Source organism: Comamonas sp. GB3 AK4-5 (genome assembly GCF_041320665.1).
In the GTDB taxonomy this organism is placed as follows: Bacteria; Pseudomonadota; Gammaproteobacteria; order Burkholderiales; family Burkholderiaceae_C; genus Comamonas.
On sequence record NZ_CP166730.1, the window covers coordinates 4861776 to 4919446 of the forward strand.

Sequence of the window (57671 nt, forward strand, 5' to 3'; positions counted from 1 at the left end):
TCAGCAGCTTGGCCAGGCCCGGCTCGGCCTTCAGAAACTGGCCCTGGCCCACGTCCAGGTGCAGCTGGCCGGACATGCTGCGCCAGTCGGGCGCAATCGGGGCGCCCCGCCATGTCAGCTGGCCTTCCAGCAGCCCCTTGCCCCCGCGCACCACCCCCGGCATGGCCAGGCGCCCCAGCAACGCGCCGGAGTCCTTGAGCTGCAAGGTAAAGCGCAGCTGGGTGCGGCGGCGCAGCACATCCGGCCCGCCCCAGGTGCCCGAGGTGGTCAGCACCGCCTCCGGCATCGTCAGGTCCAGATGGTCCAGCACCCATTGCGCGCTCCCGTCGCGGCGCATGTTGCGGGCCTGCACAGCCAGGCTGCCCAGCTCACGCCCGGCCAGCGCGAATTCCTTGACCACAATATCCAGCGCCGGCATCTGCCGGGGCTGAGACTGCAGCAGATTGTCGGCCTGCTCCCCTGCCCCCTCCGGCAGCAGCAGATGCGAGAGGCGCGCAAACACCATCCCTTGGGGATTCGCCGCACCGGGCTCGCGGTACTCCACATAGCCGCCCAGTTGCCGGGACTGCACATTGCCGCGCCACACCGCGTCCGCATGGCTGAGCCCCGCCACCACGTCGTATAGCGTGCGGCCATGCAGGCGCAGGCTGCCGGTGCGCAATGCCAGGTTCTGCGGCAGATATTCCTGCATGGCCGTGGCCGGCGCGGCACCGGTTTCGGCCTTGCCCTCCTTGGGCCACAAGGCCAGCCATGCATCCAGGTCCAGGCTGTCCAGCTGGACATGGGCCTGCACCTCCCGGCTGCTTTCCAGGCCCGCAGACCAGGCGCCTGCCGCACCCACATTCCCGCCCAGCTCCAGCCAGCCCGCCACCACCTGGGATGCCTGGCCGCCTTGGTCAAACACATAGGTCAGCGCGGCACGGTCCTGCACATGCACCTGCAGCATGTCCCGCAGCGGGGCCTGCGCGCTGGCCGCTGCCTGCGGCGTCAGACGCTGCGTAATCTGCAAGGGCACAGCCCCTTCAGCCGGCTTGCCCAGGGGGGCTGGCAGCTGCACGGCCATGCCCTGCAAGCTGGAGCGCACAGTGATCTGCGGCAGCCCACGCAGCAGGCCGACCTGCACGTCGTAATCGGCAGCACCAGCCGCATGCTGGGCCAACGCAGCCACCGGCGCCAGAAAGCCGTCACTGCGCATGCCTTCGGCCGTGGCGCGGCCACGGGCGCGCACATCCAGCACCGGTGCGCCCTTGCCCAGCTTCATGCCGCCATTGACCCGAACCTTGCCGCCCATGGACTGGGCCTGTACCTCGGCAATCTCGAAACCCTGTTCGCTGAAGTGCACGGCGCCGCGCGCATCCTGCAACTCGGGCACATCGGGGCGCAGCCGCAGGCGGTTGCCCTGCAGCCCCACCGTGCCCTGGACACGGGCCTGGTCCAGATGGTCTATGGGCAGAGTCAGGTCCAGATCCAGCGTGGCTGCCCCTGCGGAACTGGCCTGGTCCAGCGCATGCTCGGTCAGCGCCGCCAGCGGAGAGCGGGCCACCACCTCCAGCCAGGCAGGCAGTGCCGCCTTGCCATGACCCTTCACCTTCAGCACGGGATAGGACAGGTCGGGAATCGATGCCTGTATGCCCTCCATGGGCACTTTGCCGCCTTCGCCGAACAGGCCCTGGGCGTTGCGCACCTGCATGCCGCTTTTATCGAACACCAGCTCACCCGCGAGCCGGCTGATCAAGGGCCAGGGCGCCTCGCCCGGCGCGCGCACGGACGGTGGCGCGTAGTCGTAGACCACATCGCGCACCGGCGCCGTGATCTGGAACACCCCGGCGGGGTGGTGATCGAAGGGGAACTCGGCCAGCGGCCCCTGCACCTTGAAGCGCACACCCGCGGCCTGGCCGGAGCGCACGCTGTCGCGCACATAGTGGCGCGCATCGGCTGGCACTTCCAGCGGCAGATAGCGGTGCACGCGCGCACCGTTGGCACGGGTCAGCACCCCTTCCAGATTCAGCTCTCCGGGCAGGCGCTGGGCCGCGTCGGCGCCCATCTGCCACTGTGCCTTGAACTGGCCCTGGGCGTCGGCATTGGCAAACTGGGCCTGGGGCAGCTGTACCGACCAGCGCCCGTTGGCATCCTGGCTCCAGCGCAGCTGGGCCTGCAAGCGGTCGACAGGGATGCGTGGCTCTTCAAAGATGCCCGGAAATTCGAGCGCGCCCTGGCGCATGCTGACATCGGCCGATCCGCCTTGCTGGTCCAGCGTGAAGCTGGCGCTCAAGCCCTGAACACCCGGCAGGCGCTCGGCCTCTTCCTGGGTATCGAGCAGTTGCAGTGCCTGCACCTGCCCCTGGGCGCGGTAGCGCAAGGACTGATTCGGCGCAGCCGGCTGCCAGTGCACGCGCAGGTCACGGGCCTGGCCCTGCAGCGCCCAGCGCCGCAGCGGTGCGGCAGCCGCCTCTGGCAATGGCAGGCGCGCTGCCAATGCCTGCACCAGCCCCAGATCCAGAAAATTGGTCTCCAGCGCATGGGGAGACGGGCTGCCGGCCTGGGGCCAGCGCACGGTCAGCGCGCTCTGCGGCCAGCGGCGCCCATCATCCAGGGTGAAGGTCCACCCTGTTGCCTTGGCCTGCCAGCCACCATCCAGGGCCTGCAGATCCAGACGTCCCGCCACATCGCGCAGCGCCAGCGGCGCAGGTTGCGCCCCGGTCCATTGCACCTCGGCCTGGGGCAGTTGCAGATCGACCGTGAGCCCCGCCAGGCTGCCTTTGCGCACATCGGCCCAGGCGCGGAAATCGCCGGCTGCCTGCACCTGGTTGACCCCCCATTCCTGTGGCCAGGGTAAGGCGGGTAGCTGCTGCAAGCGCCCCTGGGCATACCACTGCCCCTGCCAGCGCTCCCAAGGTTTGCGGCCTGTAGGCAGCAAGGGCTCGCGCAGCTGCCCCAACACCTGCACGGCGCCACCGCCCTGCGCGGGGTCCAGTTGGGCATCCAGCCGCAGCGCATGGCGCCAATGGCCGCTGCGCAGCACCAGGTCCACGGCATGCAACTGTTGTTGTGGCGTGCCACGCAACTCATCCACCCAGCGCAATGTGCCGCCGCGCACGGCGATTTCGGGCTGGTTCAACACCCATTCCAGGGCGGCGCCGTCGTCGGCACGGTCATCGCGCTGCAGCAGGCCCGCCACTTCCCAGCGGCCATCGGCCAGGCGGCGCAGCTGCAGCTCCGGCGACTCCACCACGATTTGCTCCACCCCTTGCCGCCACAGCGAACGTGCAGAGATGGCCACCAGCACCCGGGGCAGGCGCAATGCGGTCTGGCCCTGGCTGTCCAGCAGCTGCACCTCGCGCAGCTCCAGGGAAGGCACCAGCCCATCCGAGAATGCGGCCACCGAACCTATGTGCACCGGTACCCCCAAGGCCTGAGCGGCCAGCTGTTCCAGCTTGCCGCGGTAGTCACCGATTCGCGGCACAATCAATCCATGGAGCACCCCGGCCGTGGCGCCCAGCAGCAGCCAAAAAGCCACCAGCCCCGCCAGGGTCCAACGCGCCAATCCCGCCAGTAAGCGGAGCATGCGTGAGGGGTGCGGTTTCGGATCGATCATTGGCAAGACAGAGTGTGGCTGGAAATTATGACCCGCCGCTCCGTTCGCAAGGCGGCCATAGGGGCATGCTTCTTGCAGAGCACCCTGCCTCCCCTTTCCCTTGGTGAACATGCACAGCGCAGACCTTCCCCCGGCCGAACACGCAACATCCGCCCCGGCAACCGCCGCCTACTCGCGCTTCTGGCAACGTCTGCACCGGCGCTATGACGCGCTGTTTTCGCTGCTCCCCCCCGGTCCACCCACCCGCGCCACCATGGAAGTTGCGCTGCAGGCGCTGCGCGACCAGGCCTATGACGTGGGCGCGGCGCTGCGCATCCTGCGCCAGCTGGTGATGGAGCGCACCATGGCGCTGGACTGCGCCGGCGAGGCCGATCTGGCCGCCGTGACACGCAGTGTCACCGAGCTGGCCGAACTGGCCCTGGACCAGGCCTGCCAGGCTGCGCGCGCTGACCTGGACAGCCGCCATGGCGCGCCCCTGGGCCCGGACGGCCAGCCCGTGCAGCTGTGGATCATCGGCATGGGCAAACTGGGTGCTCGCGAGCTGAATGTGTCCAGCGACATCGACCTGATCTATGTCTACGAGCATGACGGCGACACGGCAGGCCTGCCCGATGGCCGTGGCAAGCTCTCCAACCACGAATACTTTGGCCGCGTGGTCAAGGCCATCTACACCTTGATCGGCGACACCACCGAGCATGGCTTTGTCTTCCGTGTGGACCTGGCGTTGCGCCCCAATGGCAACTCCGGGCCGGCGGCCGTCTCTCTGGGCTCGCTGGAGGAATACCTGCTGGTGCAAGGCCGCGAGTGGGAGCGTTTTGCCTGGCTCAAGAGCCGCATCTGCGCGCCCTCGGCCTGCATTGCCACACCCAATGTGCAAGGCCTGCGCGGCGTGGTCCTGCCCTTTGTGTTCCGCCGCTACCTGGACTACAGCGTGTTCGATGCGCTGCGCAATCTGCACCGCCAGATCCGCGAACATGCCACCCGCCGCAGCGCCGGCCACCCCGAGCGGGCCAACGACGTCAAGCTCTCGCGCGGCGGCATCCGTGAGATCGAATTCACCGTGCAGCTGCTGCAGGTGGTACGCGGCGGCCAGTTCCCCGAGCTGCGCTGCCGCCCCACATTGGAAGCGCTACAGCGCCTGGCACGCGCCAATCTGATGCCACAGGAAACCGCGCAGCAGCTGGCCCAGGCCTACACTTTCTTACGCAATGTGGAACACCGCATCCAGTACCTGGATGACCAGCAGACCCATGTGCTGCCCACACGCGACGATGATTTGCAGTGGATCGCCCAGACCATGGGCTATGCCGATTGCCGCGACTTTCTGCACCAGCTCGACGCACACCGTGAGCTGGTGGCCCAGGAGTTCGACACGCTGCTGGGCGGTGACCCCTCCCAACAATGCACCACCGGCAGTTGCGGCAGCCCACGCGTCGCCGCCGGCCCGGTCATTGCCGACCTGGACGGCCTGCTGGAGCAACTGCCCTCCGCCCTGGCCAGCCGCGTGGCCGAGTGGCGCCAACTGCCCCGGGTACAAGGCCTGCGCGACGAGGCCCGCACCCGCTTGTTCCGCCTGGTGTTGCGCACCGCGCAATGGGTGCAGCAAGGCCGGGTCGGCGAAGAGGCCGCCGTGCGCATGGTGAACTGGCTGGAGCCACTGCTGCGCCGCGAGAGCTATCTGGCCCTGCTGCTGGAGCGCCCTGCCGTGCACGAGCGCCTGCTGCACATGCTGGGCGCGGCCAAATGGCCGGCGCGCTATCTGCAACAGCACCCCGGCGTGATCGACGAGCTGGCTGGTGAGGCCCTGTTCCAGGAGCGCTTCTCGGCCGCCGACTTCGAGCATGAAATGGCGCTGCGCCTGCAGGCGTTGGAATCCACCGGCGAAGACGACGACGAAACCCTGCTGAACCTGCTGCGCCGCGCCCACCATGCGGAGACCTTCCGCACCCTGGCCCGCGACGTGGAAGGCGCCATCACCGTGGAGCAGGTGGCCGACGACCTCAGCGCCCTGGCCGACACCGTGCTGCGTGTGACCGCCGCCTGGTGCTGGCAGCGCCTGAAGAACCGCCACCGCGAAGTGCCGCAATTCGCCATCATTGGCTACGGCAAGCTGGGCGGCAAGGAGCTGGGCTATGGCAGCGATCTGGACATCGTCTTCGTCTTTGACGACGACGATGACAACGCCCCCGAGGTCTATGCCGCCTTTGTGCGCAAGTTGATCAACTGGCTCACGGTGAAGACCGGCGAAGGCGATCTGTTCGAGATCGACACCGCCTTGCGCCCCAATGGCAGCTCGGGCCTGCTGATCACCAGCTTCAAGGCCTATGCCGACTACCAGCAGCAGCGCGGCAGCAACACCGCCTGGACCTGGGAGCACCAGGCCATGACACGCGCCCGCTTTGTGCTGGGCAGCGATGACCTGGCCGCCCGCTTCGACGCCGTGCGCGAAGCCGTGATCACCGCACCACGCGACCCCGAGGCCCTGCGCACCGAAATCGTCGCCATGCGCGAACGCGTGCGTGCCGCCCACCCTGTGCGCGGCACAGTCTTTGATGTCAAACACAGTGTGGGCGGCATGGTGGATGCAGAATTTGCCGTCCAATACCTAGTGTTGTCCCAGGCTGCCAAATATCGCGAACTCATTGACAATGCGGGCAATATCGCATTGCTGCAGCGCGCCGAAGCCGCAGGGCTTTTACCCGCAGGCCAAGGCCAGGCGGCGGCCACCGCCTACCGCGAGCTGCGCCGTGTGCAGCACCAGTCCCGCCTGAATGAAGGCAATGGCCAGGTGGAGCCTGCGAGCGTGGAACCCCAGGCCATGGCCATACGCCAGCTGTGGCACACGGTATTTGCTGCGAATCACCCTTGAAAATGCATGCATGTCGTCTCGCCCCGTGGCTTGTTGCGATAGCAGCGGCCTGAAATGTAAGAATATGTCACATTTCCTGTGCCCACTATGAACCTCGTTGAACTGAACATCGACACCATCCCGCTGGGGCAGCCTCTGCCCTTCGCCCTGCGCGGTGTGGCGGGCGCCTTGCTGGCGCAAAAGGGCTATGTCATCCGCTCCCATAAAGAGCTGGAAATCCTGCTGGCGCGCGGCCAGACCCTGTGTGTGGACACCGACGAGTCGGGCGAGAGCTTTCGCGCCTTCAAGGCCCACCTGCAGGAGATTTTGCTGTCGGACAAGCCCCTGGGCATGATTTCGACCATAACCATGAGCGCCACGCTGGCCCAGGAGGACGCTGCCGACCGGGAGCGCCAGACGCCGCACTGGCCCACCTGGCAGGCCAGGCTGACCCAGCTGATGCGCAGCCCCGATGTGGACAGCTTTCTGCCGCGCTTCGAGAACATGCACCAGAACCTGGCACGCCACAGCCTGGACAACCCCGACGCCGCCCTGCTGGCGCTGGTGCAGATGTCGGCCGAGGAAACCCGCCATTACTGCGCCACCCACGCCATGCTGGTGGCGGCCGTGTGCATGATTACCGCCCGCGAAACCCTGCGCTGGCCGGCCGAGCGCATCCACCAGCTCGGCCGCGCCGGCCTGAGCATGAACCTGGGCATGGGCCATTTGCAGGACGATCTGGCCCAGCAGATCTCCCCACTGAGCCCCACCCAGGCCCAGATGGTGGAAGAGCATGCCCAGCGCTCCGAAACCATGCTGCGCGGCATGGGGGTGGAAGACGAGGTCTGGCTTCTGGGTGTGCGCGGCCACCATCTGCGCTCCCCCGGCCGGCTGGCCGACAAGACACCCGCCAACCAGGTGGCCCGGCTGCTGCAGCGCGCCGACATCTTCGGCGCCCGCATTGCACCCCGTGCCAACCGCCACCCCATGTCCGTCACCTCGGCCATGCAGGCCACCTACCACGACGAAACCAAGTCGGTGGACGAGGCAGGCGCAGCCATGGTCAAGGCCCTGGGCATCTACCCACCAGGCGCCTGGGTGAAACTGGCCAGCGGCGAAACCGCCGTGGTGGTGCGCCGCGGCAGCACGGCGGCCACCCCCAGAGTGGCGGTGCTGGTGAACAAGGAAGGCATGCCCACCGGCGAGCCCATTCCGCGTGACACCGCCCACCCCAACTGGAAAATCGCTGCCCCCGTGGCCCACCGCGATGTGCGCGTGCGCCTGCCCCTGGACCGGCTGCTGGACATCGCGTTCTGAGCCAAGATACCAAACGAAGCACACCGTTACATTATTTTTCCCCCGGAAAAACGGAACTTCTGTCCAATGCATAGATCGAAAAAGCGTAGAAAGATGAGCAACTCGTCTTTTCTCGCTGTACCGGTTTAGTGTTGTGAAGCCTGCATGCTTGGCATCTGTCCGTCCTGGGGCGTTTCTCCTCCCTCCCTCTCTTAATTCGTTTCGGGACGCTTCACAACGTTTTTTATGCAGACAAAAAGGCCACCTTGCAGGTGGCCTTTTTGCGATGGCAGCCAGAGGCGACTGGGCTATCTGCCCAAGTCAGAGGCGGCCCGCAAGGGCCTCGGCACGCAGTGCCTCAGAGAGCCCCATTCACTTCGGCGCCGTCTCCACAAAGCACGGTCTGGTCGCCAGCTTGGCGTGCAGCTGGGCCAGTGCGGGTCGGTCCTGTAACCAATCGCGCTGCGGAAAGCGAAAGGCCAGCCAGTCGAGCGCCGTGACCACGGCGATATCGGCCAGGCTCAGGTGCGGCCCGGTGAGAAAGGCCTGGCCCGCTGGCGCCTGGGCCTGCATGGCGTCCAGTCCCCGCAGCACCTTGGTCAGCGAGCGCTCCACCCAGGCCTGGCAACGCTCAGCCTCGGTACGGCCGGCCCAGGTCTGCTCCAGCCGCATGGCCACGCCCGCATCCACCACCCCGTCGGCCAGGGCCTCCCAGGTTTTGACATGGGCACGCTCACGGCCTCTGGCGGGAATCAAGCGGCCCACGGGCGACAGCGTGTCCAGGTATTCGACGATGACGCGCGAGTCATACAGCACCTCTTTGCCATCCAGCACCAGGGCGGGCACCTTGCCCAGGGGGTTGGTCTGGGCCAGCCGGGAATCGATGTCCCAGGGGTTTTCTTCCTGAAACCGGTAGTCCAGCTTCTTCTCGGCCAGCACGATGCGCACCTTGCGCACATAGGGGCTGCTCAGGGAACCAATCAGCAACAAGGTCATGGCGGCAACTTTCGCTGCGGACAGCAAGGCAGTGGTTTCTGCGCCGTGGAGGGTTCCGCGGCGCGCGGAAAGGCAAATTCTAGCGAGGCTGTAGGGGGCAGGCACAGCGCGTGTCAGCGCGCACACCTACAATCGGCGCCCATGAGTCTGTCCTCCATCTCCGCCCTTTCCCCGCTGGACGGCCGCTACGCCGCCAAGCTCTCCGACCTGCGCCCCATCATGAGCGAGCAGGGTTACATGCACCGCCGTGTGCAAGTGGAAGTCACCTGGTTCATCGCCTTGTCCGATGCCGGGTTTGCCGAATTCCCCCCCCTAACCGAGGGTGCACGCACCTATCTGCACGGTCTGGTGAGCCATTTCAGCGAGGCTGATGCAGCCGCGATCAAGGAAATCGAAAAGACCACCAACCACGACGTCAAGGCCGTGGAGTACTGGATCAAGGCCAAGTTCGACGCCCGCCCCGAGCTGCAAAAAGCCGCCGAGTTCGTGCACTTTGCCTGCACCAGCGAAGACATCAACAACACCAGCCACGCCCTGCAGATCCGCGTGGGCCGCGACATGGTGGTGCTGCCTGCCCTGGACCGCATCATCCTGAAGCTGCGCGAAATGGCGCGCCAGTACGCCGAAGTGCCCATGCTCAGCCGCACCCACGGCCAGACCGCCAGCCCCACCACCGTGGGCAAGGAACTGGCCAATGTGGTGATGCGCCTGCAAAAGGCTTCGGACAACATTGCCAACGTCCAGGTGCTGGGCAAGATGAATGGCGCCGTGGGCAACTACAACGCCCACCTCTCGGCCTGGCCCGACTTTGACTGGGAAGCCTTCAGCAAGAAGGTCATCGAAACGCCCGAGCCCGCCGGCCTGGGCCTGACCTTCCAGCCCTACTCGATCCAGATCGAGCCGCACGACTACATGGCCGAGATCTTCGACGCCCTGGCCCGTGCCAACACCATCTTGATCGACCTGTCGCGCGACATCTGGGGCTATGTCTCCCTGGGCTACTTCAAGCAGCGCCTGAAGGCCGGCGAGATCGGCTCGTCCACCATGCCGCACAAGGTCAACCCCATCGACTTCGAGAACGCCGAAGGCAATCTGGGCCTGGCCAACGCCATCCTCAAGCACCTGTCCGAAAAGCTGCCCGTCAGCCGCTGGCAGCGTGACCTGACCGACTCCACCGTGCTGCGCAACATCGGCGTGGCCTTTGGCTACGCCACGCTGGCCTACACCTCGCTGATGACCGGCTTGAACAAGCTGGAGCTCAACGAGGAACGCCTGCAGGACGACCTGAACCATGCCTGGGAAGTGCTGGCCGAGCCCATCCAGACCGTGATGCGCCGCTACGGCGTGGCCGGTGCCTACGAAAAGCTCAAGGAAGTCACGCGCGGCAAAACCGTGCTGGCCGAAGACCTGCACCGCCTCATCAACGGACTGGAAATCCCCCAGTCCGACAAGGACCGCCTGCTGGCCATGACGCCGGCCAGCTACATCGGCAAGGCTGCCGAGCTGGCCAAGCGCGTCTAAAAAACCATAGCTGCATGTGCTTGAAATTCAAGCACTTCAGCATCAAAGAGCTGCCAAAGCGAGGACAGACCCGCGCTGGCAGCTCTTGTTTTTGAGAACCCTATGAAAGGACTGCCTGCGGGCAGAACGCCCCATGGCCATCAAGTCCACCATCTTCAAAGCCAATCTCTCGATTGCCGACATCGACCACGGCTACTACGCCGACCACAACCTGACCCTGGCCCGCCACCCCAGCGAAACCGACGAGCGCATGATGGTGCGCCTGGTGGCCATGGCCCTCAACGCCTGGCAGCTGCAGGCCCTGTGCAACGGCGACGGCACGCTGGCCTTTGGCGTGGGCCTGAGCGACCCGGATGATCCGGACGTGCACATCACCGACTACACCGGCCAGAAACGCCTGTGGATCGAAGTGGGCCAGCCCGAAGAAAAGCCCATAACCAAGGCCTGCAACAAATCCGACCACATGCTGGTCTACCCCTTCAACCACGCCGCCCATGTGTGGTGGAAAGGCCTGGAAGGCAAGCTGGGCCGCCAGGACAAGCTGGAAGTGCTCTACATCGACTCGGACATCGCCCAGCAGCTGGGCAGCCTGGCCGAGCGCAGCATGCAGCTGCAGGCCACCATCCAGGAGGGGCAGTTGACCTTGTCCAGCAATCTGGGCACGGTCTTTGTCGAGCCTACGCGCTGGAAATAAAAACATCCATGTCCTTGCCTGCGAAGCCTTGCGGCTTCGTGGGTGAATCGTTTGGAGGCGCCCAGACAGCGCTTGATGCTTTGTTGCGCGCCCTTGCCGTGCAAAAGCACTGTCTGCGGACACGCGCCGCGCTTGAAGCGCTGTCTGGCCGTTGGGGAGGTGCATAACTGCCCGCTGCGCTGCTCAAGCCCGCTCCGGCGGCCCCTGTGGTCGCATTTAGCCCATGCGTACCACCTGGGCAAACTCCTCCAGCTCCCAGCCCGCGCCCAACAACAGGCGGCGGGTGCTCAGTTGGTCCAGCACTGCGTCCTGCGGCATGCTGGCGCCCAGATACTGCAACGATTTGTCGTCGGCAATGGCCACGTAATGGTCGGCATAGCTGCGTGCCAGCCGGTTCCACAGGCCATGGGCACCCGGTGACTGGCGTGCCCCGCTGAGCAGGCACACCCCTTGGTCCAGCACCTGCTGGTAGAGCGCACTGGCAATGCCCCGGCGCTGGTAGGCCGGCGCAAAACGCGAATGGGGCGAGCGCACGCGGCGGTCGGTGCGCTTGTCCACCTCCACCAGGCGATTGAACACCGTATAGCCCGCCAGGCAGGCGTTGGCCACATCCTCCACATAGGCAAACCACTCGCCATCAACCTCGCGCCAGCGCAGCACAAACTGCGGGTCATGCAGAGGGCGACGCTCCAGCCCGTAAAGCTTGCTGCCCGGCTGGTACAGGCGCTCATACAGCGCTTCCAGCTCGCCCTCCACCAGCGGCAGCATGACGTCGATGCGCAGCTCGGTGGCCTGCGGTGTGGCAGCTGCGCTCATGCGCTGGAACGGAGCCTTGACCGCCGCGATGGCGGCAGACCAGGGCGCAGTCAGGGATGACAGAGGATGGGGGCTCCACGGCCCGGTGGCGGTCAGATGCACCACGCACTCCTTCAACAGTGCGGCCAGCAGAAGACCGGCGTGACGGCAACGCGCGGCGCATCCGGTCACGGGCGCCATGCCCGTGCAAGGGAAAGAGGAGGTTGTGCCTGTCCGCCGGCGTGCACTACGGGCTGGCCAAGGCCCAAGAGTGCAATGTCGCCCTGGTCACGCTGGCCTGCGGCACCCAGACCAACGCCCTAGGGCCGTGCGGCCTGTCGGGGGCCGATTTCGCTGCGCCCCACAGCGCGCTCGCTCAGGCGCGCCATGGCGGGCAACAGCAAAGCCTGCACGCGCACGGCCAGGCCTTGCCCGCAGGGGCAAAGCGGCGTGAGCTGCAGCAGACGGCGGCCATGGAACATGCACAGTGCAGGCGGCAAAGCGCCACCCCGAAAAAAGAAAGCCGCCATCCTAGGCCGACCAGTGCAGCAGGGCCAGCACCCTCAGCAATTCGCAGCAAATGGGTGCGAATTGGAGACCCCCTCCTCCAGGCCTTCCGTGCAGGCTGCCTCTGTCCGCGAGCGCAACCATGCGAGAGCAGGGACAAGGTGCAACCTGCCCCAGGGGGAGTTTTTATAATCCCCGCTTCCACACTTCTATAAGACCTGGCTTCTCCACCATGAATATTCTTCGCTTCTCCGACCTGTGTGCCCAAGGCAAAGTCCAAGGCCAGCGCGTTTTCATCCGTGCCGATCTGAACGTGCCATTGAACGATGCCGGCCAGATTACCGAAGACACACGCGTGCGCGCCTCGGTGCCGGCCATTGAGATGGCACTCAAGGCCGGTGCGGCCGTGATGGTCACCAGCCACCTGGGCCGCCCCACGGAGGGCGAGTTCAAGCCACAGGATTCGCTGGCCCCCGTGGCCCAGCGCCTGGCCGAGTTGCTGGGCCGTGAAGTGCCCCTGGTGGCCAACTGGGTGGATGGCGTGCAGGTCGCGCCCGGCCAGGTCGTGCTGCTGGAGAACTGCCGCGTCAACGTGGGCGAGAAAAAGAACAAGCCCGAGCTGGCCCAAAAGCTGGCCAAGCTCTGCGACATCTTTGTCAACGACGCTTTCGGCACAGCCCACCGTGCCGAAGGCACGACCTATGGCATTGCCGAGTACGCCCCCATCGCCTGCGCCGGCCCGCTGCTGTCGGCCGAGATCGATGCCCTGAACAAGGCCCTGGCCGCGCCCGCACGCCCGCTGGCCGCCATCGTCGCCGGCTCCAAGGTCTCGACCAAGCTGACCATTTTGAAGAGCCTGGCCGACAAGGTGGACCAGCTCATCGTGGGCGGCGGCATTGCCAACACCTTCATGCTGGCCGCCGGCCTCAAAATCGGCAAATCCCTGGCCGAGCCCGACCTGGTGGCCGATGCCAAGGCCGTGATCGACGCCATGGCTGCACGCGGCGCCAAGGTGCCCGTGCCCACCGATGTGGTCACCGCCAAGACCTTTGCTGCCGACGCCCCCGCCACGGTGAAGAAGGCCACTGAGGTCGAAGACGACGACATGATTCTGGACATCGGCCCCGAAACCGCAGCCCTGCTGGCCGAACAGCTGAAGAAGGCCGGCACCATCGTCTGGAACGGCCCCGTGGGCGTGTTCGAGTTCGACCAGTTCGCCAATGGCACCAAGGTGATTGCGCAGGCGATTGCCGAGTCCCCCGCCTTCAGCATTGCCGGCGGTGGCGACACCCTGGCCGCCATTGCCAAGTACGGCATCGAAAAAGACGTGGGCTACATCTCCACCGGCGGCGGCGCCTTCCTGGAAGTGCTGGAAGGCAAGACCTTGCCCGCCTTCGAGATCCTGCAAAAGCGCGCCAAGGGTTAAGCCGGAATTTTCAATCCAACAGGCTGCCCGCGCAGGTCGCACCTGCGTGGGCAGCTATCAAAAACAAAGCCCGCACGGCCATGGCCTGCGGGCTTTGTCATGGGGAAAGCCTGCTCAAGGTTTAGCCCAACAGGTAGCTGCCCCCGGTCCAGGCCAGATAACCCAGCACGCTGAAATACGCCACGCTCAGCACCAGGCCCAGGTAGCCCAGTAGCACGCACAGGCCATCGCGCTGCACCAGGCCCACTGTGAGCAGCAAGATGCCCACGGCCGGCGCGGTGTTGGAAAACGGGATCGGCCCCAGCGGTGCCATCAGCAACAGGCCGCCAAAAGCCAGCACCGCGCTGTTGACGCGCAGCATGGTCCGGTTCGTCAGCGCCATCCAGCGCGGCCGCACCCAACGATCGATCTTGCTGACCACGCCCACACCCTTTCGCAACACGGGCTTGAGCTTGGCCGCATCCAACGGCCTGTCCAGAATGCGGCGCGGCAGCCAGGGCAGGCGATGGAGGAACAGCGCACAGGCCAGCAGCACAATGGCTGCCCCGAATACCGTTGACACACCGGGAATCGACACCGGAATCAAAAACGGCAGCGACGACAGCGCACAGATCAGCAACATGCCCTGGCGGCCACTGGCCTCCAACAGCGCCTGCAGAGTGACGGTGTCACCCTCGATATCGTCGATGAGCGTGGTGAGCAAATGGCTCAGCATGGCATTCCCGGGAAAGTGAAAAATGGGCGGACCGCATGCCATCCGAGCCAGAAAACCGCGAAAAGTTGCAGGCCTGGATGGGCCGAGCTGCGCTATCGCATGGCCCCGCTGCTGTGACCCACAAGCCCGAGCGATTCAGTCAAGCGGGTCATTTTTGGCCCGACCGGGTCAAAAATGACCCGATTTTTCTTCAATGATTTCAATGACTTGCAAATAACGGGTCAGAAATGACCCGATTTCAGGGGGTAAAAAACCGCTTTTTAGGCTTGCGGGCTGCGATTTCTGGACTGCAACATTCGCAAGTCATTGATAGATAAAGGAAATATCTCCATCCACAAAGTTGGCACATGAATTGCCTTAAGACGTCTGTCATCGGCCGATGGCGAGCCTGGCCCTGCGGCCACCTACGTTTTCACTACAAGGAATTCATCACATGCCAACTCCCGCCTACATCAGCATCCATGGCAAGACCCAGGGCCATATCACCCAGGGGGCCTTCACCTCCGACTCCGTGGGCAACGTCTACCAGGAAGGCCATGAAGACCAGATCCTGGTGCAGGAAATCGAGCACCTGATCGCCACCCCCACCGACCCGCAAAGCGGCCAACCTTCGGGCCAGCGCGTGCACAAGCCCTTTGTCTTCACCGCCCCGCTGAACAAGGCCACGCCGCTGCTCTACCAGGCCCTGGCTTCCGGCGAAATGCTGCCCGAGGTCGAGGTCAAGTGGTACCGCACCTCGGTGGAAGGCAAGCAAGAGCACTTCTTCACCACCAAGCTCGAAGACGCCACCATCGTCAACATCAACACCGTGCTGCCCCACGCCCAGGACCCCAGCAAGTCCGAGTACACCCAGCTGGTCAAGGTATCCATGGCCTACCGCAAGATCACCTGGACCCACGCCATTGCCGGTACCGAGGCCTCGGACGACTGGCGCAAGCCCCAGGAAGCCTGAGCCTGACTACCCCTGAGCCGCTTTGCGGCTTCCCCCAAGGGGGACGACGGCCTTTGCTGGGGGGCGGCTCTTGCTGGCCGTCCCTGAGTGGAGCCGCGCCGGTTTGGTACAGCTTGGGTCAAGCCAATTCTTGAAGACGCCACAGGCCCAAGGACGCGGCCGGCATAGGACCGGGATCACTGTGGCGGCGCCCGTGTCATACGGCTGGTGCAACGCGCCAGCCGCTTCCTTTTTTGCAATCGGCTGCCAGCCCTTTCACGGGCCGGCAAGGATTTTCCATGGCTGTTCAATCCGATCTGCGTTTCAGCTTCACCGTGGGTGAGGTTTCTTTCGAGGTGGTGGAGTTCACGCTGCACGAGGACCTGTCTGAGGCCTTTCCCCAATACCCCAACAACCCGCCACGCGACTGGACCAACGATATCCCGGCCTATAACCTGGCCCGGCGCCTGGCGCCCAAGGTGCAATGGCCGGCCGATATGGACCGTGAATCGCGCACTGCGCCGTAAAACAGCCTGAGCCAGCCACCCGAGCAGGCAGCCGATTTCAGCCTGAGCGCTCCAGCAATGTCCCTGTCAACCGACGCTGGCCATCCAGCCGGCTGTAGGGACCGCGCGAATACGGGGGCCAAAGCTGGTGATGGCGGGCAGCGTGGCATTTTCGTGGGTGCGGATTTGCTCCGCTGTGGCATGGGGCTTGTCGTGTGTGGTGTGGGCATCTGCCACCAGCGTCACGGCATAGCCCAGGGCTGCGGCGCGACGCACCGTGGTGTCTATGCAAAACTCGCTGGCATAGCCCGTGACCACGAGTTCGGTGATGCCGCGCTGGCGCAGCAAGGCATCCAGATCTGTGCCCTGAAAAGCATCGGGCGTGGTCTTGCCTACCCGCAAGTCTTCCGCTGTGGTTTGCAGCGCTGGCAGCAGCCGCCAGCCCTCCGATTGCGGAGCCAGCGCAGTCCCCGCATGCTGCACCAGGACCACGGGGCAGCCCATGGTCCGCGCATGGGCCATGACCCGATTGATACGCTCCACCGTGCCCATGGCATCGCCAGGTGGGGGCATGGTTTCAAAAAGTCCTCGCTGCACATCAATCGTCAGCACGGCAATGGTGGTCATGGGTCATCCTTCTCCGCACTAGCTGCTCGTACAAGCTGCAGATGTTGCACGGGTAACCGCCAGTAGCAGGCTACCTCAAGCCCTTTTAGGCCACAGCACCGACGCAATGGCCAGCATGATCAGTGCCACGGCGGCCCAGTCCTGCCAGCGCAATTGCTCGCCCAGCCACCAGGCGCCGCTGAACACGCCGATCACGGGGATGAGCATCACGCTCAGCGTGGAGGCCACGGGTGGCAGGGTGCGGGCCAGGAAGAACCAGGTCACCTGGGCAAAGCCAATGGCCAGCGGGCCGTTGTAGAGGATGGTGACCAGGGCCGTGTGGTCCGGCCAGTGCCACAGCTGGCGCTCGAACAGCGTGGACAGCAGGCTCAGGAAGATGGCGGTGAGCAGCACCATCCAGAACGACAGCGTCATCAAGGGCACGGGCATGTCCGTGCGGCGCAGCAGCTGGGTGCCCATGGCCCAGCCGGCGGCGGCCGTCAGAATCAGGGCCACGCCCAGCGGGCTGCCCAGCGAGGCCACGGCATGCCACAGCAGCAGCACCACGCCCAGGGCGGCGGCGGCCACGCCGGCCCAGGCCCGGCCGGCCAGGTGCTCGCCAAACACCACCACGCCAATCACGGCCGAGAAGATGGGCATGGTGTAGCCCAGGATGGCGGCTCGCCCGCTGGACAGCAGCGGCATGGACAGAATCATCAGGCAGTGCCACAGCAGCATATTCGTCAACGTCAGCAGGGCCAGCTTGCCCCAGGCCGCGCGCGGCACCGTCCATGGCGCTTTTTGCTGCCACAGCACCAGCGCCAGCACCGGCACGGCCAGCCACATGGCAATCATGCGGAAGGTGAGCGGGGGGAAATGCGCCACGCCCACTTTCATGATGGGCCAGTTCAGGCCCCAGACCACGGTGAGCAGCACCAGTAAAACGAGTTGGCGGGGGGTAAAGCGGGGCAGAGAGGCAGACATAGGTAAGCAATTGTGCCCACAAGCTGGCGCGAAAGCAGGGACTCCCCCAGCAGCCAACGCCGGTGTAAGCCTGCCCCTTTAAAATTGCGCCCCATGAATTTTCTCGACATGCTGCGCGACGCGTCCACGCGCAATGACTCCATGCTGTGCGTGGGTCTGGACCCCGAACCCAGCCGCTTTCCTGCGGCCATGCGGGGCGACGCGTCGAAGATTTACGATTTCTGCGCCGCCATCGTCGATGCCACCCACGATCTGGTAAACAGCTTCAAGCCCCAGATTGCCTACTTCGCCGCCCACCGCGCCGAAGACCAGCTGGAAAAGCTGATGGCCCATATGCGCGCCGTGGCCCCCCATGTGCCGGTGATTCTGGATGCCAAGCGCGGCGATATCGGCTCCACGGCCGAGCAGTACGCCAAGGAGGCCTTCGAGCGCTACGGCGCCGACGCCGTGACCCTGTCGCCCTTCATGGGTTTTGACTCGATCACGCCCTATCTGAAGTACAAGGGCAAGGGCGCCTTCCTGCTGTGCCGCACCTCCAACCCCGGTGGCGACGATCTGCAGGCCCAGCGCATGGCCGATCTGCCGGGCCAGCCCGCCATGTTCGAGCATGTGGCCAAGCTGGCCCAGGGCCCGTGGAACACCAATGGCCAGCTGGGCCTGGTGGTGGGCGCCACCCGCCCACATGAAATCGAGCGCGTGCGCGCCGTGGCTCCCAGCCTGCCGCTGCTGATCCCCGGCGTGGGTGCCCAGGGCGGCGACGCCGTGGCCACGGTGAAGGCGGCCCGCATCGGCGGCGGCCCCATCATCATCAACTCCTCGCGCGCCATTTTGTATGCCTCGCAAGGCGAGGACTTTGCCGCCGCCGCCCGCAAGGCGGCGCTGGACACCCGCGCCACATTGCAGGCTGCGGCGCGCAGCTAAGCCCTCCCCCGCAGCGCACAGACCGTCGTCATGCAGCTCAAGTGGCTGGAAGACTTTGTGGCCCTGGCGCAGGAGCGCAGCTTCACCCGTGCCGCCGAGCTGCGCCATGTGACCCATCCGGCCTTTGGCCGGCGCATACGCGCGCTGGAGGCCTGGGCCGGTTCGCCGCTGGTGGAGCGTGAAGGCAGCCCGGTGCGGCTGACGCCGGCCGGCGAGGTGTTTCTGGATTCGGCCGAGCAAATCGTGCGCACCCTGGCCCAGTCGCAGGAAGAGCTGCGCGCTGCCGCCGGCCGCCAGGCCCACACCATCACCCTGGCCACCGGCCGCACGCTGGCGCGCACCGTGGTGGCCGACTGGCTGGCACTGCAACCCACGCTGCTGCAGTCCAGCGAGTTGGTGGTACGCACCACCGCCATGCAGCAGGCTGCGCAAATGCTGGTGCAAGGCCAGGCCGACTTTGCCCTGCTCTACCACCACCCCACGCTGGCACCGGGCCTGGATACCCGCCAGTTCCACTATCTGCATGTGGCCTCGGACAAGCTGGTGCCCGTCTCCCGCGCCGATGCCACGGGCGCGGCCCGCTACCCTTTTCAGAGCCACTCCCCGGTGCCCTATCTGGCCTATGCGCGCCCGTTGGCCCTCGGGCGGCTGGTGGAAGACCATTTGGCCAACCACCGCCAGGCCCCACGCCTGCACCGGCTGGTGGAGTGCGACAGCGCCGATGCCGTGCACGAATACGCCCTCAAAGGCCTGGGCGTGGCCTGGCTGCCCTGGTCCATGGTGCATGCCGACTGCAAGAGCGGCATGCTGGCCGTGGCTGGAGGCTCGGCCATGGAAATCCGCTTCGATGTGCGTATTTACCGCCCCAAAAGACGACTGAATTCCTCGGCCGAAGGCTTCTGGCAAGCTCTGCACGCTGTGTAATGCACTTTTTGCATACCCTGATAACAGCACGGACATGTGCCGTTTTGGCACCAGACTTGCAAGTCTTGGTCGCACAATTCGCAACAAATTTCCTGAAGAACGCTCCCCCTCTTCCCTGAAGGACAGATATTCATGACCCGCACAATCCTGCGCCGCACCCTGCTGGCCTGCGCCGCTGCTCTGGTGGCTGCCCCCGCCCTGGCCGCTGACGCTGCCTACCCCACCAAGCCCGTGACCATCGTCGTCGGCTACCCCGCAGGTGGCTCTACCGACCTGGTGGGCCGCCTGGTGGCCAACGAGATCGAAAAACACCTGGGCCAGACCGTGGTGGTGGAAAACCTGGGCGGCGCTGGTGGCGCCATCGGTGCCCAGAAGGTGGCCAATGCCAAGCCCGACGGCTACACCCTGCTGGTGGGCGCCAACAACGAGCTGGCCATTGCCGGCCTGGTGAACAAGGCCGTGAAGTACAAGCCCACGGACTTCACCGCCATTGGCATGGTGGCTTCCCAGCCCATGGTGCTGGTGGCTTCGCAAAAAGCCCATGTGAAGAACACGCGTGAGTTCATCGATCTGGTGAAGTCCAAGCCCGGCGCCGCCAGCTACGGCTCGTCCGGCGTGGGCACGGCTCTGCACCTGGCCGGCGAGATGATGAAGGACCAGGGCAAGATCGACATGCAGCATGTGCCCTACCGCGGCGTGCCGGCACTGACCAACGACATCCTGGGCAACAACATCGAGTTCGGCGTGTTCGTGCTGTCCTCGGGCCTGCCCCTGATCAAGTCCGGCAAGGTCGTGGCCCTGGGCACCACCGAAGCCAAGCGCTATGCACAGACGCCGGACATCCCGGCCCTGGCCGAGCAGCCCGAGTTCAAGAACGTGAACATCAACAGCTGGTTCTCGCTGATGGGCCCGGCCAATCTGCCCGCCCCCATCGTCGCCAAGATCAAGGCTGCGCTGGACAAGACCATGGCCGCCCCCGAGTTCCGCAAGAAGATGGAAGACGCTGGCGCCCAGGTGATGGACCCCAAGATCAACCCCACCCAGTACATCAACACCGAAATCGGCAAGTACAAAAAGATTGTGGACGTGGCCAAGATCGAACTCTGATCACCCGCCACCGCGCCCCGGACATTCGCTGTCTGGGGTGCAACGCCCTGCAAAAAAAAGCCCCTGCAGCCTTGACCGCAGGGGCTTTTTCATGGGGCAAAGTGCCTCAGGGACGGCTCACATCAAGCCCCACAGCATTTCTTGAACTTCTTGCCACTGCCACAGCTGCAAGGGTCGTTGCGGCCGGGCTGCTCGCCCTTGACCACGGACTCCACGCGCGAGCCCATGCTGCGCCACAGCTGGCGCAGGTCATACACGGCCCAGACGGCTTCGCCGAATGCGTCCACGCGCTCCTGGCTGGTGGAGGCGGGGCCGGTCTCTTCATACAGATTCAGCTCGGGCTCACCGGTGTCGTCTTCGGTCAGGTCGACCACGAATTCCATGGCGGCATCCAGCCACTGGGCGGCTTCCTTGTCGCGGGGAGCGGCCCATTCCTCAGCCCAGTTTTCCACCACAAACATAAAGCCCAGCGCCCACACCTGCGCGAAGGAGGGCACTTCCTCGTCTTCCACTTCCTTTTGCTCGGCTTCGGGCAGCATCAGGATGGCGCCACGCGTATCCAGCACTTCGGGCTGGAAAGCGGTGTCATCGGCCAGGGACTTCACCTCGGTGTCCAGCTGGGTGCGGATCTCGTCGATGCGGCGCTGCGCCAGTTCCAGGAAACGGGCTTGCTGCTCGGCGCTGGCAAAAACCTCCAGCAGCGGCAGGGGCTGGCCGTCGGCCACTTCCAGGTCTTCACCATCACCCAGCAGCATGGGCAGCCATTCGCCCACGCTGATGGGACGGCGGGTGCAGATCACGGCGGTCAGGAAGCCGTCGCAGAACTCCCACTGCGGCACTTCTTCGGAGCGCTCGCGCAGGCTGTCCAGCAGCTCGTCCAGCTCTTGCAGCTCCTCATTGCTGAGGGCGTACTGGGCGGTGTCGGTCTCGTTATCCGAGGGGGTTGGTGTGTGGTTTTCCATGGCGAGGTCCTGCGCGTCAAAGACTTTTATGATCGCCCGGCAGGCATATGCAGGTCGGTTTGACCTGCTTTCCCGCAGAGCATGGGCCGTACGCGCTTGCCGCGCCAGCCGAACGCCGGCAGTTTAGCCGGCCCCCCATGCCCGTGCACCCTACACAGGAGTTCAAGAAAATATGGCATCCCCCTCTTCCCGCAGCGCAGGCCTTTTCCCGGTGCGCTACACCACGCTGGTGCTGTGCCTGCTGGGTGGCTTTTTCTGCCTGGTGATGGCGCTCACCGCCGCACCACTGTGGTGGGGCCTGGCCTCGGCCGTGCTGCTGGCGCTGTCCGCACTGGGTCTGTATGACCTGCGCCAGACACGCCACTCCATCTTGCGCAACTACCCGGTGCTGGGCCATCTGCGCTTTATGTTCGAGTACATCCGCCCCGAGATGCGCCAGTACTTCATCGAGTCGGACAACGAAAACCTGCCTTTCTCCCGTGCCCAACGCTCCCTGGTCTACCAGCGCAGCAAGGGTGAGCCCGACAGCCGCCCCTTCGGCACGCAAATGGATGTGAGTGCGGATGGCTACGAGTGGGTCAACCACTCGATGCAACCGTCCCAGCTTGGCAGCCATGACTTCCGCACCTGGATTGGCGGCCAGCCCGACCAGCCGCTGGAGGGCGCTGCCGCCTGTACCCAGCCCTATCACGCCAGCGTGTTCAACATCTCGGCCATGAGCTTTGGCGCGCTGTCTGCCAATGCCGTGCTGGCACTGAACCAGGGCGCCAAGGCCGGCGGTTTTGCACACGATACGGGCGAGGGCTCCATCAGCCAGTACCACCGCGTGCATGGCGGGGATCTGATCTGGGAAATCGGCTCGGGCTATTTCGGTTGCCGCAACGATGACGGCACATTCAACGCCGAGAAATTCGGCGCCAATGCCTGTGACCCACAGGTGAAGATGATTGAGCTCAAGCTCAGCCAGGGCGCCAAGCCCGGCCATGGTGGCATGTTGCTGGGCGCCAAGGTCACTCCTGAAATCGCAGCAGCCCGTGGCGTACCCGTGGGTCAAGACTGCATTTCGCCCTCCAGTCACAGCGCCTTCACCACGCCATTGGAGATGATGCTTTTCATCGGCCAGCTGCGGCGTTTGTCCGGCGGCAAGCCCGTGGGCTTCAAGTTCTGCGTGGGCCACCCCTGGGAATGGTTTGCCATGGTCAAGGCCATGCAGCAAACCGACATCACCCCCGACTTCATCGTGGTCGATGGTGCCGAAGGCGGCACCGGCGCCGCACCGGTGGAGTTCACCGACCATGTGGGCGTGCCGCTGCAAGAAGGTTTGCTGCTGGTGCACAACACCCTGGTGGGCGTAAACCTGCGCCACCGCATCCAGCTGGGTGCTGCGGGCAAGGTGATCACGGCCTTCGACATCGCACGCATGATGGCGCTGGGTGCCGACTGGTGCAACTGCGGCCGCGGCTTCATGATGGCCCTGGGCTGTATCCAGGCACAGGCCTGCCACACCGGCATGTGCCCCACCGGCGTGACCACCCAGGACCCGCTGCGCCAAAAAGCCCTGATGGTGCCCGACAAGGCCACGCGCGTGGCCTCCTACCACCGCAAGACGCTGCATGCCCTGCAAGAGCTGGTACAGGCCTCCGGCCTGCAGCACCCCCAGGACTTCACACCCCACCACATCGTGCGCCGCACCAGCGACAGCCAGGTTCATGCCCTGTCCAATCTGGTCATGCACGTGGAGCCCGGCGCCCTGCTGGGCCCGCTGGAGCAACAGCACAGCGTGTTCAAGCAGTATTGGCCGCACACCAGCGCCGAGAGCTTTCAGATCACACCGCCCCCTATGGTGCCTTCGGCGCAGCGTCCACAAAGCGTGCCAGCGTGACATAGCGCCCCCCTGAGTCTTCCCCCCAAGGGGACGGCAGCCTTTGCTGCGGGGCGGCGCGGCTGGCGTAGGCCCTTGCTGGCTGCCCTTGACCTGGGCCGTGCCCGTTTGGAGGCGATGCGGGTCCAACCCAGTCTTTGCCGCAGCACAAAAGCGGCATGCCCAAGCCATGGTGCCGGCAGCCTTTGCTGCGGGGCCTGGCCCGTGCACCGTGCCCTGGTCTGGGCCACGCCAGCATGGCTGCGCAGCGTCCAGGCCAGGCCAGGCAAGTGCCAACACGGCACAATCCCCCATTTCGCGCCGCTGTTGCGGCACGCCTTGCCCTGTTCCCGGACTGCTGACCGTGCCTTCTACTGCCTTGCCCTCCACCGCCCTGGATTACGACGCTTTCCTGCTGGCCCATGTGCACAGCCAGCCCCATGCGGTGATGCGCTATGTACAGCCCTCCGAAACACTGTGGCTCAAGCGCGCGGGCCGCAGCCATGGGGCCTGGCGCTACCGCCTGCTGGGCGCCGTGGCGCGCGGGCTGCACATGCCGGTGCTGGCCCCCGTGCCCAATCTGGGCGGCCACACCGCCATTGCCACCGAGGTCAGCCGCCTGCGTGATCTGGCCGCCCGCGGCCTGCGGGTGCCCGAGGTGCTGGCGGCCTGTGATGACGGCTTCTTGATGCGCCACCTGGGCGCTCCCGGCGAGGACACACCCAGCCTGGGCAATGAGATGGAGCAGGCCGTGGCACGCGGCAGCGCCGCCGTGCTGGCGCTGTGGAAGCAGGGGCTGCAATCCCTCACCAAGGTACACAAGACCGGCACCTGCCTGAGCCAGGCCTTTGCCCGCAACCTGGTGCGCTGCCCGGATGGCGTGATCGGCTATATCGACTTCGAAGACGACCCCTCCGCCACCTTGCCCCTGCCCCTGTGCCACGCCCGCGATGCCTTGTGCTTTGCCCATTCCACCGCCTGGATTCTCCAGGCCGCAGCAGCCTTGCCCGCTGCCCGTGCCCAATGGCAGGCCTGGGCCCAGACGCTGTCGCCTGACGCCCAGCAAGCCCTGTCGGACAGTGTGGCCCGCATGGCCTGGGCCGGGCGCTTGCCCGACAGCAAAAAGCTGGGCCGAGATGCGCAACGCATCCGCATGGCCTGGGAGCTGCTGCGGCCCTGAGAGCGTTTTTACGGTCTCCTCGCCCAGGCAGTGCGCACTTCAGGCAGGCGAGGAATCGCCAGACTTGCCGCCCTTGGCCGCTACAAAGGGAATGGCATGCTCGATCGTGTCCCAGATGAAGCGCCCCGAGGGGTCACGCTGCTCCTCCACGATGTGCGAGACCAGGCCCGCCGCACGGGAGATCACGGCAAAGCCGCGCATCACATTGGTCGGCACCTCCAGCTCACCCAATAAGGCGGCCACCGCACCAGTGGCATTGATGGTGATGGGCTTGCCGGCCACAGCATCCACCGCGCGGGACAGGGCTTCCAACGCGCGCACGCGGTCGCCCTTGAGATCGGGCTCGGCACGTGCCAGCTCCAGCAGCTTGTAGGCACGCGGATCGACCGGCTTGTGCAGGTGGTGGCCAAAGCCTGGCACCAGGCTTTTTTGCGCCTTGTAGTGGTGCGCAATCTCCAGCGCTTCGGCATCCGCATCGGGCGCGGCCACGATGCGGTCCAGCATCCGGGAGCAATTCTCCATCGTGCCCACAAACGAGCTGCCCACCGCCAGCAGGCCAGCGGATACGGCACCTTGCAGGTTCTCCGGCGCGCTCATGTAGATCAGCCTGGTGGCGATAGCACTGGGTGTCAGGCCATGCTCCATCAACACGATCAGCACCACATCGGTGATGCGCAAATCCACCGGCCGGGGTGTACGGCCCAGGATCTGCATCAGCATGACTTCGGTGAAGGTTTTCTGGCCCATCAGGTCTTCCACCAGATTGGTGTTGCCGTAATGCAAGCTGGTGAGCGTGTGGGTGCACAGGCTGGTGGTGGGGGTCTTGGAGTGGGTAGTCATAACGGTCTTTCTCAATTGCTCTGGATGGCCAGCTCGCGCACGGCGGTCTTCAGCACCTTGCCCACGGGCGAGCGCGGCAGGTCCTGGTGAAAATGAATGCGCTTGGGGGTCTGCACCGGGCCCAGTTGCTCACGCACAAAAGCGATGAGGTCGGCCTCGCTCACCTGCTGCTGCGGGCGCAGCTGCACGGCGGCCTGCACGCACTCGCCCCATTTGTCATCGGGGATACCGAAGACGGCGCACTCGTGCACGGCAGGGTGCTTGCCGAGCGCGTTCTCGACCTCGACGGGATAAACGTTGAAGCCCCCGGTGATCACCATGTCCTTGAGGCGGTCCTTGAGGTAGAGGTAGCCGCGCGCATCAAACATGCCGCGATCACCGGTGTGCAGCCAGCCATCGACCAAGGTCTCGGCCGTCTTCTCGGGCAGCTTCCAGTACCCGCTCATTACCAGCGGCCCCCGGGCCACCACCTCGCCCACTTCTCCGACCGGCAGGATGTCGCCCTGGGGCGACATCACAGCCACATCGCTGTACCAGGTCTTGCGGCCCACGGCTGCCCAGTTGCGCTCGTCCTCGAAATCTTCCGGGCGCATCACCGTCAGAATCTGCGGCGCTTCCGTCTGGCCGTAGGTGGTACCCAGCACCGGGCCAAAGAATGCACGCACCTCGCGAATCTTTTCGGGGGGCATGGGCGCTCCGCCGTAGATCAGGCGCTTGAGCTGTGGGAAGTCCGCGCGGGATGCGCCTTCCAGCGCCATCAGCATGTACACCAGCGTCGGCGGCATGAAGCAGACCGTGCCGCCGCGCTCCTTGAAAGTGCGGTGCACAGCAGTAGCACCCACGCCCTCCATGATCAGGTGGCAGCCACCTTGCGCCAGGATGGGCAGGACATAGGTCGAGGTGCCGTGGGTGATGGGGGCAGCCATCACATAGCGGTCGTGCTCATCAAAGCCCCAGGCATGGATCTGGTTGACGATGTTGGTCATCCAGGCCCGATAGGGTTGCATCACGCCCTTGGGCGCACCGGTGGTGCCGCCCGTGAACTTGATGGCCTGCGTGGCGTCGTCGGGCAGCGAAAACACCGGCGCCAACGCACCAGCGTGCGTGGCCATCAGCTGCGCCAGCGTCGTGCCCTCTTGCGCACTGTCACCAATCAACACGCGCTGCGCCGTGCGCTCCGTCACCAGGTGGGCATAGGCCGCATCGACCACCACAATGCTGGCGTCGATGGCATCCGTCACGCGGCGAATCTCGGGCTGCGTGCTCTTGGGGTTGAGCGGCACCCAGACCTTGCCGCAAGCCAGTACGGCCAGCAGCACCACGATGTGGTCTGCGCTGTTGCCCGCGCAGATGCCCACGCGCGACTGCGGCATGGCATCCAGCGCCACCAGGCCTGCCGCCGTGGCACACACGCGCTCGGCGAGTTCCTGGTAAGTGATGCAACCCTCGGGCGCATCGATCGCCACACGCTGCGGCCAGCGCGCAGCTGCGCGCCAGAAGAAATCTATCGGGTACATGGAATCTCTCTCGAACGGGGAAAAATCACTCGACCGTGGCGCCGGATGCCTTGACCACGTCACGCCAGCTCACCACCTGGCTGGCGACCAAATCACGCATCTCGCCTGGGGTGCTCAGCGATGCAGTGGCGCCCATGTCCGCCAAACGCTGGCGCACGGAAGCATCTGACAGCGCTTTGTTCAGCGCGGCATTGGCCTTGACGACGATGGCCTGCGGCGTGCCGGCGGGCGCAGAAAGCCCAAACCAGGACTCCACCTCGAAACCGGGAATCCCCGACTCCGCCACCGTGGGCACATCGGGCAACAGCGGCGATCGTTCCTTGCTGGTGATGGCCACGGCTCGCAGCTTGCCGCTCTTCACATGGCCGATGGCCGAAGGCGCGTTGTCGAACATGGACTGCACCTGGCCGCCCAGCAAATCGGTAATGGCCGGCGCACTGCCGCGGTACGGCACATGCAACATGTGGATGCCGGTCTTTTGCTTGAACATCTCGCCCGACAGGTGAATCGACGAACCGCTGCCGGAAGAAGCAAAGGTGATGCCGTCCTTGGACGTCTTCGCAAACTGGATGTAGTCCTGCACGGTCTTGACCGGCAGCTGGGGAGTGACCACCAGCAGGTTCGGAATCTTGGCGATCATGCCGATGTGCTCGAAGCCCTTGACCGGCTCGTAGCCCAGCTTCTTGTAGAGTGTGGCATTGATCGTGTTGGCAATCACATAGACATACAGCGTGTAGCCATCGGCCGGCGATTTGGACACCACCTCGGCCGCCACATTGCTGTTCGCACCGGTGCGGTTTTCCACAATGATGGGCTGACCCAACTCGGTGCCCAGCTTGTGGGCCACCAGGCGGGCCACCACATCCGTGGCACCACCTGCCGCGTAGCCCACCACCAGCTTCACGGGCTTGGTGGGCCACTGCGCCTCCTGAGCCTGAACGGCACATGGCAGTGCTGCGGCAACGCAGGCGGCGCTCAGTGCCATCACAAGGGATCGACGGGGAATTTCTGTCTTCATGTTTGTCTCCTTGGCCTCTGTCATCCGGGCATCTGTCGCTGCGGTTTTTGTCTATGCAGCCGTACCCAGTGCGCCGAATTGTTCTCCTGCATCTCCGAAAAAATGAATGAAAATGTCCGCAGAATGGACAAAATACCCACAGACAAACCCTCTGCCCATGACGACAGCCGCACCCTGCGCCGTGGCCTACAGGTCATGGATGCGGTGCTTGCAGGCCCACCGGAAGGCCTGCGGGTCACAGCGCTGTGCCAGGCAGCCGGGCTGGAAAGGGCCACGGTCTACCGCTTGCTGGCGACGCTGCAGCAAGCGGGCTATGTGACCCAGGTGGCGCGCTTTCACTACGCCCCGGGTGAGCGCTGGGGGCCTTTGGCGCCCTCAGTCCAACAGCGGCAGGACCTGGCCCAGCGCCTGGCCCCCGTGCTGTCCGCCATCAGCACGGCCTGCGGCGATGCGGCCTATGCCGTGGTCCGTGAAGGCGGCCTGTCGCACTGCATCGCACGCCAGATGGGCAGCTATCCCGTGCAGGTGCTGGAGATCCAGGTCGGCACACGGCAACCCCTGGGGGTGGGCGCTGCGGGCCTGGCCTTGCTCTCTGCCCTGTCCGACCGCGAGGCGGAAGCAGTCATCGGCCTCAACACGCCCGCACTGCCGCTGTATGGCGACATGACGCCAGCGCTGCTGCGCCTGCTGGTCGGCGCCACCCGCGAAAGAGGCTGGTCGACCGTAGGCAACCACGCCACCAAGGGCGTACTGGCAGTGGGCATGCCGGTCTACGACACCGGTCGCGAACCGATTGCAGGCATCAGCGTGGCCACCATCGAGGAAAGAATGCCCAAGGAGCGTCAAAAGCAAATCGCCCAAGCCATCCGCAAGGCATTGAAGGCCGCACAGCTCAGTGCCTATTGAGTCGCATATTGAGCAGCAGGCAGCGCGTGCAGACTGCATGTTTTATGTCTTTAACGCTGACCACTCCTGCACAAACAGCTATTGAATTGGATAAACACGCTGGCAACCGACTCCCAAGAGCACCGCGCCGGCCCATGCCCAAAAAATGGCTTGACCCTCACGTTGCGACAGGGACCACAGTGGGCTTCAGAAGGAGAGCGATCCCTGTTTTCAAAGTCGGCGCATTGGCCCAACGCACGGGCCTGACCGTGCGCACCCTGCACCACTACGACGAGATTGGATTGCTTGTGCCTTCGCACCGATCCGAGGCCGGCTACCGCATGTACAACCGCGACGACCTGGCACGCCTGCACCAGATCCAGGCCCTCAAACAACTGGGCTTTGGCCTGGCACAGATCGGTGACACGCTGGCCCACAACGGCGTCTCACTGGAACAGCTCATCGTGCAGCAAATTGCTGCGCTGGACCAGCAGGTGGAGCTGGCAGCACGCCTGCACGCCCAGCTGCTGCGCCCGAAAGCGGTGATGGACCGTGGCGAGACACCGGAGATGGCCGAATGGACCACGCAGGCCCAGGAAACCACGGGTGGCGACCCCGGCCTGCTGATCAAGCTGGGCAGCATGACCCGCAATGAAAGGGCCACGCAGCAGCACAGTGGTATCGACAGCACCTGCGCCAAGCCAGCCTCCAACCCGGTGGCTTCGCACAAGACACGCGGCACCCTCCGACTCCAGCAGGGACGGTCTTCTGCAGCAGCTTGATCTCGAACGCGGTACGAGATCACGACTCACGCCCATACCGTCACTGCCGAAGCACGACACCAGCGCCTACTGCTTGACCACCGAGATGTTGGAGACGATGGCGTCGCCGGCCACACCGTGGAAACCCAGCTGCAAATGGCCGTCCTTCACCGCCACCTTGAAACTGGCCGAGGTGGCCGTATTGACGGCGCCAGCGCGGGCAAAGACGTCCATACCGGCAATCACCTGCGCCCCGTTGGCCATCACGTTGAACACCCGCTTTCCAGCCTCTTTGACCGTAGGCTCAAAAAAGCCCAGCGTGACGGCATAGTCACCGTTGGCCAGCGGAATGTCGTAGCTAAACGAGGGCCCATGGCGGTAGGCATCCCAGACCAGTCCGGTCTCCGGCATGGTCGCAAAGCCCAGGCCTTTGATGCTGCGGGTCAATGTGAAGTTGCTAGGCTTGCCTCCTTCAAAGAAATGGTCGGAGCCGAACTTGTGACTGCCCAGCAGCGGATCGTTCGAGACCAAACCCGAGGCCAGCTGGCCTGCGGCGATGAAGCGGTGGCGCATGGCCTCAGGCGACACATGCCACACCACGGTGTCGGTCTGCAGCTGGGCACCATGCCGGCCTTCGGCCACGAATTCGTTGCGCCCCTCCGACAAAGTCTGCGCCTTGAAAGTGCAGACCTTGGTCGGGCATTGCTTCGCCTCCATGCGTCCCACCATGACGCCGTTGTGCTTGAGCGTCACCGACTGGGCGTTGGAATAGACCTTCACATCGGCCACCGGATAGGCGCGATCGGTGTAGCGTCGGTCCGTGATGTGGGTCACAGCCTCCTTGGACCAATGCGCCTTGTAGAAGAAGAACGGGTCCTTCCTGACTTGCCGGTCAAAGGTGACCAGCCCCTTGGTATTGGTGTAGCCCACATCTCCCTCATGGCGTCTGCCGGAGCCGAAATCAAACATATTCCACGCATAAGTGCCATACAAGAAAGGCCGTGCCGCAATCGCCGCATAGCTCTTCTCGTGCACGTAGCTGGCATAGCCTTCAGGCTGGTAGCAAATTCGCTCGGCCGACGGTGCCCAAGAGCAGATACGGCCACCCAAGGGGTTGTCTGTGTAATGGGTCAGCGCCGCGCCAGCACCGTACTCGGTGAGCCCTACGGGCTTGTCCGAGGTCTCTGCATGCAGCTCGTCCAGGAACTTGCCCAGCAGCTCCGGATCCGTCGTCCCGCCATACCAAAGGAAATAGCGGTTGACCCCGTAGGCGTCTGGAATGTGGCTGAGATTGACCACGGCACCTTCCGCCGCCAGCGTTGTGGAACGTGCCGGATTCTCTGCTTTGGCGAGCCCCTGCAGCGAAAGCATCAAGTCCTTCAAATTGTTGTTGGCATCTGTCTGCCCACATTTTCGACTGTCCAGGGTGACCTCATTACCCAGGGACCAAAGGCCGATGGACGCATGGTTGAAATGCTGGCGGATCATCTCCTGCAATTGCGCACGCGCATTGGCAGCAAAGCCTGTGGTTTCGGGATCCACCGTGCAGGGCACACCCGCAGCGACCACGGAGGCGCTGTTGACAAAAGGGATCTCTGATATCGCCACCAAGCCCAGCTTGTCTGCCTGCTCCAGGGTGTATTGCGAGTGGGGGTAGTGCGGCAAACGCACAGTATTGGCGCCAATCTCCTTGATAAGTGCAATGGACCGATCCGTTTCCGCCCGGCTGATGGCCCAGCCCTTGTGCAAAAAATCCTGGTGCATGCTGACACCCCGCAGCAGCACGGGCTTGCCATTCAGGACAAAGCCTTTTTGCTTGTCAAAGACCATCTGCCGAATCCCGAAGTCCTGGACCACCTTGTCCAGCACGACGCCGCTGGCATCCCGCACTTCGACCACCAACTTGTAGAGGTAGGGATCGGCCAGCCCTTGCCACAAATGTGCCTGCGGTACGGCCAGGGCTTGCTCCACATCCACCTGCGCGCCAGCCTCAAGCTCCACGGTCTGCACACTGGTGTGCTTGACGGTCTTGGCATCGGCCTCCAACAGGGCTGCGCGCACCGTCAAGGGTGTGCGGGTATCCAGCCCGTTCTTGAGCTTGGTACGCACGCTGACCGTAGCCTTGCCATCCTGTATCGCCTGGGTTTGGGCAAATACGCCGGAGCTGCCGAAGTCATCCAGAGCGATATGGGTGCGGCTCGGCGTGCTCAGTAGCAGCACATCCCGGTACAGGCCACCAGACACATTGAAGTCGCCAGCCAGCGGGGCTATGGCGGTGGGGCTGTCGTTGCTCTGTGCCTGGCGGTTATCCGCCTTGACCAGCAACACATTGCGCTGCCCCGGGCGCAACTTGCTGCTGACGTCGTAGCGAAACCGGGTGAAGCCCCCTTTGTGCTGGCCCAGTTTCTCGCCGTTGAGCCATACATCCGTCACCAGACTGGCTCCATCGAACTGTAGCCACCGGGTGGCAGCAGAGGCCAAAGCGCCGGATACCGGGACATCGATTTCCAATCGGTACCAGCCCAGACCGCGCTTATAGCCCACGCTGGCAGGCGTTGTTTGCTCAATCTTGGCCGCATCTATCGCATTCCAGGTGTGGGGTAGCGTGACCGCGCTCCAAGCCGCCGCATCACTGGCCAGCGCTTGTGCATCCGTCAGTGCATCGTCCTGGATGAACTTCCATCCCGCTGCCAGCGTGCTCACGCCACGCACAGCCTCCACGGTCACCGGTGCATTACGGGGGATGCTGCCCGTGGCGGCGGTGGCCGGCAACAAGGCCATCACCAGCGCCACGGCAAGCACCGTGTGTTTGACTTGACAACGAAGAGCCACAGGGATCTCCTTGAAAAAAATAGCAAGTTGATGAGCACCGCAAACCTCAAGCCGACACCTATGCGCTGCAGGACCGGGGAACTTGCACCCGCGTGGCCTGGGAGCTGCTGCGGCCCTGATGGCGGAGCGGAGCAGAGCAGCGCCACCCGCTCTGGATAGCAAGGTTTTCGGCCTTATACGCAGCTCCCCTGCGCTGAGGCAGCTATCTTTTTGACGGACCGCAGGTGGCAGTGCACCCTGCACCGGCGCACTGCCTTCGACCTTACTGTCGGACCACCGAGATGTTGGAAACGATGGCGTCGCCAGCCACGCCGTGGAAACCCAGCTGCAAACGGCCATCCTTCACCGCCACCTTAAAATTGGCCGAGGTGGCCGTGTTAACGGCGCCAGCGCGGGCGAAGATGTCCATATCGGCAACCACCTTGGCGCCATTGGCCATCACGTTGAATACACGCTCGCCAGCAGCCTTGGCCGTGGGTTCAAAAAAGCCCAGCGTGACGGCGTAGTCACCGTTGGCCAGCGGAATGTCGTAGCTGAACGAAGGCCCATGGCGGTAGGCATCCCAGACCAGTCCTTGCTCCGGCATGTCAGCAAGACCCAGGCCTTTGATGCTGCGGGCCAGCGTGAAGTTGCTGGGCTTGCCTCCCGCAAAGAAATGGTCGGAGCCGAATTTGTGGCTGCCCAGCAAGGCATCGTTTGAGACCAGGCCCGAAGCCAGTTGGCCGGCAGCAATGAAGCGGCTTTGCATGGCTTCAGGAGACACATGCCAGACCACCGTATCGGCCTGCCGCTGGCTGCCGTGCTGGCCTTCGGCCACCAGCTCGTTGCGACCAGCCGACAATGGCACGGCCTTGAAGGTGCAGACTTTGAGCGGGCATTGCGCCGCGTCCATGCGGCCCACGGAGGTGCCGTTGTGCTTGAGCGTCACCGACTGGCCGTTGGAGTAGACCTTCACATCGGCCACCGGGTAGGCCCGGTCGGTGTAGCGACGGTCCGTGATGTGGGTCACAGCCTCCTTGGACCACTGTGCCTTGTAGTAGTAGAAGACATCTTTTTTGACCAGCCGGTCAAAGGTGACCAAGCCCTTGGTATTGGTGCCGCCGATATCGCCTTCGTGGCGTGTGCCCGAGCCGAAATCAAACATATTCCACGCGTAAGTGCCATACAGGAAGGGACGGGCCGCAATCGCCGCATAGCTCTTCTCGTGCACATAGTTGGCATAGCCTTCAGGCTGGTAGCAGATGCGCTTGGCCGCACGGTTGCTGGCACAGATACGGCCACCCAAGGGGTTGTCCGTGTAATGGGTCAGCGCCGCGCCAGCACCGTACTCGGTGATCCCAATGGGCTTGTTGGGAGTCTGCGTCTGCAGCTTGTCCAGCAACCTGCCGAGTTCCTGCGGATCATCCCCGCCGTACCAGAGAAAGTAGCGGTTGACGCTGTAGGCGTCCGGAATGGGGCTGAGTGTCACCGCCGGTGCATTGGAGCCGCCTTCCGACGCCAGCGTGGTGATGCGCCCCGGGTCCTCTGCCTTGGCCAAGGCATGCAACGTCCGCAGCAGGCCCTGCACATTGTTGCTGGCATCGTTCTGCCCGCACTTGTGGGGGTCCATGGTGACCTCGTTGCCTATGGACCAGAGACCGATGGAGGCATGGTTGAAGTTCTGGCGGATCGAGGTTCTCAGCTGCTCACGCGCATTCTCCGCAAAGCCCGTGGTTTCAGGGTCCACATTGCAGGACACCCCAGGAGAGGCGACCGAAGCCGCATTGACAAAAGGGATCTCTGCAATCACCACCAGGCCCATCTTGTCGGCTTGCTCGAAGGTGTATGTGGAGTGGGGGTAGTGAGACAGGCGCACGGTGGTGGCGCCGATTTCCTTGATCAGGGCCAGCGACTGATCGGTGTCGGCCTTGTTGATGGCCCAGCCCTTGTGCAAAAAGTCCTGGTGCATGTTGACGCCCCGCAGCGGCACAGGCTTGCCATTCAGGACAAAGCCTTTTTGCTTGTCGAAGTTCATCTGCCGAATGCCAAAGCCCTGGACCACCTTGTCCAGAACCTTGCCCTGGGCGTCTTGCACTTCGACCACCAATTGGTAGAGGTAGGGATCGGCCAGTCCCTGCCAAAGATGGGCCTGCGGCACGGCCAGGGCTTGCGCCACATCCACCTGCGCACCTGCCTCAAGCTCCAAGGTGCGCGCACTGGTGCTCTTGACGGTCTTGGCATCGGCCTCCAGCAAGGAGGTCCGTACCGTCAAGGGTGTGCGGGTATCCAGCCCGTTCTTGAGCTTGGTGCGCACGCTGACCGTGGCCTTGCCGCCCTGTATGGACTGGGTCTGTGCAAAGACGCCGGAGCTGCCCAGGTCATCCAGAGCGATGTGGACCAGGCTCGGTGTGCTCAGCAGTTGCACATCCCTGTACAGGCCACCAGACACATTGAAGTCACCGCTGAATGGAGCAATCGCCGTGGGGTCGGTATTGGTTTTGGCCTCGCTGTTGTCTGCCTTGACCAGCAGCACATTGCGCTGGCCCGGACGCAGCTTGCTGCTGACGTCATAGCGAAACCCGGAAAACCCCCCTTTGTGCTGGCCCAGCTTCTCGCCGTTGAGCCATACATCCGACACCAGGCTGGCTGCGTTGAATTGCAGCCACCGGGTGGCGCCGGAAGCCAAAGCGCCGGAGACCGGAACGTCGACTTCCAGTCGGTACCAGCCAATGCCGCGCTTGTAGCCCACGCTGGTGGACGAGGTCTGCGCCGTGCTGGCCGCATCGAGCGCATTCCAGGTATGGGGCAGCGTGACCGTACTCCACGTTGCGCCATCGCTGGCCAGTGCCTGCGCATCCGTCAGTGCATCGTCCTGGATGAACTTCCACCCCACTGCCAGCGTACTCACCCCGCGCACGGCCTCCACCGTCACTGGCGCCATGCGGGGTTCGCTGCTGCTGCGTGCAGCCATGGCAGATGAGAAGGCCATCATCAACACCACAGCGAGCGCTGTGTGCTTGGCTTGAAAACGAGGGGGCACTTGAAGTCTCCTTGAATAATTGAAGTTGATGAACCACGTAGAAAGCAAAGAAACGCTGGCATGGCTGCGGAGCCGGTGTCTGCCGGCAGCTTTGCCATGCACCCAGCGCTGAAACCGCTCAGCCCCAGGGCTGCAGCCATGCCAGCACAGACCACCACCCCAAACGCGCCCCAGCATCTTTTTTGGTACAAGTTTTGCCAAAAAAAGGAAACCGGTTAACTTTTCATAAAAAGCAATATTTCATTTTCAAGATTGATAATTTCTTTGTACTTTTCAGAAATAAAGTGAACCGGTTAACTTTCTGGGCAAAAAAAATGGCGGTCGCTATGGGCCGCAATGGTGATCGATAAGCCCGCCAAGGGTCAATGGTGAATAGCAAGGATTTTCCCTAGATACAGAGAAAGCAAGCACCAACTTAAAAATCTTGCAATCTCCGGGTGGTGGACTCCCTCACCACCAGCCGGCTGCTCAAAATGCTGTGGCTGGAGACGGGCGCACCCGCAATGACTTCGGCCAGGCGCTGCATGGCCTGCTCGCCCATTTGCTCGCTTTGCATGTCGACGCTGGTCAGCGAAGGGTGCTGCAGCCGCCCATAGGCCGTGTTGTCAAACCCGGCCAAGGCCACCTGCTCGGGGACACGCACACCCAACGCGCGCGCCTCGGCCAGCAAGCCCAGCGCCATCAGATCGTTGAAGGCCACCACGGCATCGGGCAGCGCACCCGACAGCAGCACCTGCGATGCCAGTCGCTCGCCCTCTTCGGTGGTGGGTGATGCGGCATCAAACGCCGTGAACACGGCGTCCTGCCCTTCAAACGCATGCTGCAGTCCGCACCAGCGGACTTCGCTCCACGGTGCGACGGAAAAACCCAGATAGCTGATCTTGCGAAAGCCGCGCTCACGCAGATGCAGGCCCAGCATACGGCCTGCCTGCTCGTTGTCGCAGCTGATGCTGTGCTGGTCGGGCGCCGGCGAGGGCCCACCATACAAAACCACGGGCGTGCCTGCAGCAAAAAGCGCTTCCAAAATCGGGCGGGGCAGCCGTGCGCTGACGATCAAACCATCCACCCTGCGCGCCAGGGCTTGCAGCACGGCCAGCTCGGGCGCCTGGGTTTCTTCGGCATCGGCCACCATCAAATTGAGCTGGGCTGCGGCGGCTGCCCGCGCCGCACCTTTGACCATGCTGGTGAAATGCGGGTTGCGGATGTCCTGCACCACCATGCCGACATTGCCCGTCCGCCCCGTGGTCATGCTGCGCGCCATGGGATTGAGCGACCAGCCCAACTGCTGCACGGCCTTGGCAACCCGCGCTTCCACTTCAGCGCTGAAGCGCTGCGTGCCACTCATGAATTTGGAGACAGTGGCCGTGGAAACTTCTGCGGCCTTGGCCACATCGCGGATCGTGGGGCCGCGCTTGCGGGAGGTCGTCATCGGGTCTTGCGATGGAGGTTCGCGATCTGGCTGAACATCTGGCGCAGTGTAATGGGCCGCTACCCATTGCAAACATGCCGCTGCCACCAGATGCCGGCAACCTCTGCATCAAAAAACCGCCCCGGCTTTGCAGCGGGGGCGGCTCTCATGGAATATCCAGTCAGCAGGGCCACAGCCCATCAGGCATGGTGTGCGTCGGGCTCCGGCATGGTGGCACCGGACAGGGCGGCGTCCAGCTTGTCATGGTCCAGCGCCTTTTCCCACTTGGACACCACCACGGTGGCCACGGCATTGCCGATGAAGTTGGTCAGCGAGCGGCATTCGCTCATGAAGCGGTCCACGCCCAGAATCAGGGCCATGCCGGCCACGGGCACTTCGGGCACCACGGCCAGGGTGGCGGCCAGGGTGATGAAGCCGGCGCCAGTCACGCCGGCCGCACCCTTGGACGACAGCATGGCAACCAGCAGCAGGGCGATCTGGTGGCCCAGCGTCAGATTGATGTCGGTGGCCTGTGCAATGAACAGCGCAGCCAGCGTCATGTAGATGTTGGTGCCATCCAGATTGAAGGAGTAGCCGGTGGGAACCACCAGGCCCACCACGGACTTGCTGCAGCCGGCCTTTTCCATCTTGTGCATCAGCGAAGGCAGGGCCGACTCCGACGAAGAGGTGCCCAGCACCAGCAGCAGCTCGTCCTTCAGGTAGCGGATCAGCTTGATGACCGAGAAGCCGCAAGCGCGGGCCACGGCACCCAGAATCACCAACACAAACAGTGCCGAGGTGATGTAGAAGGTCAGCACCAGCTCGGCCAGGTTCACCAGCGAGCCCAGACCGAACTTGCCAATCGTGAAGGCCATGGCACCGAAGGCACCGATGGGGGCGGCCTTCATCACGATGTTCACCAGCTTGAACACCGGCTTGGTCAGCGATTCCAGAAAGCTCAGGATGGGCTTACCGGCCTCCCCCGTCATGGCCAGCGACACGCCGAACAGCACGGCCACCAGCAGCACCTGCAGGATGTTGTCACCCACGAAAGGGCTCACCAGGGTCTTGGGGATGATGTCCATCACAAAACCGGTCAGCGTCATCTCGTGCGACTTGGCCACATAGCCCTTGACGGCGGTCTGGTCCAAATCGGCCACGTTGATGTGCATGCCGGCGCCCGGCTGCATGACGTTGGCCACGATCAGGCCCACGATCAGCGCCAGCGTGGAGAAGGTCAGGAAATACGCCATGGCCTTGCCGAACACGCGGCCCACGGCGCTCAGGTGGGTCATGCTGGCAATGCCGGTGACGATGGTCAGAAAGATCACCGGCGCGATGATCATCTTGATCAGCTTGATGAAGGCATCGCCAAAAGGCTTCATCGCCGCGCCATACTCGGGCTCAAAGTGGCCCAGCAGCACGCCGACGATGATGGCGAACACCACCTGGAAATACAGCTGACGATAGAAAGGCAGGCGCACCGGATGGGCGGCTGCGGCAGGAATAGCATGCATGGAGCAGGTTCCAATCAACGCAAAAAAAAGCACCACCTCGGTGCATCACTGCCTGCATTGGACTGCTGCCCGTTTCCTCTGCCGATAACCTATTGGTATTAGACGCTGCCGCCTCCCTAGGCAAAATACCGCCACCCAAGGGTAAACACCTAACTCACGCACCCCTGCGTCACCGCACTGCAGCGCCCACGCCATGGCTTCCGACCTGTTCTCTCCCCGCCGCCACCCCTTCTGGACCTTGCTGATCCTGCTGGGTGGCATGGCCCTGTGCATGGCACTGGCCAGCCAGCTGGCCTGGCGCCATGCCCTGCACGCCGAGAGCGCCAATGTGCAGCGCCAGCTGGACCTCTATGCCCAGGCGCTGCTGCAGCGCATTGACCGCTACCGCACCCTGCCCGAGGTGCTGTCGCTGGACCCCGAGCTGCGCGGCGCACTCAGCCAGGCCCTGACCATGCCGCTCTCCGCCACCCAGGTGGAATACCTCAACCGCAAGCTGGAGCAGGCCAACGGCGCCAGCCAGGCCTCCACCCTGACACTGATCGACCGCAGCGGCCGCGCCCTGGCCGCCAGCAACTGGCGCGATGTGAACAGCAATGTGGGCGAAGACTACAGCTACCGCCCCTATGTGCAGCAGGCCTTGAACCAGGGCAGCGGGCGCTTTTACGGCATCGGCATGACCACGGGGCTGGCGGGCTATTTTCTGTCGCGCGCCATCGAGGACGACCAGGGCCGCGTCACCGGCCTGGTGGCCATCAAGATCCTGCTGCACGAGCTGGAGCGCGAGTGGCGACAGATTGACGACACCGTACTGGTATCCGACGCCCACGGCGTGGTCTTTCTGGCCAGTGCCGATGCCTGGCGCTACCGCCTGTTGCGTCCGCTGTCGAAAAGCGACGAGGCCGAGATGAACGCCACCCGCCAGTACGCCGACCAGCCGCTGCACCCGCTGCGCTACCGGCTGGACGAACCCCTGGAGGACGGCGGCATGCTGGCCCGCCTGGACGACCCGCAGCTGCCCGGCCGCACGCTGTGGCAAACCCAGCCCCTGCACGGCAGCCCCTGGCAACTGCACTTGCTGCACCACACCGATGCCAGCACCGCCACCAGCCGCTGGGCTGCCGCTGCCGCCGGCGGCAGCTGGCTGGCCCTGTGCCTGCTGTGGCTGTTTGTGCGCCAGCGCAATCGCCTGGCCCGCTTGCGCCAGCGCAGCCGCCAGGAGCTGGAAACCGTGCTGCACCAGCATGCCCAGGAACTGCGCACCGCCCAGGACGGCATCGTGCAGGCCGCGCAACAGGCCGCGCGCACCACGGACACCGGCCTGTCGCCCAGCCTGGAGCATCTGCCTCAGGGCGTGGTCATCGTTGATGCCCATTTGCTGCTGGTGGCCTGGAACTCCCGCTATGTGGAGCTGTTCCGCTACCCACCGGCGCTGATGCGCGTGGGCCAGCCCATCGAAATCCTGCTGCGCTACAACGCCCGCCGGGGCCTGCTGGGCAGCGGCGATCTGGAAGAGGCCATACAGCGCCGCCTGGAACATTTGCGCAGCGGCAAACCCCATTTGCACGAAAGCGCCAAGGGCGATGGCTCGGTGCTGGAGATCCGCGGCAACCCCTTGCCCGGCGGCGGCTTTGTCACCAGCTATGCCGACATCACCAGCTACAAAAATGCCGCGCGCGAGCTGCGTTCCCTGGCCGACGCACTGGAGCAACGCATCGCCGAGCGCACCCGCGACCTGGACGCCGCCCGCGAAGAGGCCGAGCGTGCCAACCGCTACAAAACCCGCTTTGTGAACGCCGCCGTGCACGACCTGCTGCAGCCGCTGAATGCCGCACGCATGTACACCAGCCTGCTGCCCGCCCATTTGCACGACAGCCGTGGCCGCCAGGTGGCCCACAGCATCGACCAGGCCCTGGCCTCGCAGGACGCCATCCTCACCAGCTTGCTGGACATTGCCCGCATGGAATCCGGCCAGCTGCAAGTGCATGTGCGCGACTTCGCCCTGGGCGCCCTGCTGGAAGTGGTGCAGAACAATTTCGGCATGCAGGCCGAAAGCGAGGGCCTGCAGCTGCGCTGCCTGCCCACGCGGGCCGTGGTGCGCAGCGACGAGGCGCTGCTGCGCCGCATCCTGCAGAACTTTGTCTCCAACGCCATCCGCTACACACGCCGTGGCCGCATCGTGGTGGGTTGCCGCCGCGATGGCGAATATGTGCGCATCGAGGTGCACGACCAGGGCCCCGGCATTCCCGAAAGCCTGCAGCAAGAGGTATTCGAAGAATTCCGCCGCCTGGATGAAGGCCATGCCGACGACCGCGGCACCGGCCTGGGCCTGGCCATCGTCGAGCGCCTGGGCAGGCTGCTGGGCCATGAGGTGGGCCTGCGCTCCCAGCTGGGCAAGGGCAGCGTGTTCTGGGTGCGCGTGCCCCAGGGCAATATTGCCGCCCTGCCCGCGCCCCCCTCACCCAACGATGCCGTGGTCGACACTGGCCCACTGCAAGGCGCCAGTGCCTGGTATGTGGAAGACGACCCCGCCACCCGCGATGCCACCTGCGCCCTGCTGCAGCGCTGGGGCTGCCAGCTGCCTTTTGCTGGCGACGCGGCCCAGGCCCTGGCCCAGGCCGCCCCCGGCAATGCCCCCCAACTGGTGCTGCTGGACGTGCACCTGGGCGCGCACTACGGCCCGGACGTCTACACCCTGCTGTGCGAACGCTGGGGCAGCAGCCCCCCGGTGATTTTGCTCACCGCCGAACGCGACGCCACCTTGCGCCGCCAGGCCGCCGAACGCGGCTGGGGCTTTCTGGCCAAGCCGGTGCGGCCGCCAGCGCTGCGGGCCTTGATGAGCCAGACCTTGGTGCGGGTCAGAGATGGAGCAAGCGGAGCGGACGGAGCGTGAGCCGCCTTGCTTCCGCCCCGCTTTTTGGGGGGGACGGCATTGCAGTGTTTTAGGCCTCTCACGCAGCCTGGTGGCGCAAAGCCAGCTATCAAATCCGGTGCAAAAACCGTCGGTGCCGCTTATGCACAATGCAGACCATGCACAACTATTTTGAGAGTCCCTTCAAAGGCGAGCTGCTGAGCGAGCAAGTCACCAACCCCAATATCCGTGTCGGCCGATACAGCTACTACTCGGGCTACTACCACGGCCACAGCTTTGACGACTGCGCGCGCTATCTGATGCCGGATCGCAGCGATGTGGACCAGCTCATCATCGGCAGCTTTTGCTCGATTGGCAGCGGCGCCTCTTTCATCATGGCGGGCAACCAGGGGCACAGGCACGACTGGGTGTCATCGTTCCCCTTCTTCTACATGCAGGAGGAGCCGGCCTTTGCCAATGCCGTCAACGCCTACCAGCCTGCGGGCAACACCGTGGTGGGCCATGACGTATGGATAGGCTCCGAAGCCATGATTTCGGCCAGCGTCACCATCGGCCATGGCGCGGTGATTGGCAGCCGGGCCCTGGTCACCAAAGACGTGGCGCCCTATGCCATCGTGGGCGGCAATCCCGCCAAGGAAATCCGCAAGCGATTCGCTGAGGAACACATCGCCATGCTGCTGGAAATGCAGTGGTGGGACTGGCCACTGGATGCGATCAAGGCCGCCATGCCCCTGCTCTGCTCGGGTGACATCGAAGGCCTCTTCCGGCACTGGCGCGCTGCAGACATCGGCAAGCGTTGATGCCAGAAAGCGGCTTGCATCAACGCATCCGCAATGCCAAAAGCAAGGCCACAAACCACAGCTGCGGCGCCTACAACTCCTGGTCGTTCTCCAGGCTCTTGACCAGCACCGCCGCCTGGGTGCGTGAGTAGCACTCCAGCTTTTTCAAAATCGCCGTCACATGCACTTTGACGGTGTTCTCGGCCAGGCCCAGCTCATGGGCAATTTGCTTGTTGAGCAGGCCATCGGCCAGGCACAGCAGAACACGGAACTGCTGGGGGGTGAGCTGGGCCAGGCGGGCGGCCAGGGCGGCATCGGCCTCGGAGCGCTCGGCCTCCATGGGCGGAAACCAGCTGTCACCGGCCAGCACCGCGTCCAATGCGGCGGCCATGGTGTCGGCCGGGGCAGACTTGGGAATGAAGCCGGCCGCGCCAAACTGCTGGGCGCGGCGGATGACGCGGGGGTGGTCATTGGACGAGATGATGACCACCGGAATCTCCGGATACTCGCCCCGCACATGCAGCAGCGCGGAAAAGCCGCGCGCGCCGGGCATGGCCAGGTCCAGCAGCACCAGCTCCACCTCGGGATGGGCCTGCAGGGCCTGGCCCAGGGTGGCGGCGCTGGCCGCTTCGACAATGGCATGCTGCGGCAGATGTTCGCGCAGCATGTGAATCACCGCTGCGCGAAACAGGGGGTGGTCGTCAGCGACCAAAAGCGTGGGGGGGAGCATGGTGGCAGTCTGCCATGGCCTTGCCATCCCGGAACAGGCCTGGATCAGAAAATCGCCACCAGACCCGACCCGCCGCCCTCAGTCCTTGGCCGCAGCTGGGCCGTAGCGCAGCACCAGCAGCGTGCCCAGCGTCATGGCCACCAGCGAGAACGCCGGCGCACCCAATGCGCCCAGCTGGTCCACCATCAGCCCGCCGCCCACGGCGCCGGCGGCAATGGCCACTTGGAAGCCGGCCACCATCAGACCGCCAGCGCCCTCGGCCTGGTCTGGCGCGGCCCGCACAATCCAGGTCTGAAAGCCCACGGGAAAGGCGCCAAAGGCAAAGCCCCACAGCGCGATGGCCACGGCCGTCACCACCACCGAGCTGGCCCCCAGCAGCAAGGCCGCCGCCAGCACCGCCACCAGACCGCTGCCGCAGACGATGGCCAACCGCTCGCTGCGCCCCGCCAGCCAGCCGCCGACGAAATTGCCCAGAAAACCGCCTATGCCATAGCCCAGCAGCACGGCCGAGATGGTGCCCGCAGACAGGTGCGTGACCTGCTCCATCAACGGGCGGATATAGGTAAAGCCGGCAAAGTGCCCCGAGATGATCAGCAGCACCGCCAGCAGTGCCACCTGCACCTTGCGACGCAGCAACAGCTGCCCCAGGGAGCGCAGGTTGGGGTTGTCGCGCGGGGGCAGGGCCGGCAGCGTGAAGATCTGCGCCAGCAGCGTGACCACGCTGACCACGCCTGCAGCCACAAAGGCGCTGCGCCAGCCCCAGACCTCGCCCATCCAGGCGCCCACGGGCGCCGCGCAGACGGTGGCAATCGACACCCCGGCCAGAATGATGGACATGGCCCGGGCAAACAGCGATGCGGGCACCATCCGCATGGCCAGCGCCGCCGACATGGACCAAAAGCCCCCCAGCGCCACGCCCAGCAACACCCGGGCCACCAGCAGTGCGGGCAGGCTGGTGGCCAGCACCGACAGCACATTCGAGGCCAGCAGCAGCACGGTGAGGGCAATCATCACCATGCGCCGGTCCAGGCGGCGGGTGAGCAGCGGAATGCTGGGCGCAGCAATGGCCCCGACCACGGCGGTGGCGGTCACGGCCTGGCCGGCGGCGCCGTTGCTGACTTCCAGGCTGGCGGCAATGCCGGTGAGCAAGCTGGCGGGCAAAAACTCGGCCGTGACCAGGCCGAACACACCCAGGGCCATGGCAGCCACAGCAGGCCAATTGGCCGCCCTGAGAGCGGGCGTATCGGTGGCGGCCACTGCGGCGCAGGATGCGGGCGAAGGCGCTGCCGCTGCGCCGGCCTCCAGAGAGGCTGTGCATGAGGAGGAGGACATGGGAGTAATCACTTGCAAAACAGAAGGCTGTGAGCTTAGGGCTAAGATTTCAGAGCTTCCATGACAGAAAGCCCTGAATGCTTGGCAATTCCTCCGAAGTGCGGTGCGAGGCGAAGAACAACGCCCTGCCCGCCGACAACGCCAACGATCTGCTGTCGCAAATCCTGGTGGGTCTGCGCCTGGATGGCGTGGAATACAACCGCTGCGAGCTGCGTGGCCCCTGGGCCGTGGCCCATCCCGCGCAGAGCTGGGCGCGGTTTCACTTTGTGGGCAGCGGCAGCTGCTGGCTGCGCACGGCGGGTTCGGACTGGCTGCAGCTGCGCCAGGGCGATGCGGTGCTGCTGCCGCGCGGCAGCTTGCACATACTGGCCAGCGCGCCCGAGGTGCCGGCGGTGGACATCGATTCGCTGGCCCGCACCACGATCACCGACAACATCCACCTGGTAGGCCCCTGCGGCGCCGTGCGCGGCCGGCATCTGCACCATGCCGGGCATGGACATGACCACGCAGCCGCCAGCGCTGCGGCGGGCCTGGCGCCCACCGTGGTGTTTTCCGGGGCGCTGCGTTTCAACCTCGACCCTCTGCACCCGCTGCTGGCCATGATGCCCGAGGTGATGCAGGCCAGCGATCTGGCCGCGCGCGACCCGGCCGTACCGGCCCTGCTCGACGCCATGGAACGCGAAGTGGCCTTTGACCGCATAGGTGCCTGCGGCATCCTGGCGCGGCTGGCCGATGTGCTGGCCGCCACCGTCATCCGCGGCTGGCTGGAGTCGCGCAGCAGCGACAACTGCGCCGGAAGCGGCTGGATCACCGCCGTGCGCTGCCCCAAGATCGGCAAGGTGATCGCCGCCATCCACGCCGAGCCCGAGCGCAGCTGGACCGTGCCCATGCTGGCCGAGCTGATCAATGTCTCACGCTCCAGCTTTGCCGAATCCTTTACCCGCACCATGGGCGAAAGCCCGGCCAAATACGTGGCCAAGGTGCGCATGTTCGAGGCGCGGCGCTGGATTGCCCAGGACCAGTTGCGCATTGCCACCGTGGCCGACCGGCTGGGCTATGACTCCGAGGCCTCGTTCAGCCGCGCCTTCAAACGCATCATCGGCCACCCGCCCAGCGCGGCCAGGGGCTCTGCCGCCATGGCATCGGCCTGAGGCCTGCTGCGCTATATATTTTTTGATAGCGCTTCATGCTGATGGGCAATTTGCTTCAATGCCATACAGCATTGAAAACAAGTACTCATCTGCACAAGCAGCTCCTGTTTTTTTGGAACCGCCATAAAAAAATGCCCTGCAGCCAGCGCTGGAGGGCATTATTTCGGGCCGCGCAGCTCCACGCGGCAGGCAAACCCAGTCTTACTGGCTGGCCACTTCCAGGTGGGCTTCGCGGGCTTCTTGGATGAAGTGGATCAGGGAGTTCAGAGCTTGGCGCATAACAGACCTTTTCGTAAGACTACGGAGAGAGATGCACTTCCACTGCGGGTGGGGGATGGCTGCATCTCAATCAACCAACCCAGGGTTAACTCTATAAGTGTTAACCCCTAGGCGCTAAGTATAAACCACAATCCTATTTTGTGCACCACGGCGGGGCAGGCACCCACAGAAGCACCGCCAGGCAACAGCAGGCCCACCGGCGCAGCAGATGGCGCAGGGAGGCAAAAGAAGGGAATGCGGGAGTGCCGGGTGGGAGGTGAAGGGGCCGCAGCATGTCCGAGACATCACGGCTGTTGGAGCCGGTGGGGTCGCAAGCGCCCACTCGTCCCCGAGAGGAGGAGGGCTTTGTGGCCCTGGATTTGGGATGCGATGGCCGGGCAGCAACGAAAACGGCGCTCACTTATGCAAAGCAAGCGCCGCTTGAATTTCCAGCGTTTCAGCTGTTCTAGAGTCTGGAGCTGGCGGCCTGACTGCGCAGGCCGCTATCGTTTCAAGAGCCGCTGCGGTCTGCGCGGCGCGTGCGCACGGCTTCGGCCAGCTGCTGCAGCACGGGCACGGTCTGTTCCATGCTGATGCAGGCGTCCGTCAGCGACACGCCATACTGCAGCTCGGCACCGTCCACGATGTCCTGGCGGCCTTCGTGGAGATGGCTTTCAATCATCACGCCGGTGATGCGGGCATCGCCGCCCGCAATTTGCTGAGCCACATCGGCGGCCACATCGATCTGGCGGCGGTGCTGCTTGCTGCTGTTGGCATGCGACAGGTCCACCATCACCTGCGGGCGCAGGCCGGATTTTTCCAGCATCTCGCAGGCGGCCTGCACATGGGCGGCGTCGTAATTGGGCGCCTTGCCGCCGCGCAAGATGATGTGGCAGTCCTGGTTGCCACGCGTCTCGAAGATGGCGCTCTGACCCATCTTGGTCATGCCCATGAAGGCATGGGAGGACGCGGCTGCCAGCATGGCGTCGCTGGCCACTTTGACGCCACCATCGGTGCCGTTCTTGAAGCCCACGGGGCAGCTCAGGCCGCTGGCCAGCTGGCGGTGGCTCTGGCTTTCGGTGGTGCGGGCACCAATGGCGCCCCAGCTGACCAGGTCGCTGATGAACTGCGGCGACAGCAGATCCAGAAACTCCGTGCCCGCCGGCAGGCCCAGCTCCAGCACATCCAGCAGCAGGCGGCGCGCCAGCTCCAGGCCTTCGTTGACGGCAAAGCTGCCATCACGGTAGGGGTCGTTGATATAGCCCTTCCAGCCCACGGTGGTACGCGGCTTTTCAAAGTACACGCGCATCACGATCAGCAAATCGTCCTTGAGCGCATCGGCCTGCACCTTCAGCTGGCGGGCATAGTCCATGGCCTGGTCATGGTCGTGGATGGAGCAGGGCCCCACCACCACGATCAAGCGGTCGTCCTGCCCATGCAGCACGCGCGAGATGGCGGCGCGGCTGGACTCCACCAGGTGATAGGCCTCGTCCGGAATCGGCAGCCACTCTTCCAGCAGCGCCGGCGTGAGCAGCGGACGCACGATCTTGATGCGTGTGTCGTCGATACGGGTCTTGTCCAAGGTGCTCAGCTTGGGGGTGGCGGGCACGGCCTTGCGGACCGATGCAGCAGAGGGAGGCAGGGGCGTCGTGGAGGAAGTCATGCCGCTATTGTCGGCGACGGCCCGGTCCACGTCTCGCAGCCGGCCCCATCTCCGACTGCGGCTCTCACTCGCCCGAGGACAGCTTCATCAGCACCAGACCGCTGACGATCAACACCGCAGCAGCAACGCGCATGGCGCTCACCTGCTCGCCCAGCACGGTGATGCCCACCACAAACGCGCCCACGGCGCCTATGCCGGTCCAGATGGTGTAGGCCGTACCCAGGGGCAGCGTGCGCATGGCAATCGACAGCAAGCCAAAGCTGGCAATCATGGCCACGATGGTGATGGCGCTGTATTTGACATTGGTGAAGCCATGCGACTGCTTCATGGTGAAGGCCCACACCACTTCGAGCGCGCCCGCGATCAACAGATAAACCCATGCCATAACCAACTCCTGAAGATGTGGATGGCCAGGTCGTCCCGGCTGCCGGAGCCAGCCCCTTGCGGGCTGTGGTGCAAGGCCGTCCCTGCACACCGAAAGAGACTGAATCTTAACGGTGTCTGGCGTTGGCGGCATGTCGCGCCCCCATGCCCCAGAACGGTCTGGGTGGTTGCAGCGCCACAGTGGCGCGCCGCGCGCTCGCCCAGTGCGGGCATGCCGTTCTACGCCGGGTCAGGCAGTCGCAGTGTCAGCGTCTGCTGCGGCCGCAGGCGCTACAGCCTCCGCTGCATCGGCGATCAGCAGGATATTGCCCACCGTGGCGCCATAGTAGGTCGCCACGCGCTTGCGCTGTTTGAGCACGGCCTTGTCCTTGCTGACCAAGAGCGCCTGGTGTTGGCTGGCCAGGTCGAGGAAATGCTGGTCGTCCGGGTCGGTGCAGGTGAAGCGGATCTTGGGCGCCTCGGCCACATATTCCACGGCGGCGTCAAAGGCCGCCATCACGCCCTCCGGCGTCTTGCCGTAGAAGGACACGCGCGGTGCGATCTGGCTGTAGTGCAGCACGCGTTCCAGCTCGATGCGCTGGGTCTGGTCGGCAATCCAGCGAATGGCACCTTGGGCCACCAGCTCACGGATGGGGGGGATATGCGGGTCGTCAAAGATCAGCATGTCCAGCACCACATTGGTGTCCAGCACCACGGGACGCGGCAGCGGGCCCTCGTAGCCGTCGTTGCAGGACGGCCACTTCAACACGATTTTCATTCGGCCTGACCTTCCGCCCCGCGCCCATCCGATGCGCTGTTGCCGCTCTCATTCTTGCGTGGCTTGGTCGAGCCCTTGACCATGTCAAAGCAAAACAGCCGGCATTCGATGGGGCCGTTCCACATGGGTGTGCGGCGCGATTCCTTCAGACGCATCTTGCCGGGCAGCTTGAGGTCGGGCGTCAGCATCCAGGCGCTCCAGCCGCTGTAGTTTTTCTTCCAGTGGCTGGCCAGCTGGCCAAAGAATTCGCCGCCGTCTTCGGTCTGCGCGGTTTCACGACCGGCCCGTTCCACCTGGCCCATGCGCTCGGCCGCATTGCGGCCTGCCGCGCCCGCAGCAGCAATACGTTCACCATAGGGCGGGTTGAGCAGCATCATGCCGGGCTGCTCGCAAGGCGGCATGCGTTGCAGCGCATCGCCTCCGCGCAGCTCGATGGTGTCGGCCACGCCGGCGCGCTCGGCATTGCGCTGGGAAAAGTCCACCATGCGAAAAGCAATGTCCGAGCCATAAATACCCACCGGCGACTTGGCCAGGATCTGGCTTTCGGCCTCGTCCAGCATGGCTTCCCACACATGGCGCTGGAAGGGCACCAGCTTCTCGAAGGCAAAGCGGCGCAAGATGCCGGCGGGGATCTTGCGGGCAATCTGTGCGGCCTCGATCAGCACGGTGCCGCTGCCGCAGCAGGGGTCGTACAGCGGCTGGGGATTGGGGCCATGCGGGTCCCAGCCCGAGGCGGCAATCATGGCGGCGGCCAGGGTTTCCTTCAGCGGCGCGTCGCCCTTGTCCTCGCGCCAGCCGCGCTTGAACAGCGCCTCGCCCGAGGTGTCGATGTAGATGGTGGCGCCGTCGGTGGTCAGGTGCAGGTGCACGCGCACATCGGGGTGGTGGGTTTCCACGCTGGGGCGCACGCCGTTGCGCTTGGCGCGAAAGCGGTCGGCAATCGCGTCCTTCACACGCAAGGCGGCAAAGTTCAGGCTGGTCAGCGGGCTGTGCTGCGAGGTGACTTCAATCTTGAAGGTCTCCTTGGGCGAGAACCAGATTTCCCAGGCCACTTCGCTGGCCGCGCGGTAGAGGTCGTTCTCGCTGCGGTACATGCTGTGCGAGAGCTCGATCAGCACACGCTGGGCCAGGCGGCTGTGCAGGTTCAGCAGCATGGCGTCGCGCCACATGCCGCGCAGCATCACCCCGCCCCGGCCCACCAGCAGGTCTTGCCCTGTGGCACCGGTGATGGCGTGGACCTCGTCGGCCAAAAGACCCTCGACGCCGGCGGCGCAGGGCAAAAACAAATGCAGTTGGTTCATAGCAGGCCGCCAAGGATACGCGAGACGCCCCAGCCACGGCAGGCACTGGAGTTCTTCGCACCACAGCCCCCGGTGCTGCCGTGGGCTTGCGCCGTTGCAAATCCTTGCCGTCCACCCGCCATGGCTGCGCTATGGTGGCCCGGCCCTACGGGCAGCGCCCGCGCGCAAAGCCACTTTATGCGCCAAATTCCGTCAATACCGCTTGTCTACCTTTTGATACAGTCAAACGCACGCTGAGTTCTCTTCCCATTCACCCTTTCGGAATCGCCACCATGTTTCAAAGTTTGCGTGCTCGTCTGATTGGTATTTGCGTGGCCATCACCACGCTGTCGCTGGTGGTCTTGGCCCTCGTGACCTTCTTCGGTGTCCGCAGCAACACCCTGTCGTCTCTGAATGACCGCATCGGCCAGCTCACCCGCGTGCATGCCCATGAGATCGAGACCTGGCTGGAGGAAAAGCAGCGCGTGGTCGGCTCCATGCGCCATGCCTCCGACGCGGCAGACCCACAGCCTTTGATGCTGGCGGTGCAGCAAGCAGGCGGCTTTGACGCCGCTTTTGTGTCCTATGCCGACAAGCGCCATGTCTCTACCTCCCCGCCCCCCGAAGGTTTCGACGGCACCACCCGCCCCTGGTACCAGCAGGCTGCGCAAGCCGGCAAGCCCATCGTCACCCAGGCCTATGTGGACGCGACCTCGGGCAAGCTGACCGTCACCCTGGCCGCACCCTTGAGCCAACCCGGCCAGGCCGTGGTCGGCGTCATGGGCGCCGACCTGTTTCTGGACAGCGTGGTGCAGAAAGTGGCCACCATCCACCCCATGGCCAAGAGCTTTGCCTTTTTGCTGGATGGGCAATCGAACATTCTGGCCCATGCCCAGGCGGACCTGATCCTCAAACCCTCCACCGCTCTGGCACCCGAGCTGACACCCGCATTGCTCAATGGCCTGGCCGATGCTGGCGGCCACACCCAGGTGCAGATAGGTGGCGCCACCCAGATGCTGTATGCCGCCCGCGTGGAAGGCACGCCCTGGGTGCTGGCCATGGCCGTGGACCGCGATGCAGCCACCCTGCCCGTGCGCGAGCTGCTGCAGGTGTCCGCCCTGATCACCGTGCTGTGCGTGCTGGCCGCCGTGGTCCTGGTGGCTGCGGCCGTCAGCCACCAGCTGCGCCGCCTGGCCGTGGTGCGCGATGCGCTCAACGATATCGCCTCCGGCGACGGCGACCTGACCCGCCGCCTGGGCACCGAGGGCAATGACGAGCTCACCCAGATTGCCCGGGCCTTCAACCAGTTTGTGGACAAGATCGCCTCGGTACTGGTGCGCATACGCGATTCCTCGGAGTCGGTGCGCCTGGCCACAAGCGAAATCGCCAGCGGCAACCAGGACCTGTCTTCGCGCACCGAGCAGCAGGCCAGCGCGCTGGAGCAGACCGCCGCGGCCATGGAGCAGCTCACCGCCACCGTGCAGCAAAACGCGGCCAATGCCCAGCAGGCCAACCAGCTGGCCACCAATGCATCTGACATCGCCTCCCACGGCGGCACCGTGGTGAACCAGGTGGTGCAGACCATGGGTGGCATCGACACGGCATCGCGCAAGATCGTGGACATCATTGCCGTCATTGACGGCATCGCTTTCCAGACCAATATCCTGGCGCTGAACGCTGCCGTGGAAGCGGCCCGCGCCGGCGAGCAAGGCCGCGGTTTTGCCGTGGTGGCCGGCGAGGTGCGCACCCTGGCCCAGCGCAGCGCCGAAGCCGCCAAGGAAATCAAGCAGCTGATCGACGACTCCGTCAGCCAGGTCAGCACCGGCAGCCGCCTGGTGCAAGACGCCGGCACCACCATGCAGGACGTGGTGGACAGCGTGCGCCGCGTCACCGCCATCGTCTCCGAGATCAGCAACGCCAGCCAGGAGCAAAGCCGGGGCATTGCCGAAATCGGCGGCGCCGTCAGCCAGATGGACCAAGGCACGCAGCAAAACGCCGCCTTGGTGGAAGAGGCCACGGCCGCCGCACAGGCCCTGCAGCAACAGGCCCACCAACTGGCCGACGCGGTGGCGGGCTTCCGACTGGATGCCAACCACGGCACCGCGTCCTCGCACCCGGCACTGCTGCAGCGCTGAGCAGCCTGCCCACGCCCCATGCATCCTGGGTGCGTGGGGCAGTGCTGCACCCTAAATCCCGAGAGGCCTATCCTCCCAAACGGGGCCGCCGCCTTGGTAGGCTTTGGTTACATTTGGCTCACCCTTTCCCTCTCGGAATCACAGCCATGTTCCAAAGTCTGCGCGCCCGCCTGATCGGTATTTGCGTGGCCATCACCACGCTGTCACTGGTGGTCCTGGCCCTGGTGAGCTTCTTCATCGTCCGTGGCAACACGCTGTCGGGTCTGGACGAACGCATAGGCCAGCTCACGCATGTCCACGCCCATGTGCTGACGGAATGGGTACAGGAAAAGCAGCGCATCACCGGCGCCATCCAATATGCGCTGGGCCAGGCCGATCCTCTGCCCTTTTTGCGTGCAGCCAAACAGGCCGGTGGCTTTGACGACGCATACATAGGCTTTGCCGACAAGCGCCATGTGTTTCTCGACCCGGTGGATGCGGGCTACGACCCCACACAGCGCCCCTGGTACCAGCTGGCCATGCAGGCCGGAAAACCCATTTTGACGCCGCCCTATGTCGACGCCACCAATGGCAAGCTGACCCTCAGCTTTGCCGAGCCAGCCGGCCCCAAAGGCAAGCCCAATACCGTGGTGGCCGCCGATATGTACATGGACAGCGTGGTCCAGCAGGTGGCGGCCATCCACCCCATGGCCAAGAGCTTTGCCTTTTTGCTGGATGGCCAATCGAATATCTTGGTCCACACCCAGCAGGAGCTGATCCTCAAGCCCTCCACCGCCCTGGCACCCGAGCTGACGCCCGCGCTGCTGAGCAAGCTGGCCAGCGAGGGAGGCCATGCCCAGGCCCAGATTGGCGGCGCCACCCAGATGCTGTATGCCGCCCGTGTGGAAGGCACGCCCTGGGTGCTGGCCGTGGCCGTGGACCGTGACGAAGCCACCCTGCCGCTGCGCCGCCTGCTGCAGGTGTCCGTGCTGATCACCGTGCTGTGCGTGCTGGCCGCCGTGGTCCTGGTGGCAGCAGCCGTCAGCCACCAGCTGCGCCGCCTGGCCGTGGTGCGCGATGCGCTCAACGACATCGCCTCCGGCGACGGCGACCTCACCCGCCGCCTGGGCACCGAGGGCAATGACGAGCTCACCCAGATTGCCCGCGCCTTCAACCAATTTGTGGACAAGATCGCTTCGGTGCTGGTGCGCATACGCGATTCCTCGGAATCGGTGCGCCTGGCCACAAGCGAAATCGCCAGCGGCAACCAGGACCTGTCTTCGCGCACCGAGCAGCAGGCCAGCGCGCTGGAACAAACCGCCGCGGCCATGGAACAGCTCACCGCCACCGTGCAGCAAAACGCGGCCAATGCCCAGCAGGCCAACCAGCTGGCCGCCAATGCCTCCGACATTGCCTCCCACGGCGGCACCGTGGTGAACCAGGTGGTGCAAACCATGGGGGGTATCGATGCGGCGTCACGCAAGATCGTGGACATCATTGCCGTCATTGACGGCATCGCTTTCCAGACCAATATCCTGGCGCTGAATGCCGCCGTGGAAGCGGCCCGCGCCGGCGAGCAAGGCCGCGGTTTTGCCGTGGTGGCCGGCGAGGTGCGCACCCTGGCCCAGCGCAGCGCCGAAGCCGCCAAGGAAATCAAGCAGCTGATCGACGACTCCGTCAGCCAGGTGAGTACCGGCAGCCTGTTGGTGCAGGATGCCGGCACCACCATGCAGGACGTGGTGGACAGCGTGCGCCGCGTCACCGCCATCGTCTCCGAGATCAGCAATGCCAGCCAGGAACAAAGCCGGGGCATTGCCGAAATCGGCGGCGCTGTCAGCCAGATGGACCAGGGCACGCAGCAAAACGCCGCCCTGGTGGAAGAGGCCACGGCCGCCGCACAGGCCCTGCAGCAGCAGGCCCACCAGCTGGCCGATGCGGTGGCGGGCTTCAGGCTGGAAGGCCACCACGGCACCGCGTCCTCACACCCGGCACTGCTACGGGGCTAAGAACCATGAGACGCCGCATAAGATAGGCGTATGCCATTGCCCTCTTTGCTTTCCATCGCGGCCCAGCCCCGCGCCCTGCTGGGCGCTCTGGCGCTGACCTTGCTCGGTGCCTGCCAGTCCGCGCCCACTGCAGCACCCGCTGTGCCATCCGCCGCGCAGCCCGCTGCAGCGGCAGTCAGTGCACCCCAGACTTCCAGCGAAGCCGCGCCAGAGGCCCTCATTCTGGGTGGCCACACCGATGCCCATGGCTGCAAGCCATCCACCGGGAATTCCTGGTGCCAACGTACCCAGCGCTGCGAGCGCCCCTGGGAGCTGGCCCTGCAGCGCGGCTTTGAGAACACGCCGGCAGGCTGGCACGCCTACTGCGACGGCAGCACGCGCTGAAGCGCAGCCTGGTGGCGTCGCTGCATCACTCCTTGTTCAGGAGCGGCTTATGCAAGCGTCATCAGCAGAATGTCTCACTCCAGCTCGCGCACCAGCGCCAGCGCTTCCACCTGCGCCCGGGTGGGAATAGAGGGCTGTGCACCGGCTTTGCCCATGCACAGGCTGGCCGCACGAATGCCCCAGTCCACGGCATCGGCCAGGCTGTCGCCTTCGGCCAAGCGGGTGACCATGGCCCCTAGAAAGCTGTCGCCCGCGCCCGTGGTGTCCACCACGGGCAAGTCCAGGGCGGCATGGTGACGCGGCGAGCCCCGGGCCACCCCGGCCACCGCGCCTTGTGCCCCCAGGGTGAGCACCACCTGCTGCACCCCACGCGCGAGCAAGGCCTGGCAGGTCTGCTGCGCCGCAGCCGGGCCGTCGACCTCCAGACCGGTCAGTGCCGCGGCCTCCTGCGCATTCACCACCAGGGTGTGCACCAGGGGCCACCAAGCCGCAGGCAGCATGCGCACGGGTGATGGGTTGAGCACCACGCGGCAGCCCGCGCTGTGGGCCGCCTGCAGGGCCTGCAGGACCACGGCATCGGGCACTTCCAGCTGCAGCAGCAGAAAATCTGCCTGGGCCAACGCATAGAGCAAAGCCTCCTCGGGCAGCACCAGCTCGGCATTGGCACCGGCCACCACGCAGATGCGGTTTTCGCCCCCTGGCTCGACCATGACCACGGCCGTGCCCGTGGGCACGCTTTCCTGCACCGCCACATGCTCCACGTTGATACCGGCCGCGTGCAGCGCCAGCCGCAGCTGGTTGCCGGGCTGGTCGCGCCCCACGCTGGCAAACAGCGTGACTTCAGCCCCCTGGCGCGCACAGGCCAGGGCCTGGTTGCCGCCTTTGCCACCCGGGGTGGACTGCAGGGTCTGGGCCAACACCGTCTCGCCCGCCTGGGGCATGCGCTCCAGGGTCAGCACCAGGTCCATGTTCAGACTGCCCACCACGGCCATGTGTGCCACGCGGTGCGGCAGGCCTGCTGCGGCCCTTTCGGCCGCCGAGGTGGTGCGGGGCAAGGCCCCGGAAGAAAGCGGTGCAACCATGGTCTGTCTCCTGCCTGTAGGGGGTTGCCAAGCCAAGGCCTGCTTGCCACGCAAGCCGCCAGCGCGTGGCTCCCAATGTGCCTGTTTCCACCGGCCCGCGCCATGGCGGTAGCTACTGACCCGCAGGGGTATGTCCACCCTGTCTACCCAGCCGGCATGCTGCGCAGTGCGGTGGGTACCGCAGCCCGGCTTTCGCTACTGCTTTGGTAGCTATCCACGCTGATATTTACAGCTTTTTGCGCAGATTGGCTGGTGCAATCTTCAGCGCATCGCGGTATTTGGCCACGGTGCGGCGGGCGCAATCAATGCCCTGTTCCTTGAGCATGTCGGCGATCTGGCTGTCCGACAGCGGCTTTTTCACGCTCTCTGCCGAGACGAATTGCTTGATCAGCGCCCGCACTGCCGTGCTCGAGGCATTGCCGCCGGTTTCCGTGCCCAGGCCGGAGCCGAAAAAGTACTTCAGCTCATAAGTGCCATGGGGCGTGGCCATGTACTTGGCCGTGGTCACGCGGCTGATGGTGGACTCATGCAGGCCCAGCTCATCGGCAATATCGCGCAACACCAGCGGGCGCATGGCCAGGTCGCCATGCACAAAGAAATTCTTCTGCCGCTCCACGATGGCGCGCGAGACACGCAAGATGGTGTCAAAGCGCTGCTGCACGTTCTTGATGAACCAGCGCGCCTCCTGCAGGCGCTGCTGCAGGCCGGCATGGCCTTCGCTGCCCTTGTGGCCGCGCAACGCACCGGCATAGATGTCGTGCACGCGCAGCCGCGGCATCACATCGGCATTGAGCTGCACATTGAACTGGGGTGTGCCTTCGCTGGCACGGCGACTGGAGCGGGTGACGATCACATCCGGCACAACGATGTGGCGCTCCACATCGGCAAAGCGCCGGCCGGGCCGGGGCTCGAGCCGGGCAATCAGCGCCATGGCGGCGCGAACGCGCTCCTCATGGTGGCCGGTGAGCTGCAGCAGACGGCGCACATCGCGCCGCGCCAGCAGGTCCAGCGGCTGTGCGCAAATGGCCAGCGCCGTTTCCAGTACGGCGGGATCGGCTTCGCGGCGCTGCTGCAAATGCTGCAGCTGCAGTTGCAGGCATTCGCCCAGATCACGCGCCCCCACGCCCACGGGTTCCAGGCTGTGCAGCAAACGCAGCGCCACGGTGAAGCGGTGCACCAGCTCTTCCAGGCGCTCCGGGTCTTCGCAGCCCGCCAAGCCTTCGGCCAGGGACTGCAGCGTGTCTTCCAGATAGCCGTCGTCGTTCAGGTTTTCAATCAGATAGCGCAGCACATGGCCGTCCAGCTCGGACAGGTGCAGCGACAGCGCCTGGCGCAGCAGGTGGTCGGTCAGCGATTCATGGGCACGCGCCAGATCCAGTGCGCTGATGCCCTCCTCCCCGTCCTTGAGCGCGCCGCGCGCCGGGGCGTCCCCGCCCCATTCGCTGTCATCGGGCTGCAGGTCGTGGCCGCCGTCGCCGTCCCAGTCGGGGGCATCGAAATCGGCGGCACTTTCTGCATTGTTTGGGCCTTCAGCGCTTTCTGCACCAGCGTCTGAAGCTCCTGAAAGTGCAGCTTGTTCGGCCCCGTAGTCATCGGCCTGGGCCGGGGCATCGGATTGGGACAGCCCGAAGTCTTCGCGCGGGGCTTCTTCGGGGGAAAGCTCCAGAAAAGGGTTGTCGTCGAGCATCTGCTCGACTTCCTGGGCCAGCTCCAGGGTGGACAGCTGCAGCAGCCGGATCGACTGCTGCAATTGCGGCGTCAAAGCCAAATGTTGCGAGACTCGCAAGGACAAACCTGGCTTCAACGTGGCGCTCCCTTGGTGCTCGGTGTCTTCGGCGTGGTGATGGTGGAGGCTGGTGGTGGAAGCCGGGCTTACATGCGGAAATGTTCGCCCAGGTAGACCCTCCGGACTTCGGCGTTCTCCACGATCTCTTCCGGCGTACCCTGCGCCAGCACATGGCCGTCGCTGATGATGAAGGCGTGGTCGCAGATGCCCAGCGTCTCGCGCACGTTGTGGTCGGTGATGAGCACGCCGATACCGCGTTCCTTGAGGAAGCCGATGATGCGCTGGATCTCGATCACCGCGATGGGGTCGATACCGGCAAAGGGCTCGTCCAGCAGGATGAAGCGCGGCTGCGTGGCCAGCGCCCGGGCGATTTCCACACGGCGGCGCTCGCCACCGGACAGGGCGATCGCGGGCGAGGAACGCAGATGGTCCACCCGCAGCTCCTTGAGCAGATCTGTCAGGCGCTGCTCCACCTCGGCCTTGGACAGGGGCTTGTCCTGGGCGTCGCGCTGCAGCTCCAGCACGGCGCGCACATTCTCTTCCACGCTGAGCTTGCGGAAGATGGAGGCCTCCTGCGGCAGATAGGACAGCCCCAGACGCGAGCGCTGGTGGATGGGCATGTTCGCCACCGAGTGGCCATCGATGTGGATGTCACCGGCATCGCTGCGCACCAGGCCCACGATCATGTAAAACGAGGTGGTCTTGCCCGCTCCATTGGGGCCGAGCAAGCCCACCACCTCGCCCTTTTGCACGGTGAGCGACACATCCTTGACCACCTTGCGGCTGCCATAGGATTTGGCCAGATGGCGTACTTCCAGGCTGCTGGCAGCGGGGGACGGGGTCTCGGCGGCAGTGGTCACGGTTTGCGCGGGTTCAGGTTGTTGGACGGCTGCAGTGGCGACACGGTGTTCGCCGGTGCCGCAG

The 57671-nt window shown here is 64.8% G+C and carries 45 protein-coding genes (2 of these 45 cut by a window edge); 20 read left to right on the forward strand and 25 right to left on the reverse strand.

The window, feature by feature from the left end; translation table 11 throughout:
- Positions 1-3565, reverse strand: partial view of a YhdP family protein gene (locus ACA027_RS21525; RefSeq protein ID WP_370680224.1) — the 5' portion only. It extends 473 nt beyond the left edge of the window; the window shows 3565 of its 4038 coding nt (coding positions 1-3565); the start codon lies at positions 3563-3565; its stop codon lies off the left edge, out of view.
- A 139-nt stretch (positions 3566-3704) separates the two neighbouring features.
- Between ACA027_RS21525 and glnE the strand changes: the two genes are divergently transcribed.
- Positions 3705-6464, forward strand: a complete 2760-nt coding sequence (glnE, locus tag ACA027_RS21530; RefSeq protein ID WP_370680225.1) for a bifunctional [glutamate--ammonia ligase]-adenylyl-L-tyrosine phosphorylase/[glutamate--ammonia-ligase] adenylyltransferase — start codon at positions 3705-3707, stop codon at positions 6462-6464.
- An 87-nt stretch (positions 6465-6551) separates the two neighbouring features.
- On the forward strand, positions 6552-7760 hold the full coding sequence (locus ACA027_RS21535; RefSeq protein WP_370680226.1) for an HD-GYP domain-containing protein: 1209 nt from the start codon (positions 6552-6554) through the stop codon (positions 7758-7760).
- Positions 7761-8111: 351 nt separating this feature from the next.
- On the opposite strand, the gene ACA027_RS21540 is transcribed toward ACA027_RS21535, so the two are convergent.
- Entirely contained in the window at positions 8112-8729 is a 618-nt protein-coding gene (locus ACA027_RS21540; protein ID WP_370682652.1) for a glutathione S-transferase N-terminal domain-containing protein, read from the reverse strand.
- Between the two features lie 147 nt (positions 8730-8876).
- Between ACA027_RS21540 and purB the strand changes: the two genes are divergently transcribed.
- Positions 8877-10256, forward strand: a complete 1380-nt coding sequence (gene purB, locus ACA027_RS21545; RefSeq protein ID WP_370680227.1) for an adenylosuccinate lyase — start codon at positions 8877-8879, stop codon at positions 10254-10256.
- 133 nt (positions 10257-10389) lie between these two features.
- Positions 10390-10950, forward strand: a complete 561-nt coding sequence (locus ACA027_RS21550) for a YaeQ family protein (protein ID WP_370680228.1) — start codon at positions 10390-10392, stop codon at positions 10948-10950.
- A 216-nt stretch (positions 10951-11166) separates the two neighbouring features.
- On the opposite strand, the gene ACA027_RS21555 is transcribed toward ACA027_RS21550, so the two are convergent.
- Complete coding sequence (locus tag ACA027_RS21555) at positions 11167-11766, reverse strand: N-acetyltransferase (RefSeq protein ID WP_370682653.1); 600 nt, start codon at positions 11764-11766, stop codon at positions 11167-11169.
- Positions 11767-12065: 299 nt separating this feature from the next.
- The gene (locus tag ACA027_RS21560) at positions 12066-12227 is read right to left on the reverse strand and encodes a hypothetical protein (protein WP_370680229.1); all 162 of its coding nucleotides are present in this window, start codon (positions 12225-12227) and stop codon (positions 12066-12068) included.
- Between the two features lie 257 nt (positions 12228-12484).
- Between ACA027_RS21560 and ACA027_RS21565 the strand changes: the two genes are divergently transcribed.
- Positions 12485-13678 carry a phosphoglycerate kinase gene (locus tag ACA027_RS21565; RefSeq protein WP_370680230.1) on the forward strand — a complete coding sequence of 398 codons (1194 nt, stop codon included), beginning with the start codon at positions 12485-12487 and terminating at the stop codon, positions 13676-13678.
- 121 nt (positions 13679-13799) lie between these two features.
- Here the strand turns inward: ACA027_RS21565 and ACA027_RS21570 are convergent, their stop codons facing one another.
- Entirely contained in the window at positions 13800-14393 is a 594-nt protein-coding gene (locus ACA027_RS21570; protein WP_370680232.1) for an exopolysaccharide biosynthesis protein, read from the reverse strand.
- Between the two features lie 433 nt (positions 14394-14826).
- Here ACA027_RS21570 and ACA027_RS21575 point away from each other — a divergent pair, with 433 nt between their 5' ends.
- Together ACA027_RS21575 and ACA027_RS21580 are read left to right on the forward strand one after the other, a co-directional pair.
- Positions 14827-15345, forward strand: a complete 519-nt coding sequence (locus tag ACA027_RS21575; protein ID WP_370680233.1) for an Hcp family type VI secretion system effector — start codon at positions 14827-14829, stop codon at positions 15343-15345.
- A 278-nt stretch (positions 15346-15623) separates the two neighbouring features.
- Positions 15624-15851, forward strand: a complete 228-nt coding sequence (locus tag ACA027_RS21580) for a hypothetical protein (protein WP_370680234.1) — start codon at positions 15624-15626, stop codon at positions 15849-15851.
- 66 nt (positions 15852-15917) lie between these two features.
- On the opposite strand, the gene ACA027_RS21585 is transcribed toward ACA027_RS21580, so the two are convergent.
- A complete protein-coding gene (locus tag ACA027_RS21585) occupies positions 15918-16457 on the reverse strand; it encodes a cysteine hydrolase family protein (protein ID WP_370680235.1) in 540 nt (179 codons plus the stop codon).
- Positions 16458-16532: 75 nt separating this feature from the next.
- Positions 16533-17408 (reverse strand): DMT family transporter, encoded by an 876-nt coding sequence (locus ACA027_RS21590; RefSeq protein WP_370682654.1) that lies wholly within the window; start codon positions 17406-17408, stop codon positions 16533-16535.
- 105 nt (positions 17409-17513) lie between these two features.
- On the opposite strand from ACA027_RS21590, the gene pyrF reads away from it, so the two are divergent.
- The 3 genes from pyrF to ACA027_RS21605 all read left to right on the forward strand — a co-directional run bounded on the left by pyrF (position 17514) and on the right by ACA027_RS21605 (position 20372).
- Complete coding sequence (pyrF, locus tag ACA027_RS21595) at positions 17514-18341, forward strand: orotidine-5'-phosphate decarboxylase (protein ID WP_370680236.1); 828 nt, start codon at positions 17514-17516, stop codon at positions 18339-18341.
- Between the two features lie 30 nt (positions 18342-18371).
- Entirely contained in the window at positions 18372-19265 is an 894-nt protein-coding gene (locus ACA027_RS21600) for a LysR substrate-binding domain-containing protein (protein WP_370680237.1), read from the forward strand.
- Between the two features lie 132 nt (positions 19266-19397).
- The gene (locus ACA027_RS21605; RefSeq protein WP_370680238.1) at positions 19398-20372 is read left to right on the forward strand and encodes a Bug family tripartite tricarboxylate transporter substrate binding protein; all 975 of its coding nucleotides are present in this window, start codon (positions 19398-19400) and stop codon (positions 20370-20372) included.
- Between the two features lie 122 nt (positions 20373-20494).
- Here the strand turns inward: ACA027_RS21605 and ACA027_RS21610 are convergent, their stop codons facing one another.
- Entirely contained in the window at positions 20495-21334 is an 840-nt protein-coding gene (locus ACA027_RS21610) for a UPF0149 family protein (protein WP_370680239.1), read from the reverse strand.
- 172 nt (positions 21335-21506) lie between these two features.
- On the opposite strand from ACA027_RS21610, the gene ACA027_RS21615 reads away from it, so the two are divergent.
- Positions 21507-23216: an FMN-binding glutamate synthase family protein gene (locus ACA027_RS21615; protein ID WP_370680240.1), complete on the forward strand. Its 1710-nt coding sequence runs from the start codon at positions 21507-21509 to the stop codon at positions 23214-23216.
- Between the two features lie 337 nt (positions 23217-23553).
- Entirely contained in the window at positions 23554-24375 is an 822-nt protein-coding gene (locus ACA027_RS21620; protein ID WP_370682655.1) for a hypothetical protein, read from the forward strand.
- 39 nt (positions 24376-24414) lie between these two features.
- Here the strand turns inward: ACA027_RS21620 and ACA027_RS21625 are convergent, their stop codons facing one another.
- From ACA027_RS21625 to ACA027_RS21635, 3 genes are read right to left on the reverse strand one after another with little or no spacing between them, the layout of a single operon-like run.
- Positions 24415-25215, reverse strand: coding sequence for a citryl-CoA lyase (locus tag ACA027_RS21625; RefSeq protein WP_370680241.1), 801 nt, complete (start codon positions 25213-25215; stop codon positions 24415-24417).
- 11 nt (positions 25216-25226) lie between these two features.
- Positions 25227-26732, reverse strand: coding sequence for a class I adenylate-forming enzyme family protein (locus ACA027_RS21630; RefSeq protein ID WP_370680242.1), 1506 nt, complete (start codon positions 26730-26732; stop codon positions 25227-25229).
- Between the two features lie 25 nt (positions 26733-26757).
- Entirely contained in the window at positions 26758-27750 is a 993-nt protein-coding gene (locus ACA027_RS21635) for a tripartite tricarboxylate transporter substrate binding protein (protein ID WP_370680243.1), read from the reverse strand.
- Positions 27751-27873: 123 nt separating this feature from the next.
- Here ACA027_RS21635 and ACA027_RS21640 point away from each other — a divergent pair, with 123 nt between their 5' ends.
- On the forward strand, positions 27874-28656 hold the full coding sequence (locus tag ACA027_RS21640; protein ID WP_370680244.1) for an IclR family transcriptional regulator: 783 nt from the start codon (positions 27874-27876) through the stop codon (positions 28654-28656).
- Positions 28657-28880: 224 nt separating this feature from the next.
- Positions 28881-29417, forward strand: a complete 537-nt coding sequence (locus ACA027_RS21645; RefSeq protein WP_370680245.1) for a MerR family transcriptional regulator — start codon at positions 28881-28883, stop codon at positions 29415-29417.
- Positions 29418-29483: 66 nt separating this feature from the next.
- Here the strand turns inward: ACA027_RS21645 and ACA027_RS21650 are convergent, their stop codons facing one another.
- The 4 genes from ACA027_RS21650 to ACA027_RS21665 form a co-directional block, all read right to left on the reverse strand.
- Positions 29484-32228 (reverse strand): glycoside hydrolase family 2 TIM barrel-domain containing protein, encoded by a 2745-nt coding sequence (locus ACA027_RS21650; RefSeq protein WP_370680246.1) that lies wholly within the window; start codon positions 32226-32228, stop codon positions 29484-29486.
- A gap of 262 nt (positions 32229-32490) precedes the next feature.
- Positions 32491-35247 (reverse strand): glycoside hydrolase family 2 TIM barrel-domain containing protein, encoded by a 2757-nt coding sequence (locus tag ACA027_RS21655; RefSeq protein ID WP_370680247.1) that lies wholly within the window; start codon positions 35245-35247, stop codon positions 32491-32493.
- Positions 35248-35662: 415 nt separating this feature from the next.
- On the reverse strand, positions 35663-36676 hold the full coding sequence (locus tag ACA027_RS21660) for a LacI family DNA-binding transcriptional regulator (protein WP_370680248.1): 1014 nt from the start codon (positions 36674-36676) through the stop codon (positions 35663-35665).
- 179 nt (positions 36677-36855) lie between these two features.
- Positions 36856-38172: a dicarboxylate/amino acid:cation symporter gene (locus ACA027_RS21665; protein WP_370680249.1), complete on the reverse strand. Its 1317-nt coding sequence runs from the start codon at positions 38170-38172 to the stop codon at positions 36856-36858.
- Positions 38173-38365: 193 nt separating this feature from the next.
- On the opposite strand from ACA027_RS21665, the gene ACA027_RS21670 reads away from it, so the two are divergent.
- On the forward strand, positions 38366-41062 hold the full coding sequence (locus ACA027_RS21670) for a PAS-domain containing protein (protein WP_370680250.1): 2697 nt from the start codon (positions 38366-38368) through the stop codon (positions 41060-41062).
- A gap of 137 nt (positions 41063-41199) precedes the next feature.
- Entirely contained in the window at positions 41200-41841 is a 642-nt protein-coding gene (gene catB, locus ACA027_RS21675; RefSeq protein ID WP_370680251.1) for a type B chloramphenicol O-acetyltransferase, read from the forward strand.
- A 70-nt stretch (positions 41842-41911) separates the two neighbouring features.
- Here catB and ACA027_RS21680 read toward each other — a convergent pair whose 3' ends face one another.
- On the reverse strand, positions 41912-42550 hold the full coding sequence (locus ACA027_RS21680) for a LuxR C-terminal-related transcriptional regulator (protein ID WP_370680252.1): 639 nt from the start codon (positions 42548-42550) through the stop codon (positions 41912-41914).
- 78 nt (positions 42551-42628) lie between these two features.
- Positions 42629-43882, reverse strand: coding sequence for an MFS transporter (locus tag ACA027_RS21685; protein WP_370680253.1), 1254 nt, complete (start codon positions 43880-43882; stop codon positions 42629-42631).
- A 77-nt stretch (positions 43883-43959) separates the two neighbouring features.
- Here ACA027_RS21685 and ACA027_RS21690 point away from each other — a divergent pair, with 77 nt between their 5' ends.
- A complete protein-coding gene (locus tag ACA027_RS21690; RefSeq protein WP_370680254.1) occupies positions 43960-45033 on the forward strand; it encodes an AraC family transcriptional regulator in 1074 nt (357 codons plus the stop codon).
- Between the two features lie 769 nt (positions 45034-45802).
- On the opposite strand, the gene ACA027_RS21695 is transcribed toward ACA027_RS21690, so the two are convergent.
- The 4 genes from ACA027_RS21695 to ACA027_RS21710 all read right to left on the reverse strand — a co-directional run bounded on the left by ACA027_RS21695 (position 45803) and on the right by ACA027_RS21710 (position 49396).
- Positions 45803-46954 carry a 3-deoxy-7-phosphoheptulonate synthase gene (locus tag ACA027_RS21695; RefSeq protein ID WP_370680255.1) on the reverse strand — a complete coding sequence of 384 codons (1152 nt, stop codon included), beginning with the start codon at positions 46952-46954 and terminating at the stop codon, positions 45803-45805.
- Positions 46955-47018: 64 nt separating this feature from the next.
- Positions 47019-47339, reverse strand: coding sequence for a multidrug efflux SMR transporter (locus tag ACA027_RS21700; RefSeq protein WP_370680256.1), 321 nt, complete (start codon positions 47337-47339; stop codon positions 47019-47021).
- A 228-nt stretch (positions 47340-47567) separates the two neighbouring features.
- Positions 47568-48095, reverse strand: coding sequence for a putative toxin-antitoxin system toxin component, PIN family (locus ACA027_RS21705; protein ID WP_370680257.1), 528 nt, complete (start codon positions 48093-48095; stop codon positions 47568-47570).
- Positions 48092-49396 (reverse strand): class I SAM-dependent RNA methyltransferase, encoded by a 1305-nt coding sequence (locus ACA027_RS21710; protein ID WP_370680258.1) that lies wholly within the window; start codon positions 49394-49396, stop codon positions 48092-48094. Before ACA027_RS21710 ends, ACA027_RS21705 begins: the two co-directional genes overlap by 4 nt.
- A gap of 272 nt (positions 49397-49668) precedes the next feature.
- Here ACA027_RS21710 and ACA027_RS21715 point away from each other — a divergent pair, with 272 nt between their 5' ends.
- From ACA027_RS21715 to ACA027_RS21725, 3 genes are all read left to right on the forward strand, one after another.
- Positions 49669-51510, forward strand: a complete 1842-nt coding sequence (locus ACA027_RS21715) for a methyl-accepting chemotaxis protein (RefSeq protein WP_370680259.1) — start codon at positions 49669-49671, stop codon at positions 51508-51510.
- A 146-nt stretch (positions 51511-51656) separates the two neighbouring features.
- The gene (locus ACA027_RS21720; RefSeq protein ID WP_370680260.1) at positions 51657-53495 is read left to right on the forward strand and encodes a methyl-accepting chemotaxis protein; all 1839 of its coding nucleotides are present in this window, start codon (positions 51657-51659) and stop codon (positions 53493-53495) included.
- Positions 53496-53525: 30 nt separating this feature from the next.
- On the forward strand, positions 53526-53879 hold the full coding sequence (locus tag ACA027_RS21725; protein WP_370680261.1) for a hypothetical protein: 354 nt from the start codon (positions 53526-53528) through the stop codon (positions 53877-53879).
- A gap of 74 nt (positions 53880-53953) precedes the next feature.
- On the opposite strand, the gene ACA027_RS21730 is transcribed toward ACA027_RS21725, so the two are convergent.
- The 4 genes from ACA027_RS21730 to lptA form a co-directional block, all read right to left on the reverse strand.
- Positions 53954-54961: a ribokinase gene (locus tag ACA027_RS21730; protein WP_370680262.1), complete on the reverse strand. Its 1008-nt coding sequence runs from the start codon at positions 54959-54961 to the stop codon at positions 53954-53956.
- A 226-nt stretch (positions 54962-55187) separates the two neighbouring features.
- Positions 55188-56765, reverse strand: coding sequence for an RNA polymerase factor sigma-54 (locus tag ACA027_RS21735; RefSeq protein WP_370680263.1), 1578 nt, complete (start codon positions 56763-56765; stop codon positions 55188-55190).
- A gap of 68 nt (positions 56766-56833) precedes the next feature.
- Positions 56834-57607: an LPS export ABC transporter ATP-binding protein gene (gene lptB / locus ACA027_RS21740; RefSeq protein WP_370680264.1), complete on the reverse strand. Its 774-nt coding sequence runs from the start codon at positions 57605-57607 to the stop codon at positions 56834-56836.
- On the reverse strand, positions 57604-57671 hold the end of the coding sequence (lptA, locus tag ACA027_RS21745; RefSeq protein ID WP_370680265.1) for a lipopolysaccharide transport periplasmic protein LptA. It continues 580 nt past the right edge of the window; 68 of the gene's 648 nt are visible here — the last part of the coding sequence; its start codon lies beyond the right edge, outside the window; the stop codon is at positions 57604-57606. Before lptA ends, lptB begins: the two co-directional genes overlap by 4 nt.

What these genes read in the sequence shown, in the direction of transcription:
- glnE (WP_370680225.1), top strand. Translation starts at nt 3,705, where the DNA reads ATGCACAGCGCAGACCTTCCCCCGGCCGAACACGCAACATCCGCCCCG.
- ACA027_RS21535 (WP_370680226.1), top strand. Translation starts at nt 6,552, where the DNA reads ATGAACCTCGTTGAACTGAACATCGACACCATCCCGCTGGGGCAGCCT.
- purB (WP_370680227.1), top strand. Translation starts at nt 8,877, where the DNA reads ATGAGTCTGTCCTCCATCTCCGCCCTTTCCCCGCTGGACGGCCGCTAC.
- ACA027_RS21550 (WP_370680228.1), top strand. Translation starts at nt 10,390, where the DNA reads ATGGCCATCAAGTCCACCATCTTCAAAGCCAATCTCTCGATTGCCGAC.
- ACA027_RS21555 (WP_370682653.1), bottom strand. Translation starts at nt 11,766, where the DNA reads ATGAGCGCAGCTGCCACACCGCAGGCCACCGAGCTGCGCATCGACGTC.
- ACA027_RS21560 (WP_370680229.1), bottom strand. Translation starts at nt 12,227, where the DNA reads ATGTTCCATGGCCGCCGTCTGCTGCAGCTCACGCCGCTTTGCCCCTGC.
- ACA027_RS21565 (WP_370680230.1), top strand. Translation starts at nt 12,485, where the DNA reads ATGAATATTCTTCGCTTCTCCGACCTGTGTGCCCAAGGCAAAGTCCAA.
- ACA027_RS21570 (WP_370680232.1), bottom strand. Translation starts at nt 14,393, where the DNA reads ATGCTGAGCCATTTGCTCACCACGCTCATCGACGATATCGAGGGTGAC.
- ACA027_RS21575 (WP_370680233.1), top strand. Translation starts at nt 14,827, where the DNA reads ATGCCAACTCCCGCCTACATCAGCATCCATGGCAAGACCCAGGGCCAT.
- ACA027_RS21580 (WP_370680234.1), top strand. Translation starts at nt 15,624, where the DNA reads ATGGCTGTTCAATCCGATCTGCGTTTCAGCTTCACCGTGGGTGAGGTT.
- ACA027_RS21585 (WP_370680235.1), bottom strand. Translation starts at nt 16,457, where the DNA reads ATGACCACCATTGCCGTGCTGACGATTGATGTGCAGCGAGGACTTTTT.
- pyrF (WP_370680236.1), top strand. Translation starts at nt 17,514, where the DNA reads ATGAATTTTCTCGACATGCTGCGCGACGCGTCCACGCGCAATGACTCC.
- ACA027_RS21600 (WP_370680237.1), top strand. Translation starts at nt 18,372, where the DNA reads ATGCAGCTCAAGTGGCTGGAAGACTTTGTGGCCCTGGCGCAGGAGCGC.
- ACA027_RS21605 (WP_370680238.1), top strand. Translation starts at nt 19,398, where the DNA reads ATGACCCGCACAATCCTGCGCCGCACCCTGCTGGCCTGCGCCGCTGCT.
- ACA027_RS21610 (WP_370680239.1), bottom strand. Translation starts at nt 21,334, where the DNA reads ATGGAAAACCACACACCAACCCCCTCGGATAACGAGACCGACACCGCC.
- ACA027_RS21615 (WP_370680240.1), top strand. Translation starts at nt 21,507, where the DNA reads ATGGCATCCCCCTCTTCCCGCAGCGCAGGCCTTTTCCCGGTGCGCTAC.
- ACA027_RS21625 (WP_370680241.1), bottom strand. Translation starts at nt 25,215, where the DNA reads ATGACTACCCACTCCAAGACCCCCACCACCAGCCTGTGCACCCACACG.
- ACA027_RS21630 (WP_370680242.1), bottom strand. Translation starts at nt 26,732, where the DNA reads ATGTACCCGATAGATTTCTTCTGGCGCGCAGCTGCGCGCTGGCCGCAG.
- ACA027_RS21635 (WP_370680243.1), bottom strand. Translation starts at nt 27,750, where the DNA reads ATGAAGACAGAAATTCCCCGTCGATCCCTTGTGATGGCACTGAGCGCC.
- ACA027_RS21640 (WP_370680244.1), top strand. Translation starts at nt 27,874, where the DNA reads ATGGACAAAATACCCACAGACAAACCCTCTGCCCATGACGACAGCCGC.
- ACA027_RS21660 (WP_370680248.1), bottom strand. Translation starts at nt 36,676, where the DNA reads ATGACGACCTCCCGCAAGCGCGGCCCCACGATCCGCGATGTGGCCAAG.
- ACA027_RS21665 (WP_370680249.1), bottom strand. Translation starts at nt 38,172, where the DNA reads ATGCATGCTATTCCTGCCGCAGCCGCCCATCCGGTGCGCCTGCCTTTC.
- ACA027_RS21670 (WP_370680250.1), top strand. Translation starts at nt 38,366, where the DNA reads ATGGCTTCCGACCTGTTCTCTCCCCGCCGCCACCCCTTCTGGACCTTG.
- catB (WP_370680251.1), top strand. Translation starts at nt 41,200, where the DNA reads ATGCACAACTATTTTGAGAGTCCCTTCAAAGGCGAGCTGCTGAGCGAG.
- ACA027_RS21680 (WP_370680252.1), bottom strand. Translation starts at nt 42,550, where the DNA reads ATGCTCCCCCCCACGCTTTTGGTCGCTGACGACCACCCCCTGTTTCGC.
- ACA027_RS21685 (WP_370680253.1), bottom strand. Translation starts at nt 43,882, where the DNA reads ATGTCCTCCTCCTCATGCACAGCCTCTCTGGAGGCCGGCGCAGCGGCA.
- ACA027_RS21690 (WP_370680254.1), top strand. Translation starts at nt 43,960, where the DNA reads ATGCTTGGCAATTCCTCCGAAGTGCGGTGCGAGGCGAAGAACAACGCC.
- ACA027_RS21695 (WP_370680255.1), bottom strand. Translation starts at nt 46,954, where the DNA reads ATGACTTCCTCCACGACGCCCCTGCCTCCCTCTGCTGCATCGGTCCGC.
- ACA027_RS21700 (WP_370680256.1), bottom strand. Translation starts at nt 47,339, where the DNA reads ATGGCATGGGTTTATCTGTTGATCGCGGGCGCGCTCGAAGTGGTGTGG.
- ACA027_RS21705 (WP_370680257.1), bottom strand. Translation starts at nt 48,095, where the DNA reads ATGAAAATCGTGTTGAAGTGGCCGTCCTGCAACGACGGCTACGAGGGC.
- ACA027_RS21710 (WP_370680258.1), bottom strand. Translation starts at nt 49,396, where the DNA reads ATGAACCAACTGCATTTGTTTTTGCCCTGCGCCGCCGGCGTCGAGGGT.
- ACA027_RS21715 (WP_370680259.1), top strand. Translation starts at nt 49,669, where the DNA reads ATGTTTCAAAGTTTGCGTGCTCGTCTGATTGGTATTTGCGTGGCCATC.
- ACA027_RS21720 (WP_370680260.1), top strand. Translation starts at nt 51,657, where the DNA reads ATGTTCCAAAGTCTGCGCGCCCGCCTGATCGGTATTTGCGTGGCCATC.
- ACA027_RS21725 (WP_370680261.1), top strand. Translation starts at nt 53,526, where the DNA reads ATGCCATTGCCCTCTTTGCTTTCCATCGCGGCCCAGCCCCGCGCCCTG.
- ACA027_RS21730 (WP_370680262.1), bottom strand. Translation starts at nt 54,961, where the DNA reads ATGGTTGCACCGCTTTCTTCCGGGGCCTTGCCCCGCACCACCTCGGCG.